This is a genomic window from Roseovarius sp. A46 (assembly GCF_004126395.1).
Taxonomy (GTDB): Bacteria; Pseudomonadota; Alphaproteobacteria; order Rhodobacterales; family Rhodobacteraceae; genus Roseovarius; species Roseovarius nitratireducens.
Genome location: NZ_PVWS01000028.1, coordinates 1 through 49,997, shown reverse-complemented (window position 1 = coordinate 49,997; position 49,997 = coordinate 1). Strand labels below are relative to the sequence as shown.

The following is a 49,997-nucleotide window of genomic DNA, read 5'->3' as shown; positions in this document are numbered from 1 at the left end:
TTCTTCTTCATCGCATCACGCAGGCTGGGAAAGGCGGGCTGTTTCGGCATCGGCAGGACTCCTCTGGCGGACGCCCCAAACCTATCAGATTAGGCAGAAAGTCGCAGGTTTTTCAGACGTTCCTCATTACTTCATGGTTGAAGTTCCTCTGCGGGCGCGACGGGGCCGCGCGTCCATCTCGGGCCAGGAAGATCAGCGATCAGAACCGGCCCTGCGCAAGAACGCGAGCAGCGCGCGCGTCGAGCCGTCCTTGGCCGACGCATCCGCGCCGTCGATCAGCGGGGCCATCTCGGTGGCGAGCGCCTTGCCCAGTTCCACCCCCCATTGGTCGAAGGAGTTGATCCCGAGCGCCACCCCCTCGACGAAAACCCGGTGCTCGTAGAGCGTGATGATCTGGCCCAGCCGGTGCGGGGTGAGCCGGTCGTAGACCAGCGTGGTGGAGGGGCGGTTGCCCGGAAACGCGCGGTGCGCGGCCTGCCGGTCGAGTTCCGCGCCGGTGAGCCCGGCGGCGCGCAGCATTTCGCGCGCCTCGGCCTCACTGCGCCCGCGCATCAGCGCCTCGGATTGCGCGAGGCAATTGGCCATTAGCAGTCGGTGGTGATGAGCGAGGGCGGGCTCGTGCCCCTCGGCGGCCACCATGAATTCGCAGGGGGCCACCTGCGTGCCCTGGTGAATGAGCTGGTAGAAGGCGTGCTGCCCGCCGGTGCCCGGCTCGCCCCAGACGACCGGCCCGGTGGGCGCGGGCGGCGGGGCGCCGGACATGGTGACGCCCTTGCCGTTCGATTCCATTTCGAGTTGCTGGAGATAGGCGGGCAGCCGGGCGAGGCGCTGGTCGTAGGGCAGCACCGCGCGGGTGGCGTGGCCGCAGCCCTGGTGGTGCCAGAGCCCGGTGAGCGCCAGCATCACCGGCATGTTGCGCGCGGGCGGTGCGTCGCGGAAATGCGCGTCCATCGCCGCCGCCCCCGCGAGGAATTCCTCGAACCGGGGCGGCCCGATGGCGATCATCAGCGCGAGACCCACCGGCCCCCAGACCGAGTAACGCCCGCCCACGTAATCGCCGAAGCCGAACACGCGGGCCGGGTCGATCCCCCATTCCGTGGTCTCGTCGGTGGCCGAGGAGACGGCGGCCATCTGCGCGCCCGCGTCGCGCCCGTGGGAGACGAGCCAGTCGCGGGCGGTGGCGGCGTTGGTCATCGTCTCGACGGTGGTGAAGGTCTTGGAGGCGACGATGAACAGCGTGCGCGCCGGGTCGAGCCCTTGAAGCGTGTCGGCGATGTCGGCCCCGTCGACGTTGGAGACGAAATGGCAGCGCGGCCCGTCATGGTAGGGCCTGAGCGCGCGGGTGGCCATTTCGGGGCCGAGATGCGAGCCGCCGATGCCGATATTGACCACGTCCCGCCAGCCATCCGCGCGCACCTGATCGGCAAAATCCGCCATACGGGCGCGGGTGGCGCGGATATCGGACAGGATGTCGGTGCCCGCGAGGGTAAGTGCCTCGGAGGTGAGATCGCGCAGCGCGGTGTGCAGAACGGCGCGGTTCTCGGTCTCGTTGACGGGCTGTCCCGCGAACATCGCGTCGCGGCGCGCCGCCAGCCCCTGCGCGTCGATGAGCCCGAGCAGCGTGTCGCGGTCTGCCGATGTCATCGTTGTCTTGGAACAGTCGAGAAGCATCCCGTCGGCGGCCACCGAGAAGGTCGCGGCGCGATCCGGGTCGGTGGCGAAAAGATCGGTGATCCGGCGGGATTGGGCGGCGTGCGCCGCCGCTCTCACCTCGTCCCACATGGGCCTCAGTCCTCCGGCGCCCAATGGACCGTCGCGCCATCGAGCACGGCGGCAACGGGGGCTTCGATGGGGCGCAGGTGGCGCGCGCGCTCGATCGCGCGGTGCTTTTTCTCGCCGGTAATGACGACATGGGTATTGATCGCGCCCGTCAGCACCCGCGCGGTGAGGGTGACGCGGGGCTCTTCCTCGCCGCGCACGCGGATCGGGGCGAGGATCGGAGCGTCATCCGGGGCGAGCGCCGCCTCGAGCCCGTCGGCGCCGGGGATGAGCGAGGCGGTGTGCATGTCCGCGCCCATGCCCAGCAGGCAGATGTCGATGGGCAGGGCCGGGGCGATGTTGGATTCCAGTTCCGCGAGCACCGCCTCGGGCGTGTCGGCGCGGGCATAGAGCGGCAGGTAGCGCGCCGCCGCCGCGCGACCGGTCAGCAGGCGCGCGCGAATGAGCCGCGTGTTGGAGCGGATATGAAGCTCGGGCCGCCAGCGTTCGTCCGACAAGAGGACGTCCACGCGATCCCATTCGAGGTCGGTATCGCAGAGCGCATCGAATATGGGCCCTGGGGTGGTGCCGCCTGGCACCACGAAGAGCACGCGGTCCTTGTGGTCGAGCGCGGTGCGCAATTCGCCGGCCAGCAGGTTGGCGAGATCGAGCGCCATCATCTCGGCATCTGCGTATTTGGTCAGGTTCATGGTCTTATCTCCCGCCAGCGCCGCCCGTCGCGGTGCATGAGCATCAGGGCATCCTCGGGTCCCGCCGAGCCGGTGGCGTAGGCCAGGGGGGCCTCGCCGTCCGCGTCCCACCCGGCGATGATCGGGTCGGCCCAGGCCCAGGCCGCCTCGACCTCGTCGCCGCGCATGAACAGCGTCTGGTTGCCGCGGATCACGTCCATGATAAGCCGTTCGTAGGCGTCGGGGAAATCGGTCTCTTCCGGCCCCAGCGCCTCGGCGAAGGTCATGTCGAGGGGCACGTCGACAAGGCGCATGCCGCCCGGTCCCGGCTCCTTGATCGTCACGCCCAGTTCGATCCCCTCGTTGGGCTGGAGACGGATTATCAGGATGTTGCGGTGGCGCCCGGCCTCGGCCCCGAAGATCGAGTGCGGCGCGTCCTTGAACACCACCGCGATCTCGCTGGTGCGCGCGCGCAGTCGCTTGCCGGTGCGCAGGTAGAAGGGGGTGCCGGCCCAGCGCCAGTTGGAGACATGCACCTTGAGTGCCACGAAGCTTTCGGTCGTGCTCTCGGCATTGCCGACCTGGTCGCGGTAGCCGGGCTGGTCGCCCTCACCCTCGTATTGTCCGCGCACCGCGTCGGCGCGCGCCACCGGGTCGAGGGCGCGGATGACCTTGAGCTTTTCGTCGCGCACCGAATCGGGGGCAAAGCGGGCGGGCGGCTCCATCGCGATGAGGCACAGGAGCTGCATCAGGTGGTTCTGGACCATGTCGCGCATGGTGCCGACGCGGTCGTAGTAATCGCCGCGCCCGCCCACGCCCACGCTCTCGGCCACGGTGATCTGGATGTGATCGACATACTGGCTGTTCCACAGCGGCTCGAACAGGACATTGCCGAAGCGGATCGCCATCAGGTTCTGCACCGTCTCCTTGCCGAGATAATGGTCGATCCGGTAGATGTGGCCCTCGTCGAAATACCGCGCGAGGGTGCGGTTGAGGGCGCGGGCGCTGTCGAGATCGTGGCCGAAGGGTTTTTCCACCACGATGCGGGCGCGGTCGTCGGCGAGCCCGTGGTGATGCAACCGCTCGGCCAGGTCACAGAAGAGGCCGGGGGCCACGGAGAAATAGAAGGCCCGGATGCGGCCCGCGCGCATCCGCGCGGCGAGCGCCTCCCAGCCCTCGGTGCCGCGCGCGTCGAGTTGCACGTAGGCCAGCATGTCGAGAAAGGCATCGCGGCAGGACGTGTCGGCGGCGGCCTCGGGGGCAAACTCGTCGAGGGCGTCGCGCACCATGGCGCGATAGCTGTCGCTGTCCATCTCGCTGCGGGCGGCGCCGGTGAGCCGCGTATCGGCCCCGAACTGCCCGGCGACGAACCGGCGATAGAGCGCAGGCAGGATCTTGCGCCGCGCGAGATCGCCCGTGCCGCCGAAAATCACCAGGTCGAACGGATCGACCGGGATCACCCGAGAGGCCATGCTCCGATTCCCCTGATTGCCCGCGCGTGACCTTAGCACGGTTCTGCGCGGTCACAATGGCGGGCGGTTGTTCAGGCGTGGTTGAGCGGGAACTCGGTGGTGGCGCGGATTTCCTCCATCACGAAGCTGGCCGAGACGTCGCCCATCGGCACCCGCGCGATGAGCGCGCGGTAGAGCCGGTCGTAATCGGCCATGTCGGCCACCTGCGCGCGGATCAGGTAATCGAGATCGCCGCTCATGCGCCAGACGCCCTGCACCTGCGGCAGCGTGCCGATGGTGCGGGCGAAGGTGTCGAGCCAGGCGGCGTCATGGGCGCCGGCGCGGCACTGCATGAACACGGTGAGCGGCAGGCCGATGCGCGCGGGATCGAGCAGCGCCACGCGGGCGCGGATCACGCCGGCGGATTCGAGCGCACGGACACGCCGCCAGCAGGCATTGCGCGACAGCCCGACCCGCGTGCCCAGCGCGTCGAGGGCGAGGCTCGCGTCGCGCTGCAATTCGGCGAGTATCCGTCGGTCGATATCGTCAATGATGCTCATGATCTGGATGATACTGTGGAAATATTCCCAAGGAAACTGATCAAGGTAGGAAAAATGGGACAATGTCACCCTGCTGTCGCGTTACCCTGTCCGCGAAACCCGAACAGGAGGACAGATGTGATGCTGAGCAGGCTCTTTCTCGATCATCCGCGCAGTGTGGATGAGAGCTATACCGAACATGCCGCCTTTGCCGGGTGGTTTGCGCTGCGGCTGTTCGCGGCCGGGGGCGCGGCGTTGATCCACGCGATCATCCCTTGCGTTTTCGAGCGGACGGCAAGCCGGATGATCGCGGAGATGCACGCGAAAACGCAAAACCGGGGGCGCTGAGGGCGCTCAGCCCCCGAGTGCTGCGTCGAGGTTCTCGTCGATCTTTTCCAGAAAGCCCATCGTGGTGCGCCAGCCCTGATCGGGGCCGACGAGGAGCGCGAGATCCTTGGTCATGTCGCCCGATTCGATGGTCTCGACCACCACCCGTTCCAGCGTCTCGGCGAAATGGGCAAGCGCGGCGTTGTCGTCGAGCTTGGCGCGGTGGCGCAGCCCGCCGGACCACGCGAAGATCGAGGCGGTGGAATTGGTCGAGGTCTGCTCGCCGCGCTGGTGCTGCCGGTAGTGGCGGGTGACGGTGCCGTGCGCCGCCTCTGCCTCCATTATCTTGCCGTCGGGGGTGAGCAGTTGGCTTGTCATCAGCCCCAGCGAGCCGAAGCCTTGCGCGACGGTGTCGGACTGCACGTCGCCGTCGTAGTTCTTGCACGCCCAGACGAAGCCGCCGTTCCATTTCATCGCGCAGGCCACCATGTCGTCGATCAGCCGGTGCTGGTACTCGATGCCCTTGGCCTCGAATTTCTCGGCGAATTCCTCGTCATAGACCTTCTGGAACAGCTCCATGAAGCGGCCGTCATACTGCTTTAGGATGGTGTTCTTGGTGCTGAGATAGAGCGGCCAGCCCAAGTCCAGCGCGTAGTTCATCGAGGCGCGGGCGAAGTCGATGATCGAGGCGTCGAGATTATACATGCCCATGTAGACGCCCGACGAGGGGGCGCGGAACACCTCTTCCTCGATCACGGTGCCGTCCTCGCCCACGAATTTCATGCTGAGCGTACCGGGGCCGGGGAATTTCATGTCCGTGGCGCGGTACTGGTCACCGAAAGCATGGCGGCCGATGACGATGGGGCGCGTCCAGCCGGGCACGAGGCGGGGCACGTTGCGACAGATGATCGGCGCGCGGAACACCACACCGCCGAGGATGTTGCGGATGGTGCCGTTGGGGCTGCGCCACATCTTTTTCAGGCCGAATTCCTCGACCCGGCCCTCGTCGGGGGTGATGGTCGCGCATTTGACGGCGACGCCGACCTCCTTGGTCTTTTCCGCCGCGTCGATGGTGACCTGGTCCTCGGTGCGGTCACGCTCTTCGATGCCGAGATCGTAATAGAGCAGGTCCACGTCGAGATAGGGGAGGATGAGTTTCTGCTTGATGAAATCCCAGATGATGCGGGTCATCTCGTCGCCGTCCATCTCGACGATGGGGTTCTCGACCTTGATCTTGGACATGGGGCGTGCTCCGCGGTTGGGGTGGGGTTGGTCTGGCTATATCAGCGGTAGCTTGGTGCGGGAAGGGTTGGGGGGCGGCGTTCATGGCCTTGAGCGGTCGTTGGACGTCAGTGTCGGGCGGAACCGTCACGGCAAGGTAAGATCAAGAAAGTTTAAAACTTTCTTGAACGGAATCTTTTCAAGATTCCGTGCATCACCGGCAGCTCAAGGCCAAAACCGATCACCTGCCCCCCCCACCGCGCACCTCACCCGATGATCGCGTTCAGCGTCGCCGAGGGCCGCATCACCGAGGCGAGTTTCCCGGCGTCGGGGTGGTAGTAGCCGCCGATATCCGCCGGGCTGCCCTGTGCCGCTGCCAGCTCGCCGGTGATCTGCGCCTCGCCCTCGGCCAGCGCGCGGGCCACCGGCGCGAATTCCTGCGCGAGGCTTGCGTCATCCGATTGTGCGGCGAGCGCCTCGGCCCAGTAGCGGGCGAACCAGTAGTGGCTGTCGCGGTTGTCGGGCTCGCCCACCTTGCGCGAGGGCGAGCGGTCGTGGTCGAGCACGCCTTGCGTCGCGGCCTCGACCGCCTCTCCAAGGATGCGGGCGCGGGCGTTGTCATGGGTCTGGGCGAGGAACTTGAGGCTCTCGGCCAGCGCGCAGAACTCGCCGAGGCTGTCCCAGCGCAGGTGATTCTCGGCCTGAAGCTGTTGGACATGCTTGGGGGCCGATCCGCCCGCGCCGGTCTCGAACAACCCGCCGCCCTGCATCAGCTTGACGATCGACAGCATCTTGGCCGAGGTGGCCAGCTCGAGGATCGGGAAGAGGTCGGTCAGGTAATCGCGCAGCACGTTGCCGGTGATGGCGATGGTGTTCTCGCCCTTGGTGATCGTTTCCAGCGATGCGCGGGTTGCTTCGCGCGGAGCCATGATCTCGAATTTGTCAGCGACGCCAGCGGCTTCGAGGATGGGCTTCACGTAAGAGATCAACTCGGCATCATGGGCACGGGCCGCGTCCAGCCAGAAGATCGCGCGATAGCCCGTCTCCTTTTGCCGGGCGATGGCGAGGTTCACCCAATCCTCGATGGGGGCCTTGCGCGCCGAGGCCGAGCGCCAGATGTCGCCCGCCTCGACCTCATGCTGATGCAGCACGGTGCCATCGTCGAGCACCATCTTCACGGTGCCGCCCTCGGGCATCTCGAAGGTGGTGGGATGCGAGCCGTATTCCTCGGCCTTCTGCGCCATGAGGCCGATATTCTGCACCGTTCCGGCGGTGGCGGGGTTGAGCTTGCCGTTCTCCTTGAAGAACCTGATCGCCTCGTCATAGACCGGCGCGTAGCTGCTGTCGGGGATGACGCAGACGGCGTCGTGTTCCTTGTTGTCCGGGCCCCAGCCCTTGCCACCGCCCCGGATGAGGGCGGGCATCGAGGCGTCGATGATGACATCCGATGGCACGTGCAGGTTGGTGATGCCACGGTCGGAATCGACCATGTACATCGCCGGGCGGTCGGCCATGCAGGCATCGATGGCCTGGAGGATATCCTTGCGGTCCTTGACCCGCTCCAACAGGTCACCGAGCCCGGCGTTGGGCGAGACGCCGAGCGCCTTCATCTCGTCGCCGTACTGTTCGAACACGGGGGCGAGGAACTGCCGCACCGCGTGGCCGAAGATGATCGGGTCGGAGACCTTCATCATCGTGGCCTTCATGTGCAGGGAAAACAGGATGCCCTCGGATTTGGTCTTGTCGATCTCCTCGGCGAGGAAGGCGTCGAGGGCGCGCGCACTCATGTAGGTGGCATCGACCACGGTGCCCTCGGGGTAGCTCAGCCCGTCCTTGAGCACGGTTTCGCCGGTCGCCGTTTCCAGCACGATCCGCGCGCCGGTCGCCTTGGGCAGGGTGGCAGAGCGCTCGTTGGAGAAGAAATCGCCCGCCGACATGGTGGCGACGCGGGTCTTGCTGTCGGGTGTCCACTCGCCCATGCGGTGGGGATTGGCTTGCGCGTATTTCTTGACCGCGGGGGCGGCGCGGCGGTCGGAATTGCCCTCGCGCAGCACCGGGTTGACCGCCGATCCCTTGAGCGCGTCATAGCGCGCGCGGACGGCTTTCTCGTCCTCGGTGGCCGGATCGTAGGGGTAATCGGGCAGCGCGTAGCCCTGGCCCTGCAATTCGCGGATCGCCGCCACGAGCTGCGGCTCGGAGGCAGAGATGTTGGGCAGCTTGATGACGTTGGCGCCCGGCGTCTTGACGATCTCGCCAAGGGCCTTGAGGTGGTCGGGCTGGCGCCGATCCGCGGTCAGGTGGTCGGGAAAGGCGGCGAGGATGCGCCCGGCGAGCGAGATATCGCGGGTGTCGACCGTGATGCCCGCGGCGGACGCGAAGCGGCGGATGATCGGCAGGAGCGAGGCCGAGGCGAGCTCGGGGGCTTCGTCCACCTTGGTGTAGATGATGTCGGGAATGTCGGTGTTGGCCATCTCTGGGCTCCTCCTTGCGATCCGGTGCGGTCCGGACGACTCGTCCGCTTGGGCGCCTCATAGCGGAAAAGCGCGGCGTGGGAAAGATAGTATGCGACGGTATACATAAAGAAATGAGCAAAACGGGTTCCGGCTCCGCCGTGCGACACACGATATGCGCTGTCGGGTGCGGTGGGGTGGCGGGGTTTGGCCTTGAGGGGACATTGCCGTGAGCCGTGTCATCGTATGTCCGCGGGCAGGCGATCTAAGGAACGTCTGAAAAACCTGCGACTTTCTGCCTAATCTGATAGGTTTGGGGCGTCCGCCAGAGGAGTCCTGCCGATGCCGAAACAGCCCGCCTTTCCCAGCCTGCGTGATGCGATGAAGAAGAAGNACCTTCTTCTTCATCGCATCACGCAGGCTGGGAAAGGCGGGCTGTTTCGGCATCGGCAGGACTCCTCTGGCGGACGCCCCAAACCTATCAGATTAGGCAGAAAGTCGCAGGTTTTTCAGACGTTCCTAAAGTGCCCTGAAAAACCGTTGGATTGCCTGCCCGCGGACATGCGATGGCGCGGCTCACTGCAACGATCGCTCCAGGCCATGACCACCACGAAGACCTACGCCGCTCACGTCCCGCAGAACGTGGCGTGCACCACCTCCGACGCCGCCGGTGGGCGCCGCAGATCGGCGGCGCTGGGCTGGTCGTCATAGGGGTGTGACAGCACGTCGAGAAGCCGTTCAAATGGGACAAGATCGCCCCCGACCGCCGCCTCGATCATCTGCTCCACGCGGTGGTTGCGGGGGATGAAAGCCGGGTTGGCGGCGCGCATCACCGCCTCCGGGTCGGCCTCGCGGGCCAGCCGCGCACGCCAGCGCGCCTCCCACGCGTCGAAGGCCGCCGGGTCGAGGAACTGGTCGCGCGCGCCACCCTCGATCAGCGCGCGGAATGTGTTGGTGAAATCGGCCCGCCCCTCGGCCATCCGTGCGAGCAGGTCGCCCGCGAGCGCGGCATCCTCCTCCCCGGCCTTGGCGATACCGATCTTGGCGGCAAACACGCGCCGCCACTCGGCCTCGATCCGCTCGGGCATGGCATGTACCAGCGCGGTGAATTCCTCGATGGCCGCGTCCTGGTCGGGCATGAGCGGCACCAGCGCGGTGGCGAACTGCGCGATGTTCCACACGATCACATGCGCCTGGTTGTCATAGGCATAGCGGCCATGCGCGTCGATCGAGCTATAGACCGTCTGCGGGTGGTAGGTATCCATGAAGGCGCAGGGGCCGTAATCTATCGTCTCGCCGGAAATCGACGTGTTGTCGGTGTTCATCACCCCGTGGATGAAGCCGATGGACAGCCACTGTGCCACCAGCCGCGCCTGCCGCCGGATGACCTCGGCCAGCAGATGCGCGGGGCTTTCGACCTGCGGGCAGTGCCGCGCCACGGTATAGTCGTAGAGCGCGCGCAGCCCGTCGAGATCGCGCCGCGCCGCGAAATACTGGAAGGTGCCTACGCGGATGTGGCTCGACGCCACGCGGGTCAGCACCGCGCCGGGCATGGCGCCGGGATCGCGATAGATCCGCTCGCCGGTGGTGACGGCGGCGAGCGCCCGGGTGGTTGGAATGCCCAGTGCGTGCATTGCCTCGGACACCACGTATTCGCGCAGCACCGGGCCGAGCCAGGCGCGCCCGTCGCCCATACGCGAATAGGGCGTGGGGCCGGACCCTTTGAGCTGAATGTCGCGGCGTCGCCCGTGACTGTCCACCACCTCGCCCAGCAACAGCGCGCGCCCGTCGCCAAGCTGCGGCGAGAAGCCACCAAACTGGTGCCCGGCATAGACCTGCGCCAGCGGCGTGGCCCCCTCGGGCGCCTCGTTACCCGCGAAAATGCGCGCGAGGGTCTCCCTGTCGCTGCCGCCTTCGATGCCAAGCTCTGCGGCCAGTGGCGCGTTCCACGCAATGAGGCGGGGCTCGCGCACCGGCACCGCGTTCTGGCGCGTGTAAAAGCGGGGCGGAAGCTGCGCGTAGCTGTTATCAAACGGAAGCACGAGGGTCATGCGCGGCCTTTCGCGGGTGGTGAGGGCGTCTCTTCGATAGGTAATCGCCCTGCCCGGGAGCGCAAGGCTTGCGTTGGCGACGGCGATGCTGTGCCCGGGTGGCGCCCCGCCCAGGACCGATGCGCCGGTGAGGTGACTGGCCTTGCGCGGTCTTTCAGCGCAAGGCTTGGGGGGTCGCGCAGCGCCCGACCGCCGGGTGGGCGTGAATGCGGTTGAGTTGTGCGATTTATGGTGCAGTATACTTCTTATATTACCGCTACTTGAACCGTTGAGGAGCGCCCGCCCGAGGGGGCGGTCGGGCGCTGCGCGGCGGCGCGCAAGCGCGCCTCGATTCCGCGCATTGGCACCAAGGTCTGAACGTCCCCTCCAGGCCATACCCGCCCGTCAAAGCGGCAGATACGCCACCAATTCGCCAACCTGCCGCTCCGGGTCATGCGGTGGGCGCACCAGCAGCGCATCGGAATGGGCGAGGATGCTCAGAAGTGAGCTGTCCTGCCGGTCCTCCGCCGCGATCCCGTCCTCCGACAGCCGCGCGCGCATGTAATGCTCGCGCGGGCCATTCTCCGGCAGCGGAGCAGCGAGCGGCGCCGTGCGGCGTGGGGCGGGGGCGGTGCCCAACCCCAGCATCGCGTCGATCATCGGTGCCACGAAGACATGCCCGCAGACCATCGCCGAGACCGGGTTGCCCGGAAGCCCGACCATCGCCGCCGCGCCCATGCGCCCTGCCATCAGCGGCTTGCCCGGGCGCATCGCGACCTTGTAGAACGCGCGCTCCATCCCCAGTTCCGGCCCGAGCCGCGCGACGAGGTCGTGATCGCCCACCGACGCGCCGCCGATGGTCAGCACCAGGTCGCAGCCCTCTGCCAGACCCAGCACCGTCTCCAGCGAGGCGCGCGTGTCGCGCGCGATCGGCAAGAGCCGCGCCTTTGCCCCGCGCGCCTCGAGCATGGCCTTGAGGCCAAAGGCGTTGGAGGCGATGATCTGGTCGGGGCCGGGGTCTTCGCCGGGCATCACCAGCTCGTCCCCGGTGGCGATGAGCGCCACGTCCGGGCGGCGGCGCACCGGGACGGACGCCACGTTCATCGACGCCAGCAGCGCGAGGTCGGCGGGACGCAGGCGGCGCGGGGCGCACATTGCCTGCCCGGCGTGGAAATCACAGCCCGCGGCGCGGATGTTGTCGCCCGCGCCGATGCCGTCGCCCAGCGTGATGGCCGCCCCCTCGCGCGTCACGTCCTCCTGCATGATCACGCGCGTCGCGCCCTCGGGCACTGGCGCGCCGGTGAAAATGCGCACCGCCTCGCCCGTCCCCACCGTGCCGCCAAAACCGTGCCCCGCCGCCGCCTCGCCGATCACGCTCAGCACCGCGCCGGGGGCAGGGGTCTCGGCGATCGCATAGCCATCCATCGCCGAGGCGGAAAAGGGGGGCTGATCGCGGGTCGCCGCCACGTCGCGGGCGAGGATGCGCCCTGCTGCCTCGGCCAGCGGCACCTCCTCGGTCTCCAATGGCTCGACCAAGGCGAAGAGGTGCGAAAGTGCCGCGTTGACCGTGATCATACGTCAAGTTCCAACTCGGGTAATTGGTCTACTTCCCATTTCGCGTAAGTCCTGCCATCGGTTTCGGTCTTCCAATCCAACCTGCCATTGCTAGAGCGCCCATTCAGGATGGCCGCTGCGGCGCTCGGACTGGAAAACGCGTAATCGGTCTGGAATACAGCGTGTTCTCCCTCGACACGCAGGGTGCCGTTTGCCAGCAATTCAGCATGAAGCGTGTGGTAATGCGTTTTGCTCTGCTCATTACCAGCCCAAACCGCGCGTGCCTTGGAACCCGCTTGAACGATCCATTCACCGCCTTGCAAAACGGCACGACCTTCAACGCCATGTTTTGGGGTCTTCATTACGAAAACCATGTTCTCCGGCTGCAAGACCGACAGAGACTCAGGCCTGGCAGAAGAAGGACGCGATTTGTCCATGAACATATCCACCCGAATTGCCGGCAGCACCATCTGAAGCGTATCGAGAAACGACTCCATATTGGCTTGATCTGCTTCCGATAGGCTGCTTTTTGGTGGGATATTTCCGTTCTCCAATTCGATAGCTCGAATGCCATACGCTATTTCAACCAATCGCGATTCAAGATATTTCACATGGGCTTTATGCAGATTATTCGCCGCCGTTGTGATGAGAACAGCAGTTTCCCACCAATCCTTTTGCTTTGCATGACCACGGAGACGGGCACCCAGTTCTTCGGTCTCGCCAATATAGGCTAAAGGTTGACTCTCCCTTTCGCCCAGAAGCAGATAAACACCTGTGTAAGAGGCTTCCTTACGCGCCAACCCTTCTCTTAGCTGGGTTCGGGGAATACGTAAAACATGGCCTGTCCAGTTGAAAACCTCGGCAGTCAACATGCCATCTGGGCGCCCATCCACGAAAAACAACTGCAATGAGCGTGCTTTCGTGATCATGTCGCCTCGTAACGCCCCGATTTGCCGCCATCCTTGAGAACCACCCGGATGCCGCCGATCTCCATCGCGCGATCCACCGCCTTGGCCATGTCATAAACCGTGAGCGCCGCCACCGAAACGGCGGTGAGCGCCTCCATCTCGACGCCGGTCTGCCCGGTGGTCTTGACCGTGCCCTCGATTCGTATGCCCGGCAGGTCGGGGTCGAGGGTCAGGTCCACCGCCACGCGGGTCACCGGCAGCGGGTGGCAGAGCGGGATCAGGTCGGGCGTCTTCTTTGCGCCCATGATCCCCGCCAGCCGCGCCACCGACAGAACGTCGCCCTTTTTCGCCCGACCTTCGGCAATGAGATCAAAGGTTTGCGGGGCCATCCTGATGTGACCTTCGGCCACCGCTACCCGCGCCGTCACGTCCTTGTCGGACACATCGACCATGTGGGCGTCGCCCTTGCCGTCGAAATGGGTGAGCCCGGCCATCAGATGCCTCCGGCGGTGAGCGGATTGGCCAGCAGCGCGCGGGTGGCGGCCGCCACGTCATCAGAGCGCATCAGCGTCTCGCCGATGAGAAAGGCGCGCGCGCCGTAGCGGGCCATCTCGGCGAGGTCGTCGGGCGTGGCCAGTCCGCTCTCGCTGACGATCATGCACTCGGGCGGCACGAATTTCGACAGCTTGCGGGTGGTGTCGAGACTGGTCTCGAAGCTGTGCAGGTTGCGGTTGTTGATGCCGATCATGCGCGAGGCGAGCGCGCCCGCGCGGTCCAGCTCTTCACGGTCGTGCACCTCGATGAGGGCGTCCATCCCCCATTCGGTCGCGGCCGCCTCGAGCTCGATCGCCTGCGCGTCTGACACGCTCGCCATGATGATGAGGATGCAATCGGCGCCCCACGCCCGCGCCTCGGCCACCTGGTAGGGATCGTACATGAAATCCTTGCGCAGCACCGGCAGATCGCACGCCTCGCGGGCTGCGCGCAGATACTCCGGCGCGCCCTGGAAACTCGGCCCATCGGTCAGCACCGACAGGCACGCCGCCCCGCCCTCGGCATAGGCTTCGGCCAGCGCGGCGGGATCGAAATCGGCGCGGATGAGGCCCTTGGAGGGGCTCGCCTTCTTGATCTCGGCGATCAGGCCATAGCCGGTCTTGGACGCCTGCAACACGGCTTCGCCAAACGGGCGCACCGGCGGCGCGGCGCGGGCATCGACCTCGATCTCGTCGAGGGGGCGCTCGGCCTTGGCGGCGGCGATCTCCTCGAGCTTGTAGGCCTTGATCTTTTCGAGAATCGTGGGGGTGGTCATTGGGCCTCCGATGTAGCTTTGGCGAGCGCGGCGAGCCGCATCCGCGCGGCGCCCGAATCGATGCTCTCGGCGGCCATCGTCACGCCCTCGCGCAGATCGTCCGTGCGCCCGGCGACGGTGAGCGCCGCGGCGGCGTTCAACAGCACGGCGTCACGATAGGCCCCCTTTGCGCCGTCGAGTAGCGCACCGAGCGCGCGGCCGTTTTCCTCGGGTGTGCCGCCGAGGATCGCCTCGAACGGGTGGACGGGCAGGCCGAAATCCTCGGGGTGCAGCTCCGCCTCGCGGATGCAGCCATCCTCTTCCAGCGCGGCGAGCCAGGTGATGCCGGTGATGGTCATCTCGTCGGTGCCGTCGCTGCCATGCACCAGCCACGCGCGCTCGGACCCCAACTGCCCCAGCGTTTCGGCCATCGGACGGATCAGATCGCGCGAGAACGCACCGGTCAGCTGCCGTTTCACCCCAGCCGGGTTGGTCAGCGGCCCGAGGATGTTGAAGATGGTGCGCGTGCCAAGCTCGGCGCGCACGGGGCCGACATGGGCCATCGCCGGGTGGTGCATCGGCGCCATCATGAAGGCGATACCCGCCTCCGCGAGCACCTTCTCCACCGCCTCGGCACCGATCATCACCTTCACGCCCAGCATCCCCAGCGCATCCGCCGCGCCCGATTTCGAGCTGAGATTACGGTTGCCGTGCTTGGCCACCACCACGCCCGCCCCGGCCACGACGAGCGCCGTCGCGGTCGAGATATTGAGCGTGCCCTTGCCGTCGCCGCCCGTGCCGACGATGTCCATCGCCCCCTCGGGCGCGCGTACCTTGTGACATTTCGCGCGCATCACGGCGGCGGCGGCGGCGTACTCGTCCACCGTCTCGCCGCGGGTGCGCAGCGCCATGAGAATGCCCCCGGTCTGCGCCGGCGTCGCCTCTCCCTCGAACAGGATGGTAAAGGCCGCCTCGGCCTCGCCGCGCGTGAGCGCCCGGTCGGCGGCAGCGGCGATGAGCGGGCGGATGTCGCTCATGCCGGCACCTGCATCATGTTGAGGAAATTGCGCAACAGCGCGTGGCCGTGCTGCGAGGCGATGGATTCGGGGTGGAACTGCACGCCGTGGATCGGGTGCGCGCGGTGACGCAGGCCCATGATCGTGCCGTCGGCCAGCTCGGCGGTGACCTCGAGGCAATCGGGCAGGCTGTCACGCTCGACCACCAGCGAGTGATAGCGCGTCGCGTCAAAAGGCGAGGGCAGTCCCGCGAACACGCTTGTGCCGTTGTGCCGGATTTCACCCATCTTGCCATGCACGATATCGGAATGCCGGATGACGCGCCCGCCAAAGGCCTGCCCGATGGCCTGATGCCCGAGGCACACGCCGAGAAGCGGGATGTTCGCCTCTGCCGCCGCGCGCGTCAGGTCGAGGCAGATGCCCGCCTGATCCGGGTCGCAGGGGCCGGGCGAGAGCAGGATGCCGGCGGGCCGGAGCGCCATCGCCTCGGCCACGTCCATCGCGTCGTTGCGCACGACGCGCGTCTCGGCCCCGAGTTCGCCCACGTAATGCACGAGGTTGTAGGTGAAACTGTCGTAATTGTCGATCAAGAGCAGCATGGCGCCTGTCCTCTGGCAACGGGGCTGTTGGCCTTGGGGCCGGTCGCGGTATACTTGTTCAGGCTTGCGCCGGACCGTCAAGGGGCGCTAGGCCGGAAACAAGGGCGAACGGGCGGAAGAAACAAGGGGCGAGGGCGGCAATGCGCGGTGTTCTGGCGGGAATGATGACAGGCCTTGTCGTGTCTGGCCTTGTGCTTGGCACCGCGTCGGTGGTGGTCGATCTCGCCGACATGGCGGCGCTGCGCAAGCAGGCCCCCGATGCCGGTTCGGTCGAGGTGCCGCCGGGCTCGGGCTTCGACGCGGTTCGCGAGGATCGCGAGACGGCCCTGCCGGAGGTCGGGGACGGCCCCGACCCCGCCGCCGCGCCGCGCGTGCCCGAACCGGCCCGCGACGACACGCGCGGCCTGAGCGGGGCCGATACCGCCCCGGCGCCGGCCACGGGCGACGCGACATCGCTCGGCGCGCCGCCCGCCGATGCGCCGGATACGGGCGGCGTCGCGGTCCAGAGCGACAGCCCGGTTCTGCCCAGCCCGCAGGCCCCGGCCCCCGCGCAACCCGAGGACGAGACGCGACTGTCGATCTCGACCGAACCGGCCCAACCGCCAAGCCCCGACCCCGGCGAGAGCGATGCCGGGCTGGCAAGTCCCGACACGCAGCAGGCCCCGGCTGACGCGACCGGCGATGCGGCGACGCAGGCCGCTGACGCGCAGGCGGACGGCACGGCGCCTGCCGACGACAGCGTCGCCACCATTCCCCCTGACGACGGCGCGCCCGAGACCGCCCCCACCCCGCGCCGGATCGTGCCAGAGAGTGGCGGCGCCCTCACCGGCGACCGCGTGGGGGACGTCAGCACCGACCGTCTGCCGCGCATCGGCGAGACACCGCCCGAAGAGGAAGCGTCCGCAGCCGAGCCGGAGCCAGAGACCGTCCCTGAGGCACAGGGCGCGCTTGCCCGCAATGCCGTCGAGGTCGACGTGCCGCGTGACAAGCCGCTGATGGCCATCGTGCTGATCGACGAGGGGCAGGACGCGCTTGGGCTCGCGGCGCTCGAGGCGTTTCCCTACCCGCTGAGCATCGCCATCCCGGCCAGCCGTGCCGACGCGGCGCAGGCGGCTGCGCGCTATCGCGAGGCAGGGTTCGAGGTGCTGCTCGCCGCCGACCTCTCCGAGGGCGCGACCGCCGCCGATGTCGAAACCGCGATGTCCGTCTGGCTTGACCGCGTGCCGCAGGCGGTCGCGGTTATCGAGGGCGACGGCACCGGCCTTCAGACCTCGCGCGAGGCCAGCGCGCAGCTTGCCCCGATCCTGCTGGAGAGCGGCCACGGCCTCGTGATGCGGCCCAACGGGCTCGACACTGCGCGCAAGCTCATCGCGCGCGAGGGCGTGCCGACGGCGACGCTGTTCCGCGATTTCGACGCAGAGGGGCAGGATGCCGCCGCCGTGCGCCGCTTTCTCGACAACGCGGCGATGCGCGCCACGCAGCAGGATGAAGGCGTCATCATGGTCGGCCGGCTGCGCGCCGACACGATCAGTGCGCTCCTGCTCTGGGGCCTTCAGGATCGTGCGGCGAGCGTGGGCCTCGTGCCGGTCTCGGCGGTGCTGCGGCAGGGCGCGGAATAGCGGCTAGGCCCGCGTCTCGCGCCATTCGCCCGGGGCGAGGCCGTCAAGCGTCCATTCCCCCACCCGCCAGCGCACCAGCCGCAAGGTCGGGTGGCCGACATGGGCGGTCATGCGACGCACCTGCCGGTTGCGCCCCTCGGTGATGGTGATTTCCAGCCAGCGATCGGGCACCGACTTGCGATAACGCACCGGCGGATCGCGGGGCCACAGGTCCGGCGGGTCGATCTGGCGAACCTGCGCCGGGCGCGTCGGTCCGTCCTTGAGCACGACACCCCGCCGCAGCGCGTCAATAGCGGCCGCGTCCGGCACCCCCTCAACCTGCACAAGATAGGTTTTTTCCGCCTTGTAACGGGGGCTTGCGATGCGATCCTGAAGCTTTCCATCATCGGTCAGCAACAACAGCCCCTCGCTGTCGCGATCCAGCCGCCCGGCGGGATAGACGCCGGGCAGGTCGATGAAATCCGACAGCGTCGCACGGGGGCTGCCCTCGGTGCCCCGGTCGGTGAATTGCGACAGCACCCCGCAGGGCTTGTTGAACAGGACGAGGCGGGCCATGCCCGCCTCTTGCCCCATAGAGGCGCGCGCCACAAGCGCTCAGTTGGCGGGGCGCAGCCCCTCGCGGATCTTGTAGGTCCAGGGCAGGCCGGCGTTGCGCCAGCCGTTGACGGCGCGCACACCGGCCTCGTTCTTGTCGCCCTCGAACCCGTCCACGACATTGTAGAGCGTTACGTCGACACCCGCCTCCACCAGCTTGCCGATGGCCGCCGCACTGCGCGATCCCGAGCGGCACATCACCAGCAGCGTGTCGATGCCGCGGGCGGCGTCGCTGGCAAGCCAGGCTTTCATCTCGTCCACGAAGGCGGGGTTGTCGACCATTCCGTACTCGCCCTTGAGCGAGGTTTCCGCGAGGTTCGGATCGACGAATTTCGACGGGATATTGGCCGCCGCCTTCGTCGCGTACCCGATCAGCATGATCTCCGACGGCGTGCGCACGTCGATCAGCGCGACATTGTCCTGCGCCTCCAGCACCCGGCCCGCCTCGGCGGCGGTGATGTAGAGACCGGGGGCAGTGCGCTTGCTTTCCTTGAGGCTGTCGGCGGCGACGGGCTCCTGCAGGTCCAGCGGCGCCGCGGCGAGCCCGAGCGGGGCCAGCGAGAATCCGGCAAGCAGGAGCGCCGCGGCGGCGCGGCGGCAGAGATGGGGAAGGGTGGTCATGGTGTGTCTCCTGATATATTCGATATTTAGAATATATTTTATCCGGCCAGCCCGCTGCCTTGACATGGATCAACCCGGTTCAAGGGTTGCGCGCGATGGCATCCGGCTGCGCTTGGCCTTCAGCGGACGTTGAGGTGAGCCGCGCATCGATGGGCCGCGGTGCGGCGATCCAAGGTTCGTTCTGCCGCGCTTAATGGCTGCCAAATCCGAAAAAGGCCCGAGCGGCACGCAGGTTGCAGCCATATCGCCGTGCCGTGAGGGCGGCCCGGCGATGCGTGGCGGCGCGTTAACGCGCCTCGATTCCGCGCATTGGCACCAAGACCTGAACGACCGCTTTATGCCACCAGCGCCCAACGCGCCTTCAGCCGTTACCCTCGCCCGAGAATCGCGCCGCGTCCGCCGCCGCGCGGCGGATGGCGTTGGATTTGTGGACCGTCTCCATGTACTCGGCCTCGGGGTCGCTGTCGAACACGACGCCGCCGCCCGCCTGTATATAGAGGTCGCGGTCCTTCACCACCGCCGTGCGCAGCGCGATGCACACATCCATGTCGCCACCTGCGCTAAAATAGCCGACGCCGCCGCCATAGACACCGCGCTTTTCCGGCTCCAGCTCGTCGATGATCTCCATCGCGCGCACCTTGGGCGCGCCCGAGACGGTGCCGGCGGGCAGCCCCGCGAGCAGCGCCGAGAGCGCGTCCTCCCCCTCGGCCAGCTCTCCCACCACGTTCGAGACGATATGCATGACGTGGGAATACCGCTCGATGACGAATTTCTCGGTCGGCCGCACCGTGCCTATCTTCGACACACGCCCCGCATCGTTGCGGCCCAGATCAAGCAGCATCAGGTGCTCGGCCAGTTCCTTGCTGTCGGCCAGCAGGTCGGCCTCGAGCGCGCGATCCTCCTCCGGCGTGGCGCCGCGCGGACGGGTACCCGCGATCGGGCGGATCGTCACCTCGCCCTCCATCACCCGCACCAGGATCTCGGGGCTGGCACCGATCACCTGGAAGCCGCCGAAATCGAAATGGAACATGAACGGCGACGGGTTGGTGCGCCTCAGCGAACGATAGAGCGCAAAGGGCGGCAAGGTGAACGGCTGCGTCCAGCGCTGTGACGGCACCACCTGGAAAATGTCGCCTGCGCGGATGTATTCCTTGGCCTTCTCGACCGCCGCCATATAGCCCGGCTTGGTGAAATTCGACACCGGGGCTGCATCCTCCTGCGCCTCGCCCAGCGTGCGGCTGGCCTGCGGCAGGCCGCGGTCGAGGTCGCGCACCGCGTCCATCACCCGCTCGGCGGCCTGGGCATAGGCCGCGCGCGCCGATTGACCGGCCTCTGCCCATGCAGGGGCCACCACGATCACCTCGCCCTTGACCCCGTCGAGCACCGCCACCACCGAGGGGCGCAGCATCACCGCGTCGGGCAGGCCCAGCGTGTCGGGCGGCGTGTCGGGTAGATGCTCGACCAGCCGGATCATGTCATAGCCCAGGTAGCCGAACAGCCCCGCGCTCGCCGCCGGCAGGTCGTCGGGCAGGGCGATGCGGCTCTCGGCGATGAGCGTGCGAAGGTTTGAGAGCGGGTCGCCCTCCTGCTCTTCAAAGGCGTCGGCGTCGAACCGGGCAGCGCGGTTGATACGGCTCGTGTTCCCGTGGCACTGCCAGATCACGTCGGGCTTCATGCCGATGATGGAATAGCGCCCGCGCACCTCGCCGCCGGTGACGGATTCCAGCAGAAAGGCGTCGCGCGCCGCTCCCGTCAGCTTGAGCATCAGCGACACCGGCGTATCGAGATCGGCAGCAAGGCGCGTGTACACGATCTGGTTCTTGCCCGCCCCGTGGGCGCGGGCAAAGCTCTCGAAATCCGGCGTCAGGTTCACGTGCGCGCGCCCTCAGTTGAAGTTGGCATGGACGGCGTTGATCGCCGCCTGGTCGAGATTGACGCCCGCGCGCTCTCGAATATCGTTGGCGAGAAGCTGGAACAGATCCAGCGCCCGCGCGCTCTCGATCTGCGTGCGCAGGCTCTCGGCGATGCGCGCAAGATCGGGGTCGTCTTCGGCCGGGGGGGCGATCTCGTCGAGGCGCAGGATATGGATACGGCCCGCGCCCTCGATCACGCGCACCTCGCCCTCAGACATTGAGAACACCGTCTCGACGAAATCCGGCGGTGCGTCGGCGCGGTAATCGCGCCGCGTGATGCCGTCGAGCTCGGTCGGCGATAGCCCCTGCGCGGCAAAGCTCTCGCCGCTGCGCAAGGCCTCGATGGCGGGTGCGGCCTGTTCCTTGAGCGCCGTGACCACCGCCTGCCGGCGCCAGCCCCGCTCTACCGCGTCGCGCACCTCTTCGAGCGGGCGGATGCTTGGCTCGCGGGTTCCGTCGAGACGCAGCGCAAAGGCCCCGCCATCGCCCAGCGCCTCGATCTGCGGGTAGTCACCTTGCTGCACCTCGGTCGCTGCCGTGCGAAACGCCGGGTAGCCGGCGATTCCCTCGGCAAGCTCCGGATGCCAGGCGATCTCGCCAAGCTCCATCTCGGTCTGCTGCGCCACTTCCTCCAGCGTCGCGCCTGCGGCGAGCATGTCGTCCGCGGTCTCCGACACGGTGTCGATCACCCGGCGCGCACGGTCGGCGGCCAGCGTGCTGCGCAATTGCGGCTCGGCTTCCTCGAACGGCGTGGTGCGCGCCGCGAGCACCGCGTTGACGCGAAACAGCGCCGGGCCCAGGTCGGTCTCGACCGGGCCGGTCACCTCGCCCGCCGGCGTGTCGAACACCGCATCGGCGGCGGGGCCCAGATCGGCGGCGCTCACGTCGCCCAGGTCCACATCGCCCATGTCGAGCCCGCGCTCCGTGACCAGCGTCTCGAAATCCTCGCCCGCCTCGATCCGGGCCATCGCATCGCGCGCGGCGGCCTCGTCGGAAAAGACCAGCCGCTCGACCAGCCGCCGCTCGGGCGTGTTGAACTCGGCCTCGCGCTCCTCGTAGGCGGCGCGCAGCGCGGCCTCGTCCACCTCGACCGTATCGACGAGCATTTCCGGCGTGACCCGCACATAGGTGATCTGCCGTGTCTCTGGCGTGGTGAATTCGGGCAGGTGGGATTGGTGGTAGGCGCGCAGCTCCTCCTCGGTGGGCGCGGGCAGACCGGTCCGCAGATCGCCGCGGTCCAGCATGGCAAAGGCCAGGCTGCTCCGCTCGCCGAGATAGCTCAGCAGCGTATCGACCTGGGCCTCGGGCGCCGACACCCCGGCGAGCGCCGCGTCCTGCACCAGGGATGCCGCTGTCTCGGCGCGGATGCTGGCCTCGAACTCGGCTTCGTTCAGACCCGCCTGCTCCAGCGCGAAACGATAGGATTCGCGGTCGAACCCGCCACCCGCGCCCTGGAACGCCTGGATCGACACGATCTCGTCGCGCAGCGTCTCGTCGCCCACAGATATCCCGAGCACATGTGCCTCATGTTCGAGCGCGGCTTGCGAGACGAGGCGCGACAGCACCCGCCGGTCTAGCCCCGCCGCCTCGGCCTCGGCCATGCTTATCGACTCGCCCCGCTCGGCGGCAAGCGCCTCGATCTCGTTACGCAGCGCGCGGGCATAGGTCTGCACGTCGATCTCGGCGGTCCCGACCGAGCCGATGCTCTGCACCCGCCCGCCCAGATTGGTGATACCGAAACCGCCGAGCCCGATGATGAGAAGCCCCATGAGGATCCACATCGCACCCTTGGAAATGCTCTTGCCCGCCATCGTCACCCCTGCCGGTTTTCTCAGTCCGGACCTGTCTATGCGCTGCGCCGGGGCGGGGCAAGGGGCCGCGCCGGGCGCCGGTCAGGCCCCGCGATAGGGCTCGACATATTGCAGCGCCATGTCCCACGGAAAGAAGATCCAGGTATCCTGGCTCACCTCGGTGACAAAGGTGTGGACCTGCGCGCGCCCCAGCGGCTTGGCATAGACGGTGGCGACATGCGCCCGCGGCAGGTGCGCGCGGACCACCTCCAGCGTGCGGCCGGTATCGACCAGGTCATCGACGATCAGCACGCCCGCGCCGTCGCCCACCACGCCCGCGTCCGGCGACTTGATGACCACCGGTTCGGATTGGGTCTGGTGATTGTAGGATTTCACGCTGATCGTATCGACCACGCGGATATCAAGCTCGCGCGCGACGATCATCGCCGGGGCCATGCCGCCGCGGGTGATCGCCACCACTGCGCGCCAGCCGGTCTCGGGCGCCTCGCCCTGCAACCGCCAGGCAAGCGCGCGCGCATCGCGGTGGAGCTGATCCCAGCTTACGTGAAAGCCCTTTTCATGTGGCAGACGGTCCGGGGTCATGGCAATCACCTGTCAGTCAAGAGTTTGAGGCCGAGCGCACCGAGCATCATCGCCGCCGCGCGGTCGATCCACGGCTTGGCGCCGAGATAGACGCGCCGCGCGGGCGGCCCGCTCAGCAGTACGGCAAAGCCCGAATAGAACACCCATTCCACGGCCATGTGGTTGGCCGTGATGAGCGCGATTTCGGTGGCCGAGAGGCCCTTGGGAAACACCACGATCAGCACCGAGGCCGCGAACAGCACCGATTTCGGATTGCCCAGGTTGATGATCGCGCCATCGACAAACGCGCGCCCGCGCGGCTTGCGCGTGGCCTCCGCGACGGGGGCGCGCGCCGCCCGCCACGTCCTCCACGCGATATAGATCAGATAGGCCGCGCCGCCCAGCTTTAGCGCGGTGTAGGCCCACGGGAATAGCGTGAATACGGCCTCCAGTCCCAGCAATGCCGCCAGCGTCCAGCCCGCTGCCGCGAGCCCAAGCCCCATGCCCGCGGCGATCCCCGCGCCACGCCCGAAGGCCAGCGCCGTGCGCAGCGCAAACAACAGCGCCGGGCCGGGGCTGAGGAGTGCGGCGGCCAGAACGGCGTTAAAGGCAAGGAGATCGAGCGCGGTCACGGGACCTGCCCTCAGGTTGCGTCGATATCGGGGGCGTCGACGGCTTTCATGCCGACGACGTGATAGCCCGCATCCACGTGCAGCGTTTCGCCGGTCACGCCCGATCCGAGATCGCTGAGCATGTAGAGCGCCGAGCGGCCCACGTCGTCGATCGTCACGTTGCGCCGCAGCGGCGAATTGAGCTCGTTCCATTTCAGGATGTAGCGAAAGTCGCCGATGCCCGAGGCGGCCAGCGTGCGGATCGGCCCGGCGCTGATGGCGTTGACGCGAATGCCGTCCTTGCCGAGATCCTCGGCCATGTACTTCACCGACGCCTCCAGCGCCGCCTTGGCCACGCCCATGACGTTGTAATGCGGCATGACCTGTTCGGCGCCGTAATAGGTCAGCGTCAGCGCCGATCCGCCCGCGCCCATCATCTTTTCCGCGCGCTGCATCACGGCGGTGAAGGAATAGACCGAGATATCCATCGTGCGCAGGAAATTATCGCGGCTGGTATCGACGTAGCGGCCACGCAGCTCGTTCTTGTCGGAAAAGCCGATGGCGTGAACGATGAAATCGAGCCCGTCCCAGTACTGTCCGAGATCGGCGAAAAGCGCATCGACAGAGGCCATGTCGGCCACGTCGCAGGGCAGCACGATATTCGAGCCCAGTTCGGCGGCGAGCGGCCCGACCCGCTTTTTCAACGCTTCGCCCTGGTAGCTGAAGGCGAGATCGGCGCCGGCATCGGCGCATGCTTTGGCGATGCCCCACGCAATGGACTTGTCATTGGCAAGCCCCATGATAAGCCCGCGCTTGCCCGTCATCAGTGTGTTCGACATTCCCAGCCCCCGCCACATCGCTTTTGCCGACCTTTAGGCGATAGGGCAGGGTGCATCAAGCCCGCCCGCACTCTGCCGGGGCGGCCGGTGGGCGGAGATTGACGTTGACTTGGCGTCGCGTCACCCCAAACTCGCATGAAACGAAGGCTGGAGCAGACGAATGGAACGAGAAGGAATATTCGCGGGCGATGACCCTTTTGTGATCGCGCGGCGTTGGCTAGACGAGGCCGGGGGGACGGAAATCAACGATCCCAACGCGATGTCGCTTGCCACGGCGGACGCGCAGGGCATGCCCAATGTGCGGATGGTCCTGCTCAAGGAGATCGCGGCGGACGGGTTCGTCTTCTACACCAATTACGGCTCGGCCAAGGGCCGCGAGCTTGACGCACGCCCGATGGCGGCAGGGGTGCTGCACTGGAAGTCGCTGCGTCGGCAGCTTCGCTTTCGCGGCCATGTCACGCGCGAGGAGGGGCAGAAGGCGGATGCCTATTTCGCCTCCCGCTCGCTCAAGAGCCGGCTTGGCGCGTGGGCGTCCGAGCAGTCGCGACCGCTCGCCTCGCGCACCGCGCTTATGGCCGAGGTCGCCCGCGTGACGGCGCAAAAGGGAACGAATCCGCCGCGACCACCCTTTTGGGGAGGTTTCAAGATCACGCCGATTGAGATTGAATTCTGGGCGGACGGGGCGTTTCGCCTTCACGACCGGTTTGCGTGGCGTCGCAAGGCGGCTGGCGAGGTGTGGGAAATTCTGCGGCTCAACCCCTGAATTTCGCGTTGCGTGAAATGCAAGGGTTTGTGTTGCAAGGGGATTTTTGGGTTGCATACGGGTTCTAATATGACGCATCTGTGAAAACGGTCTTGGGGATGAAGGCTGTTAGGTAGGACAGAGTGACAACAGACGAGAATGAAATTCGCCGGGTCAGGGGCCGGGTGAAATGGTTCGATCCGGTCAAGGGCTTTGGCTTCGTGCTGGCCGACGAGGGCGGACCTGACATCTTGCTGCACGCCAACGTGCTGCGTAATTTCGGGCAAAGCTCTGTCGCCGACCGCGCCGGGGTGGAGCTTGACGTGCAGGATACCGCGCGCGGACGGCAGGCGGTCCAGGTTCACGCCATCGAGCCTCCCGAGGATTCCGACAGCACCGGGCTCGCCGACCTGGAGGAGGTGGACGAGGCCGCGCTGCGCGCCGTCCCGCTGGAACCCGCGCGGATCAAGTGGTTCGACAAGGGCAAGGGCTTCGGCTTTGCCAACACCTTCGGTAGCGCCGAGGACGTGTTCCTGCATATCGAGGTTCTGCGCCGCTCCGGGCTCGCCGATGTCCAGCCCGGCGAGGCGCTGGCCATTCGCGTGATCGATGGTAAAAGGGGACGGATGGCGACCGAGGTGTGTGGATGGGAAGCGGCGATTCGCTCAGACGACTGATCGGGGCAATCGTCTTGGTGCTTGCGGGCGGTGCGGCGATGGCCGGGACCTGCCGCGAGGGCACGGCGCAACTGCGCGGCCCGGGGGGCGAGGCGGTATTCCGCGTCGAGACCGCCGATACCGAGGCCGAACGCGCGCAGGGGTTGATGAACCGCGAGTCTCTCGCCGCCTCCGCCGGGATGCTGTTCGTCTACCCGCGCCCGCAGCAGGTGGGCTTCTGGATGAAAAACACGCTCATCCCTCTCGACATGATCTTCATGGATGCCAGCGGCACGGTGCGCCGCGTCCACCACGAGGCGCAGCCCCACGATACCCGCCCGATCATGGGCGGTAACGGCATACAGACCGTGCTCGAGGTCAACGGCGGAATGGCGCGGCGGATCGGTATCGCGCCGGGATGGGAAATGCGTCACCCGGCCGTCGATCAAGAGGCCGCTGCCTGGCCCTGCGACGCGGCACAATAACCTCCGCGCCGCCCCGGTTTCCGCTTTCCAATCCGCGCGATGGCGATTATCTAGTCGCATGGTCCGGGGCGTGGCGCAGTCTGGTAGCGCACCTGTTTTGGGTACAGGGGGTCGTGAGTTCGAATCTCGCCGCCCCGACCATCCCGCCGACCAAGGCGCGTGCACGAGCACATCTTTCATGCAATTCTTCAGCTTGCCCTGCTAAGCGCCGGTGGTCCCAGCGGTTTCCCGTGTCGCGCCACGCGTGGAGGAATCACGGTCCGGCGAGCCGCCCTGCGTGACCATCACAGTCAAATGGTTTTTCGGCCGCCGGAGCGATTTTTTTCGTTGACCTGAGACCGTAATCTACGTCAGTTTGTGTGGGCGGACTGCAGAGCCACAATATATAGTGGCCAGGCCCGCGGGACGGTAAACCAGACATGAACCAAGCGGAGCAGCCGGAACGGTGCCCGCGCCCGTTCCGGGCGCAACGGGCGCGACCGGACGAGCCAGCCGCATCAGGGCCAAAAACCCGCAAGCAACGCGATTATGGGGCAGAGACAATGAAAATCGAACGCAAATTCACCACCGCCGGTCAGGACGCCTACACCGCGCTGGACTTCGTGACCACCAGCTCCGAGATCCGCAACCCGGACGGCAGCACCGTGTTCCGTCTCGACGAGATCGAGGTGCCCGCCGGCTGGAGCCAGGTCGCCAGCGACGTGATCGCGCAGAAATATTTCCGCAAGGCGGGCGTGCCCAACAAGCTGGAGCGCGTGAAGGAAAAGGGCGTGCCCGAATTCCTGTGGCGCTCGCGCGCGGCAAAGGACAATGACGGCTTTAGCGGCGAGACCAGCGCGCGCCAGGTGTTCGACCGGCTCGCCGGTGCCTGGGCCTACTGGGGCTGGAAGGGCGGCTATTTCACCACCGAGGCCGACGCTCGCGCCTATTTCGACGAGATGCGCGTGATGCTCGCCCGCCAGATGGCGGCGCCCAACTCGCCACAATGGTTCAACACCGGCCTGCACTGGGCCTATGGCATCGACGGGCCGGGGCAGGGCCACTACTACGTCGATCACGAGACCGGCAAGCTCACCCGCTCGAAATCCGCCTACGAGCATCCGCAGCCCCACGCCTGCTTCATCCAGTCGGTGCGCGACGACCTGGTGGGCGACGGCGGCATCATGGACCTTTGGGTGCGCGAGGCGCGGCTGTTCAAGTACGGATCGGGCACCGGCACCAACTTCTCCTCGCTTCGTGCCGAAGGCGAAAAGCTCTCGGGCGGCGGCAAATCCTCGGGCCTCATGGGCTTTCTCAAGATCGGCGACCGCGCGGCGGGCGCGATCAAGTCGGGCGGCACCACGCGCCGCGCCGCCAAGATGGTGATCTGCGATGCCGATCACCCCGATATCGAGGAATTCATCAACTGGAAGGTCAAGGAAGAGCAGAAGGTCGCCTCGATCGTCGCCGGCTCCAAGGCCCACGAGGCCAGGCTCAACGAGATATTCACCGCGATCCGCGAATGGGACGGCAGCACCGAGGACGCGGTCGACCCGGGCAAGAACGCGGCCCTCAAGATGGCCATTCGCGGCGCGAAACGGGCGCACATCCCCGAAACCTACGTCAAGCGCGTGCTCGATTACGCCAAGCAGGGCTATGGCAGCATCGAGTTCCCGACCTACGACACCGATTGGGACTCCGAGGCCTATGCCAGCGTCTCGGGCCAGAATTCCAACAACTCGATCCGCGTGACCGATGCCTTCCTCAAGGCGGTAAAGGATGACGGCGACTGGTCGCTGATCAACCGCGTGGACGGTTCGGTGGCCAAGACCATCAAGGCCCGCGACCTGTGGGAAGATGTCGGCCACGCCGCGTGGGCCTGCGCCGATCCGGGCATTCAGTATCACGATACGGTCAATGCCTGGCACACCTGCCCAGAGGATGGCGCGATCCGCGGCTCCAACCCGTGCTCGGAATACATGTTCCTCGACGACACGGCCTGCAACCTCGCCTCGATGAACCTGCTCAAGTTCTACGAGGATGGCGCGTTCGACGCCGAATCCTACATGCACGCCACGCGCCTCTGGACCGTGACGCTGGAAATCAGCGTGCTGATGGCACAGTTCCCGTCGAAGGAGATCGCGCGGCTCAGTTTTGATTTCCGCACGCTGGGCCTTGGCTATGCCAATATCGGCGGGCTCCTGATGAACATGGGGCTGGGCTACGATTCCGACGAGGGCCGCGCCATGTGCGGCGCGCTCACCGCGATCATGACCGGTGTCGCCTATGCCACCTCGGCCGAGATGGCGGGCGAGCTGGGTGCCTTCGCGGGCTACGAGCGCAACGCGCAGCACATGCTGCGGGTCATCCGCAACCACGGTCGCGCCGCGCGTGGCGAGACCGAGGGCTACGAGGCGCTGGCGGTCAAGCCCGTGCCGCTCGATCACGCCAACTGCCCCGATGCGCGGCTCGCCAAACTGGCGGTCGCGGCGTGGGACGAGGCGCTGAAACTGGGCGAGGCGCACGGCTATCGCAACGCACAGACCACGGTGATCGCCCCCACCGGGACGATCGGGCTGGTGATGGATTGCGACACCACCGGCATCGAACCCGATTTCGCGCTCGTCAAGTTCAAGAAGCTGGCTGGCGGCGGCTATTTCAAGATCATCAACCAGTCGGTGCCGGCGGCGCTCGCCAAGCTGGGCTATCGCCCGGCGCAGATCGAGGAAATCGTCAGCTACGCGGTTGGCCACGGCAGCCTCGGCAACGCACCGGGGATCAACCACACCTCGCTCATCGGCCACGGCTTCGGCGAGAAGGAACTGGCGCGCGTGGAAAAGTCGCTCGGCGCGGCCTTCGACATCCGCTTCGTGTTCAACCAGTGGACACTGGGCGAGGAATTCTGCCGCGAGGCGCTCGGCATTCCGGCGGAAAAGCTCAACGACCCCACCTTCGACCTGCTGGCGTCGCTGGGCTATTCGCGGCGCGAGATCGAGGCGGCCAACGATCACGTCTGTGGCACCATGACGCTCGAGGGTGCGCCGCATCTCGACCCGGCGCATTACCATGTCTTCGACTGCGCCAATCCCTGCGGTCGCAAGGGTCGCCGCTTCCTCGGCGTGGATAGCCATATCCACATGATGGCCGCGGCACAGAGCTTCATCTCGGGCGCGATCTCCAAGACGATCAACATGCCCAACGACGCCACCATCGAGGATTGCCAAAAGGCGTACGAGCTGTCCTGGTCGCTGGGCGTCAAGGCAAACGCGCTCTACCGTGACGGCTCCAAGCTCAGCCAGCCGCTGGCAAGCGCGCTGGTCGAGGATGACGACGAGGCCGCCGAGGTGCTGGAGTCCGGCAGCACGCACGAGAAAGCCGCCGTTCTCGCCGAGAAGATCGTCGAGAAGGTGGTGATCAAGGAAGTGATCCGCGCCGCCCGCGACAAGCTGCCCGAGCGTCGCAAGGGCTACACCCAGAAGGCCATCGTCGGCGGGCACAAGGTGTATCTGCGCACCGGCGAATATGCCGACGGCAAGCTGGGCGAGATCTTCATCGACATGCACAAGGAAGGCGCGGGCTTCCGCGCGATGATGAACAATTTCGCCATCGCCGTCTCGGTCGGCCTGCAATACGGCGTGCCGCTCGAGGAATTCGTCGATGCCTTCACCTTCACCAAGTTCGAGCCCTCGGGCATGGTGCAGGGCAATGACAGCATCAAGAACGCCACCTCGATCCTCGACTACATCTTCCGCGAACTCGCGGTGAGCTATCTCGACCGCACCGATCTCGCGCATGTCAAACCCTCGGGCGCGTCCTTCGACGATCTCGGCCGCGGCGAAGAGGAAGGCGTGAGCAATATCTCCGAGATGTCTGGCGAGGCGGCGAACCGGTCGCTGGAGGTGCTCAAGCAGATCAGCTCCTCGGGCTACCTGCGCAAGCGCCTGCCACAAGAGCTTGTCGTGTTGCAGGGCGGGCAGGGGGTCGGCACCGCCGGGCGCGGCGGCGACGTGGCCATGGCCGTGCAAGGCAGCACCGAAACGATCGGGATCAGCCGCACCGCCATCGCCGCCTCCGCCACCGCGACATCCATGGACGCCCGGACCAAGGCCCGGATGCAGGGCTACGAGGGCGAGGCCTGTGGCGAATGCGGCAACTACACGCTGGTCAGGAACGGCACCTGCATGAAGTGCAACACCTGCGGCTCGACGAGCGGGTGTAGCTGAGCAGGTCAACAGGTTCGGGGGCGGGTGCGCTCGCCCCGGACGCGGATCGGACACACAGGCAGAGATATGGTCGGGCAGCAACGTACCATCCGATCCGCGAAACTGAAGGGGGCCAACGGCCCCCTCTTTTTTCGCCCGGTCCATCCCCACCGGGACACCGGCGAAATACCGACAGAATACCGACGCGATACAGCCCGGCATTCTCCCTCCCCAAACCGCCATATTTTCCCTTGTAACCCGCCCCCACCCCCCGCTATACGCGTCGGCGGAGACGTGGCCGAGTGGTCGAAGGCGCTCCCCTGCTAAGGGAGTAGGCCCGGAAGGGTCTCGTGGGTTCGAATCCCATCGTCTCCGCCATCACACCTAAGCTTTTGATTTGTATGGTTAAAACTGTACGTGGTACGTCCTATGACGAGGTACATGTTGGACCACATCAAGCCCGGCAACAGCGCGTCAGGTTCGCAGGAGCCTGACATGCAGTATCTCACTAAGCCTCGTGGGCGTGGTTATTCGCTTCGCATGGCTACGCCAAACGCCCTCGTGGGCACGGAAAACCCTTGGACTGGTAAGCCTTTCGGCAACGAGATCAAGCTCGGCCTGCATACTAAACGACATGCTGAGGCAGTCCGTATGAGGGACGTGCGCTTAGGGCAAATCAGGCAGTTGGAGGCGGATGCTCTTGCGAACAAGGGGAAGAAGAGCATCGGCAAGATCATTGACCTAAGTCCTGAGAGCGCTGCTGAGTGGCGGCGGGCGATGGACGAGGCGGAAGACCCATCCGCGATTGATCACGTCCTCACAAACGAACTGGAGAGGGCTGACGAGGCAGGTAGAGGAGAAGAGGCTGAGGCCTTCGGGAAGATGGTCTTCAAGGGTGCTGTGCCGCTGGAGGCGGCGCTTGAGACGTATCTGGAAGAACGCAAGGAGGGAAACCCATTCGGGTATGACCCATTGGCCGTGACAACCGCCTTGAACGTGAGAGCGTCAGTCAAGCACTTGATGGCCTTCCTTGGCAGTGAAACCCCTACGCTGAATGACGTCACGCCGGACAAGGTGTTCGAATTCAGGATGGAATACTTGCCACTGGTGGCGAAGGTGAAGGCGCAGACTGTTGCCAAGCATATGACGCTGCTCAGAGGGATGTGGGCATGGGCAATTTCGGACAAAAAATTCCTCAAGACGAAGAACGGCAAGCCCGTTCGCAATCCGTGGATTGTGGAGGAGAGGGGCACTCCAAAGAGGAAGGCCGCGAAACGACCTCCAGAAGAAACGAGAACTGCCTTTACCGCCGAGGAGGTCACCAAGCTCTTGCAAGGCTTTCCGGCGTGGGGCAGCAGGCAAGGTGACTTGCTGAGGCTGGCGTTGGCATCAGGCTGCAGGATCGACGAGGTCGGGGCGCTCAAACTGCAACATGTGAAGCAGGATGGGTCAGGCTTCATGATTGCGAAAGGCAAGACTGCAAGTGCGCGGCGCTACGTGCCATTGGTTGAAGAAGCCCAGCGCCTACTGGCCTATCGGGTCGAGTTGGCGACAAGAAAGGAAGAGGGCAAGCCCAGAGAGGAGCGGAGGCTCTTTCCTGAGTGGCCGCTCAAGCCATCTACGCAGAAGGTCAACGCTGCCTCTCAATGGTTCACGAGATACCGGCGTCAGGTGCTTGGGTCGGCATCGGACGGCAGGTTGGTCTTGCACTCATTCCGTCACACTTGGGGCACATTGGCGAGACGGGCCGGGGTGCCTGAGGATCGGAGATATGAGCTTGGAGGCTGGGTAGGTAAACAAGATGCCGCGAGTGTTTATGAGCATGGTCTGCTAGAGGCCCAGCTCCAAGAGGTCCAGCGTGATGTCTGGGCGGAATTCCGGGCAAACGGATACCTCGAAGCGTTCTGATGGGTTCATGCTTCCCCGTCCACCTGGACGACGAGGAAGGAGCGCAACATGAGCTTCGGTTAATGGCCCACCATTGAAGGAAGGGCATCGGTCTTGTGGTCGATGGTCGGAAGACAAGAGCTTCAGCTGAAGCATGACCATTGCCGCTCCTTCATTTGGTCCGTTGCTTGCTAAGGCTGTCCCTTGCGCAGGCCAAAAGCGACCCATGCTATCCACTGTGGCTTGGTGTCCTCTCCTCGTGGACGACGAGGACACGGTGCGACCACAGCTAGTCTTCAGGATGACTGGAGGCGGTCGGAGGTGGTGGCATGGGATGACTTTGGTTCGCCTGAGGGGCAGCTGAAGCTGTGACAAGGGTATGCAGCCTCAGGGCGTACATTCTGCATAGGTAGCGGACCGTACAGCGACAGACGAAACAGCAACGGAACGCAGAATATGACAAAGGAAATCCAAGGACTTACCCGGAAGAAGAAGGCCAAGGTGAAGCCTTCGGAGGTCGTAACGAGACCTGACGACTTCCAGTATCGCGAGAACGAGGTCGAGAACCACCACGTAGAGGACTTGGCGATCCTCATCAGGCAGGGGCGTCCGGTAGACCCACTGGACGTTTGGCAGGACGACACGACAGGGGAACTGGTGGTCATCGACGGGCATCATCGCCACGCGGCGTTCAAGCGAACCACGACCGCAAAGAAGGTTCCCATTGTGATCTGGCAAGGCAGGCTCGAGGACGCTCGGCTCCATGCGCTGCGAGAGAACGCCAAGGCCCGTCTCCCGATGACGGCTACCGAGAAGAGTAATGCGGCATGGAGGCTGGTGTGTTTCAAGACCGATGACGCGCAGCCAAAGCCGCTCTACAGCAAGGCGCGGGTCGTCAAGACTGCCGGAGTATCAGAAGGCACAGTAGCGTCCATGAGACGGACACTCAGGCTGCTTGAAAGCTCAGACGACCCCGAGGTCCCAGACACTTGGCAGGGCGCTCTCGCGCTCCTCAAGGGGCAGCAGCGGGAGGAGCTTGATGACGATGAACGGGAGGCGCTTATCCAAGAGCGAACCGCGAAGCTCGACGAGAAAGTCGGAAAGGAGATTGCGACGATGGCGGACATACAGATCGACGCGGTGGCCCGGATGCTGGAGAAGCGGCTAGGGTCCAAGGTCCGCAGACTGGCCGACTGGTGGCGGGACGTGGACGCAATCGGGGATGAGTTCGAGGAGGATGGTGAGGAGTTTCAGTTTTAGTCTGACCTTCGACGATGGGACCCGGATTGTTTGTAGCCCACACATGTGAGGGGCCTATTTCACATACGGCAGACGATCCGGTTCCCCCATAGGGACTGAGGGAGGGAGTCCTGACGACGAGGACGCCCAACCTTTCAACCTCCTTCGGGCAAGCTCTCTCCTCAGCGCTGACGCGGAAGTTAAGTACAGTCGCTACGCACCCAGACACAGCACGAGTGCGCTTGCGGCGTTCGACGGCCTGTTGTCCGCAAGGGTATAGGCCTGCGTACACCTCCGGGAGAGTCCGAAAGGGTGTCCACAAGGGTTGACGTGGGCCTACGTACACCATATTCAGCGGACAGAACCCAAACGTACACGAGGATACCATGACCAAGACCATCTTCTACGCGCGTGTTTCCACCGCTGACCAAACGCTTGATCACCAGAAGGCGCAGGCCGAGGCGGCAGGCTTCGAGATTGACGAGGTGATCGCTGACCACGGGGTCTCAGGCGTAAGCACGACGCTGGGGGAGAGGCCAGAGGGCAAGCGGCTCTTCGACAAGCTGCGCCATGGGGACACGCTGGTAGTGCGCTGGGTGGACCGGCTGGGCCGGAACTATCAGGACGTCACCGACACGATCCGGCACTTCATGCGACAAGGGGTCGTGGTGAAGACCGTGATCAATGGCCTGACCTTCGACGGGGCCACACAAGACCCCATGCAGGAGGCCGTGAGAGACGCACTGATCGCCTTCATGGCGGCAACGGCACAGGCGCAGGCGGAGGCCACGAAGGAAGCCCAGAAGGCTGGCATAGAGGCCGCACGGCAGGACAAGGTCAAGTACCGGGGCAAGAAGCCCAGCTACGACCGAGAGACGCTGGGTGTGGTCGTGGACATGTTGGGCAATGGGGCAGGGGCATCGGAGATCAGCAAGGCGACAGGGCTGACGCGGCAGACTGTGCTACGGATCAGGAAGGACCCAGCAGGTGCTGAGGAGGTGTTAGGTCGGTGGGGAATGTGAAGTGACGTGTCTTTCCTGTGATTTGTGGTTGTGTACACACTATCTTGACGCGAATGCAATATATGGGGTATAAGGTGAACATCGAGTCAATATTTAGGTGATCACTTGGTGACAACCAACATCGACGTCGAAGGTCCTTGGAAGGGATTTCCTGCCGCGCAAATCAAGACGGCCTTTGCCAAGCATATGAAGGCCAGCGAATACCCAGAAGAGTTTGAGGGTGTGGCTATGGGGATTAAGCCCCACCCAGAGCGCAATGTTACCATCATCAAAGACGAGATTGAGGTATCTGCGAAAAAGCGCGATGGGCACAATGCCCCATGTAACATCTGCCTCACACGCAACAAATGGCGTCAGGAAGGCATCTTGGTGGCTGACAGTGAAGGGTGGCTGTTCCTTGTGGGGAGTGATTGCGCCAAGAAGCACTTCGGGGATGCAGTATTCAACAAGGAACATCGTAGGTACCGCGCAGATGAGGAAGAGAAAACTGGTGGGGAGTTTTTGCTCAAACGGATAGATCATATCCCCGACCTCGTCGCCTATGCTCAGATACTGCAGCGGATGGCATCTGAGACCTCTAATCCCCATTCAAGCCTACACAAGGCGAGGAAAGCTGTGAGTGTGTTTCGAAAGGCCGTCGACAAAGATGATGGATGGCTGAGTGTGGAAGGCGAGAGGTCTGTTATTCTGCCAGATGGCAGGGAGACCACAGAGGGAACATTTGAAAAAGTTGCGCGAATACGGGGCCGGAGCGTCCTGAAGGGAAAGAATGTCGCACCTGACAAAGCGTCTGAAGCTGTGGAAATACTGGAGAGGTTCGGCAGCACAGAAGACGAGCGACTCGACGTCATTGCCAAGGCTGAAGAGCAACGGAAACTTGCCGAGCTAGCCACCGCTTACCGCCATGCCGTGAAGGCACTGCATGAGGTGCGCGAGATTGTTCAGGATTTCAGGGTGTTCTTTGGCCCAGAGAACTTCAAGGGGCTGGAGGCTTGGGCTGAACACCGAAAATGTCCTCTGGACATTATTGTCACGTCATCGGGTAACGAACGGACGCTTGAGGTCGATGGAATGCGGAGGAGGTGCGTAATCAACGTCAAGCCACTGATGGAGGAACTTCCAGACAAACCGGCCTGCATGGATTGAAGTCGACGTGTGGTACATCTCGACCTATGGGCGGAAATGTCCTACATTGCCCGTGTAAGTATCTGAAAACAATGGATGTGGGAATAATGAGATCGTATCCCATCGTCTCCGCCATTTGCCCAGAACTGGCAATTATCTCTAAAAATCAAATACATAGACGTGGCAGAGAAAGTTCAACCACACACGATAACCACACACGTTTACCACACACGATTGGCGTTAGTGGGGTTCCTGTTTCTCGGTTGAATCACCTGGCCCGGCCTCTCTTCTGGCCCTGGACATGGCTTCTGTAATCGCCATCGTTTCGACGCTCACCCGTGTCACCCGCATGATCAGGTCGATCACCTCTTCCTTGTAGTCGGCAAAGCGGTAGGTGTTGAACTTCTCGCGGATGGTCGGATCGCGCGGCGTCTTTTCCTTGTATTGGTCGAGTATCCATTCCAGCCCCGAGCGGTTGCCCAGCTTGTAGTCCCAGCATTCTTCAGGGATGCCCGACAGGGTGGTTTCGCTGTCGAGTTTGATCGTGCCTTCCGCCTTGTCGGCCTTGAGTGCGGGCTTGGGGCTTAGCCCCGCCTTCTCGGCCCGCTCATCGAGGGTATCGGTGCGGGTCAAAGGCCACGGCTCGACCGTCTCATAGCCGATATGAAGGTCGAGCAACGCCTGCCCCCAGTCGCGCCATTGGTGGAAGTCTGGATAGAACGGAATGCGCGGAAATTCCCGCTTGAGGTTGATCGCGTAGGTCTCACGGTAGACCGGATCGTGCAGCACGGCATAGACATAGGCAAAGATGTCATCCTTGGTGATCTTCGCCGCCCTGCCGTAGTGCTTGGTGAACTTGTTCAGGGCCCAATCGGTGATGTTGTCGATCTTTTCACCGCTCTTGAGGTAGCAAAAACGCGGCAAAGCTTCGAAGGGGTCAAGTGTGTTCAGTCCCGGCATTTGGTGGATCGGATCGAGGATGAAACGATCCGGCTCTGAGGTCCAGACCTTGCAGATGTATTCGTATGGCGTCAGGCCACCGAGGGTCTTGAGACGCCGGGCAAAATTGTAGGCTGCCATGAAGTCTGTGAGGTGTGTGCGCAGTTGATCGTGGCTGTCGTAGTGGAAACGCTTGACGTTCAGCGGGAAAACGATCCCCCGGATCGTTTTCTGCTCCGCCTCACCTTCCTTGATCGTCCGATTCATCCGCTCGACCTGGCCGTTGGTCCAAGGATGGTTGGATTTGGTCAACCTGTGCTCGATCCCGTTGGCCTCACAGATCATGTCGAAGCGCATCGGCCGCGAATAGGCTGTATTCCTGTTGCGCGGCTGCTCAGCGAACTGGATGCCATTGTCGGTCAGGATCGTGTGGACCTGGTAGGGCACGGCCTCGAGCATGTGATGCAAGAACTCCCATGCGGTGCGCCTGTCGGCCTTCTCGACGAGTTGGGTCACCGCAAACTTGCTTGTTCGGTCAATGCCGACGAAGAGATAGAGCTTGCCCTGGGCGGTCTGCACCGCGGCGATGTCGATGTGGAAAAAGCCGATCGGGTAGCGCTTGAACTTCTGCCGTTTCGGCTTGTCACCGGCCACGTCCGGCAGGCGTGATATGCCATGGCGCTGCAGGCAGCGATGCAGAGAAGACCGCGATAAATTCGGGATTGAGGGCTGGAGGGCATAAAGACAGTCGTCCAGCGGCAGCAGTGTGTGCCGCCGGAAGGCAACGATCATGGCCTCCTCTTGCTCACTGAGAACGGTAGAGCGCGGAGTTCTCGGGCCGGTCTTCTGATCCTCAACCGTCTGGCGCTTCCGCCACTTCGCAACCGTCTTGGGGTTGATCCCCAAATCCCGGCTCAACTCCGAGAGCGAAGCCTGCGATCGCTGTATTGCAGCTCTGACGGCGTGCGTGGTCGTGGCGCTGCCGTGACGAACTTGTCCCATAGTGCTTCCTTCCATTCCTGCGAAAGGATCACACCATCAAACCGTGGGATTGAACACCTAGGAGTTCACATTCGTGCCGGGATCCGCCGCGACGCGTCTTGATAAAAAGCGAGCCATTCCCAACCCCGGCGGGTGCGTGTCCCATCCCTTGGCATTATAAAAGTATTCGATCTCACCGGCAGCCACAGGCCAAGGATCGTCGATCTGCTCAAGGAAGGCAGACTGACGGTAAATTCAGGTGGCATACTTGGCGCGACGTAGAAATGGCGACCGGACTTCGGCATTGTCGGTGGCCACAGGCCAGTTTCGCGCAGACGCGTCTCGTGATCGAAAGAGGCGTCTCAAACGCCATAAGGGAGGAAACTCGCCTTTCTTGCTCGATTATCCGGGCCCACTGATTCCCCACGCCTGAAATTCCAGCTATCTCAGATTCATGGATATCGTTCTCGTCACCACGGTCATCGCATCCCTGTTTCTCGTAATCGGCGCGGCGGAGCCGCTGGCTGCTCGCCTTCGTCTGCCCTATAGCGTGATCCTTGCCGTGCTCGGCGTGCTGATCGGCGCAGGCGCGATCTTCTTCCTGCGGACGGAGTTGACCGACGCGCTAAACCCGGTGGCGGAGGCGATCCTTGGGCTGCCGATCCGGTCCAACGTCTTCCTTTACGTCTTTCTGCCGACGCTGCTGTTCCAAGCGACGCTGGGGATGAACCTGCGCCGAATGCTGGACGACTGGGTGCCGATCGTCGTGCTCGCCGTCGTGGCGGTGGTCGTTGCAACGCTCAGCGTGGGATACGCCCTCTCGTGGGCGAGCGCGCTGCCGCTCGCAGCCTGCCTTCTCGTTGGCGCGATCGTTTCCACGACCGACCCATCCGCGGTAGTTACCATCTTCCGCTCGATCTCGGCGCCGCGCCGTCTCGCGCGGCTCATCGAGGGCGAGAGCCTCTTGAACGACGCCGCGGCCATTGCTCTCTTCGGCCTGTTCATGGGCTTCGTGATGCTGGGGATGCCCGATCCCGACCTCGGCGCGGCGCTGGCGCGGTTTCCAATCCTGATCGCCGGTGGCGCACTCACGGGCTGGCTGGCGGCGCGGGTGGCGGTCTGGGTCATGGCGCTCTTATCGCGCCACGAGCTGGCGCAGATCTCGATCTCGGTCGCGCTGCCTTACCTCGCCTATGTCGGGGCGGAGCAGAGCGTTGGCGCATCGGGTGTCATCGCCGTGGTGGCCGCCGGGCTGACGCTGAACCTGACCGGGCCGGGGCGCCTGCCGCCGCAGGCCTGGGCGAACCTTCGCGACCTCTGGGACGTGCTGGCGCACTGGGCCGGGGCGCTGATTTTCATCCTCGCGGCACTGCTGATCCCGCGGCTGCTGGAGGAGGTGCGCATCGAGGATTTCGCGCTGGTCGGCGTGTTGATTCTCGCCGCCGTCGCTGCGCGGGCGGTGATCCTGTTTGGGCTCCTGCCGCTGCTGACCGCAATGAAGCTCTCGCCGGCCATGGAGAGGCCCTACCGTGTCGCGATCCTCTGGGGCGGGCTTCGGGGCGCGGTGACTTTGGCGCTGGCTCTCGCGGTGACCGAAAGCTTCCGTGTGCCGGACGGCATCCAGCGTGTGGTGGGTATCCTCGCCACAGGTTTCACTCTCTTCACCCTGATCGTGCAGGGCACGACGCTCAGGTGGGTCATCGGCCGGCTCGGGCTCGACCGGCTCTCGCCCATCGACGAGGCGCTGTCGCGGCAGGTGGTCGCCGTCGCACTGCAGACCGTGCGCGAGGACGTGGCGCGCACCACCGAGAACTATGAACTGAGCCATGACACCGTGCGCTCGGAGGCCAAGCTCGCCGGTCAGCGGCTGGACGCGGCAGTGAAGGCGGCCGAGGAGAGCGCCGACATCCTCGACCGCGACCGGGTCACGCTGGGCCTGATCGCACTAGCGGGCCACGAACGCGAGAGGATCCTTGCTCGCGTGCGGGAGCGGACGATCTCGGCGCGGATGGCCGAACAGGTGTTATCGAATGCAGACCGGCTGATCGAGGGCGCACGCAGCCAGGGACGCAGCGGCTATAATCGCGCGGCGCGTCGCAGCATCGCCTATGGCCGAAGCTTCCGGGCCGCCGTGCTGCTGAATGGCCGGTTGGGTCTGTCTAAACCCTTGGCACGCATGACCGCCGACCGGTTCGAGCTCTTGCTGTCACAGCGGCTGATCCTGCGCGATCTCGGCGCCTTCATCGACGGACGCATCCGGCGCATCCACGGAAAGCGCGTGGCGGAGCTGCTGCACGAGCTTCTCGTCCGACGGGTTGAGATCGTGGAAACCGCGCTGAAGGGGCTGCGCCTGCAGTATCCGGGCTACGCCGAGAAACTCGAACGTCGCTTCATCCGGCGCACGGCCCTGCGGCTGGAGGAACGGGAATACACGACGATGCGCGAGGACGGACTGATCTGCGCCGAGGTCTACACCGCGCTCATGCAAGATATCGACGCCCGTCGGGCAGCTGCCGAGGAACGTCCGCGCCTCGACATCGCACTGCAGCGTGTCGAGCTTGTAAGGCAGTTCCCGCTCTTTACGAACCTGGACGACGCGCGGATCAAGCGTCTCGGCCGCGCTCTCAAGACCCGTTACGTCAACGCAGGCGACGTGATCATGCGCAAGGATGGCGAGGCAAAAAACGTGTTCTTCATAGCCTCCGGCGCAGTAGAATTGGAAGCCGCCGGCCAGACTTGGCGACTCGGGCGCGGCGAGATGTTCGGGCAGATGGCGATCCTTATGAAGAAGGCGCGGCGCGCCGCGGTGCGCGCCATTACCCCCAAGACGCTCCTCGTGCTCGACGAGGCGCGGTTCCGCCGGCTGCTAGACCGCAGTGCAGCCCTGCAGGACGCCGTGCGCGCGAGCGCCGAGAAGCGGGGGATCGAGCCGGAAGCCCTGTTCGAAGACAGGGGCGTCGAGCGCCCGACAAAGGACCGCGCTTCGGCGTGACCTCAGTCCAGCGTTGCGTCGAACTCGATGACGTTACGCCACGTTGTTGCCTATGGAGGCTCGGCTGCGGCTTATAGAGACGCGCAACGTTGTTTCCCGTGGCCACGGGCGACTGTGAATGCAGACGCTCTCCACGAGTCTCTCAGCGGCGCTGGCGAGCATGGCAGCGCCGGCCACGCCGCTCGGTTGCATGAGGTGGGCACGATGGCGATCCCGGATACGCATACCCGACATGCCCGTTTCGCGCGTGGAGGAACTTCTGCCCTGCCACCCGTCGCTGCGACATGTGAAGCGCAAAGATCGACGTGCGCATGATCTCTGATTACCAATGACATTCGGCCACCCTCACCTTAGCCTGGCCTCATGAATTCGGGGGATTGGTCAGATATCGAGAACGACGCCGTCGTCGCGTCCTACTTCGCGATGCTCGGTGATGAGCTGTCTGGGCGCCGTTACAACAAGGCGGCACAGAACAGGGGCCTACAGGAGCAGGTCGGGCGCAGCCGTGGTTCGATCGAGTTCAAGTTGTGCAACGTGTCGGCAGTCTTTGTCAGCCTCGGCCTGCCGATCATCAAGGGCTACCAGCCAAGGTTAAATTTCCAGATGTCCCTCGCCGAAGCCGCGTGCCGGTGGCTCGCTCAGCACCCGGAATGGGAACTCGCCCTGCATCGCAGGCAACATCGACAGATGGCGGAACCAGGCGCTCTCTTCGTCGGGGTCGCACCAACTCTGCGCAATGCGCCGCCGCCGGACGAGGTCGAGCAAATGCATCGTGTCGCGCGGCATTTCGACGTGGCAGGACGGGATGAGCGCAACCGTGCCCTTGGTCATGCAGGCGAGGAGCGTGTTTTTCACCACGAGCGTCATATCCTCCGGCAGAATGATCGGTATGATCTGGCACGGCGTGTTCGCTGGGTGTCAAAGGAGGATGGCGATGGAGCGGGATACGATATTTTGAGCTTCACGAACGAGGGCCGGGAGCGCCTGATCGAGGTGAAGACGACCAACGGGTGGGAGCGAACACCCTTTCACATTTCCCGCAACGAGCTCGAGGTTGCGAATGAGCGAAGCGACGACTGGTATCTGTTCCGGCTCTACGAATTTGCGCGCGAGCCCAAAGCCTTCGAGCTGCGCCCGCCTCTCGACGCGCATGTATCGCTTACGGCCATGAGCTTTCAGGCGAGCTTCCAATGACAGGGACATCGCGCATGTTCCGTCGGACCATGGGCATCGACTATTCCGGGGCCGAGACCGCAGAGGCGAGCCTCAAGGGATTGCGTGTCTACCAGGCCATCGACGATGATGAACCGAGGGAGGTTCTTCCGCCTGTCGGCCCCAAGAAATACTGGACCAGGCGCGTCAGCGTCCGAATTCCGGGGGGTAGCTCAGAGTGACGCGGAAAACTGCACTTTCAAGTGATCCGCTTTCCGGTAGGCCGTGCATCATCCTTACGACTCCGGTCTCGAACGGATGAAAGGTCAGTGGCAGGTCATGGCACCTTGGAGTTCATCCGAAGTGGTGACAGTGTGTCGGCGGCAGACACGTCCCTGCCTCGCTTAAGAACACAAGGAAACGGAATATCCGTATGAGCACACCTGCGCTTTTCACCCCCACACGCATCGGCTCGCTCGAGTTGGAAAACCGTATCGTCATTGCGCCGATGTGCCAATATTCGGCACAGGATGGCTGCCTGACTGACTGGCACGTGATGCATTACGGGCAACTGGCCATGTCGGGTGCGGGCCTGCTGATCTTCGAGGCGACAGCCGTAGCGCCTGAGGGCCGGATTTCATGGGCCGATGCCGGGCTTTACGATGACGCGAGCGAGGCCGCGATGGACCGTGTCGTGAAGGCCGTGCGCCAGTGGGCACCGCCCATGCCGTTGGGATTGCAACTGGCCCATGCCGGCCGCAAGGCCAGCTGCGCGCAGCCCTGGAAAGGTGGCAAGCAACTGCCAGCCGATGATCCGCGCAGCTGGCAAACCATCGCACCGTCGGCCCTGCCTTTTGCGTCAGACGACAGGCCTCCGCTGGCACTGGATGCCGAGGCACTGAAACGTCTCGTCGAGGATTTCGCCGCCGCGGCTCGCCGCGCCGCGCGCCTGGGCTTCGATGCGGTCGAATTGCATGCCGCGCACGGCTATTTGATGCACCAGTTCCTATCGCCTCTGTCGAACGCGCGCACCGATCACTATGGCGGCAGTCTGGAAAATCGCATGAGGCTGCCACTCGCGGTATTCGAAGCCGTGCGCGCCGCGTTTCCGGCTGATCGCCCCGTGACAGTGCGGGTATCGGGCACCGACTGGGTTGAAGGGGGCTGGGACATCGAGCAGACGATTGCCTTCGCGCGGGAGCTAGAGCGGCTCGGCTGTGCAGCCATTCATGTGTCGAGCGGCGGGTTGGACCCGCATCAATCGATCCCGATGGGCCCGAACTATCAGGTGCCACTGGCCCGCGCAGTGCGCACCGAGGTGGATATGCCGGTGATCGCCGTGGGTCTAATCACCGAAGTGCAGCAGGCCGAGGCGATCATCGGCACGGGCGACGCTGACATGGTCGCCCTGGCGCGGGGCATTCTGTATAATCCGCGCTGGCCGTGGCATGCCGCTGCCGAACTTGGCGCTGGCGTCACCGCACCTCCGCAATACTGGCGCAGCCAGCCGCATACTCTGAAATCGCTATTCGCGTCCTGACCAAGGGTAGTTCGAGGGCTGGGAACGTCAGAATGTCGTAGGTAATGATCCAGTCGGTGGGTAAGTCGCGTGACGACAGCGCGTGCGTGAATGGCAGGTCAGAGTATTTTCGGTTCGCCCAGGCGCAGGTCAGCAGCTACGTAGAGAATAAGTGCGCCAAGCAGGCGACCAATGCTGGATTGCTCAAGCTAGTTGGCAAGCATCAATCTGGTAAGAAGATGCAGACCTTTGCTCTGGCCATGCCGCTGGACGTGCCAGAGAGCGTTAGTTGCCTGGCCATGTAGAAGGCGGGGAAGGCAGGGGGAGCGGCTAAACTTACTTATGAGGACGGGACCCCGACCACATAGGGACGCAGGTGCGATACACCCTGAGGTTGCGACGCGCAGTCAATTCACTGCCTGAATCTGTTTCGAGGGGTAGCCTGTTCGACGGGCACCATGCCGCCGTGATGCAGGCTGAGTTCTACCACCTCTTCCACCATCGCTCCAATTCACACCGATTGGTCGAAGGCCGTGTCGAAATCCTCTTCCGGCACCCAACCCAGCGCAGCCTTCACCGCCGCGATGTCGTAGCGCAGGGGCCGCATTCGTGCACGAAGCACGGCGGGACGCAGCAGACTGGGCGAGCGCGGGCCAAGGGGTGCAAGGAGCCATGCCAGCGGCATCACCAAGCGCCAGTTGAACGGCAGCACATGGCGCGGCCAGCCGGTGCCCCGCATCCGCGCGACATAGCGGGTCCGCGTGGGCCGGTCCGCCCCGAGGATGTTGAGCGCGCGGCCCTCACCTGGCATCTCGGCGGCCATCGCCAAGGCACGGGCGCAATCGGCAAGCGAGACGACCGGAAGCTCGCCTCCGCGTTCCATCAGCAGCAGCGTCCCGCCGATGCCGAGCCCCAGATGCGCGACGAGCCCACGTCCGGCTCCGGCGATCGACCCGCACCGCAGGATGGTGTGGCGAATTCCGCTCTCGCGCAGCAGCGCCTCCTGCGCCAGCGCGAGACGCGCATGTTCATCACGGCGCGCCGGACGAGGCTCCAGCGGCGTGGCCTCGGTCACGATACCCGTCGCATCGGCCGTGTAAACCGCGACCGAGCCTTGCAGCACCAGCCGCGGCGGCAGCGGTTGCGCCTGCAACGCCGCGACCAGGCGGCGCGTCGCGTCGAGCGGGTCGCGCGGCGCGTCGTCCCGGTCAGGAGCCAAATCCCCTGCGAGGTGGATCACGCAATCCGCCTCCGCCAGCGCCGCAACAGCATCCTCTGCCGCCAGATCGGCCTCGCCGCAGGAGAGCGCGCGCACCGCGTGACCCCGTTCCCTCGCGGTGGCCACCACAGCACGGCCCAGCGGCCTCTCCGCACCGGTTATCAGCAGCGTCAGCCCCATGAGCCCGGCCCCTGCGCCAAGTATCCCGCAGATGCCATGCGACCGTCCCGATCCGTCATCGGTGGTCCCTGTCTGCCTGCCATGCCTCTTCCTTTCACCCGACATTCTCCAAGTTGCGTGCCGTTTGAGCTAAAGATTGCCCGACAAGGCCAAGCGATCAAGCAATTCTTGCCCGGAGCGGTGTCTTCGGCTCCGAAAACGGAGTGGTGTCATGTCTGATCTTTTCTGGTTGAGCGACGCGCAGATTGCGCGTCTAGAGCCCTATTCGGCGCAGGTCGTCTTTTGGTGCTGCCATATGCGTCGTCAAGGTTGAAGCTGGACCTCGAATTCCGGATGGGTAAGGTTCATGATGTGGCATCATTTGGCGGCACTTCTCGTTCTTTGGAAGGATCGACCTTGGCCGCGACGAGCAAATACAAGGAAGTTCATGAGCGGATTACTGGCCCTTTTCGACGACGTGGCTGCGATTGCAAAACTGGCGGCGACGCAAGTCGATGATGTCGCGGCCCAGGCAAGCAAGGCCAAGACCAAGGCGGCAGGTGTGGTCATCGATGGTGCGGCGGTGACCCCGAAATACGTGACCGGATTGCCCGCGGCGTGCGAATTGCCGATCGTGTGGAAGATCGCGCGCGCCTACTTTTTCAACAAGCTGGTGATCCTCTTACCTGCGGCGCTGCTGTTGCAGGCGTTTCTGCGTGGACGCTGACGCGGCTCCTGATGATTGGCGGGGCATATCTGTGTTTCGAGGGTGCCGAGAAGGTCTGGCACCTGGTCGTGCCGCGCAAGGATCACGGCCCGCAGCAGGCGCGGACGCTGGACGCGGCCCATCTCGAAGAAAATCGGGTGAAGGGCGCGATCAAGACCGATTTCATCCTGTCGGCTGAGATCATGACCATCTCGCTCTCGCAGATCGACATTGCCGGTTTCTGGATTCAGGCACTGGCCTTGGCGGCAGTCGCCATCGGGATCACCGTTTTGGTTTACGGGATAGTCGCCTTGCTTGTGAAGGCCGATGATCTCAGGCTTCTCCTCAGCGCGAAAGAACGCACCGCCGTGACCCAGGTGGTTGGGCGCGGGATCGTCAGGTCAATGCCCGGGGTCATGGTGTTCATCGCCACGGTGGGCACAGTTGCCATGCTCTGGGTCGGTGGCAGCATCCTCGTGCACGGGCTGCACGACCTCGGCTGGCATCTGCCCAACGATCAGATCAAGCAGGCTGCGAAATTGGCAGCGGAAACCTTGGGTTCTGCCAGAGGCTTCGTGACATGGGGGGTCACCACGGGGCTGGATGGTGTCATCGGATTGACCGCCGGCTTGGTGCTGATCCCGATCGTGAGCCGCGCCCTCATGCCGGTCTCGGGGTGGCTTTTCCCGAAAAGGCGTGATGCTGCGCTGCCACTGACCGCTGGATTGTTTTCCTCGGCGCGAAGGCAATTCCACCGATTCTTTACATGACCGCTGTCGGTTCATCGCCTCGATGAAACCGCGACGCTGGAGGCGGAGCAATATTTCGAGGTCCCCTATTGTCGAATCCCCGGTGACGCATCATCTCCATACTGTTGGCGCTCCGGTATGGCGAGCGCCAAAGCGCTTCCGAACATCGCCATGCTCCCTTGGAAATCCGAATAAGGAGCGTTTCCGTGCCGTTCACCCCCCTGCATGACCAAGTTCTCGTCCGCCGCATCGAAGGCGATGAGAAAACCGGTGGTGGTCTCATCATTCCAGAGACCGCAAAGGAAAAGCCACAGGAAGGCGATGTCATTTCCGTCGGCGCCGGGGAAAGGACTGAAAATGGCGATCTTATCGGCATGCAGGTCAAGTCCGGCGACAGGATCCTGTTCGGCAAGTGGTCCGGCTCCGAGATCCGTCTCGACGGCGAGGATCTCCTGATCATGAAGGAGAGCGACATTCTCGGCATCATGGCCTGAGCCCGACGCCTACGCCGAACCCCCATTTTCAGGAGCAACCGAAATGTCTTCCAAGGATGTCAGATTCAGCACCGACGCACGCAACCGCATGCTGAAAGGTGTGGATACACTCGCCAAAGCGGTCCGGATCACCCTCGGCCCCAAGGGACGCAATGTCATTCTCGACCGGCCTTACGGCGCGCCGCGCATCACCAAGGACGGAGTGACCGTCGCCCGCGAAATCGAGCTTTCCGACCACTTCGAGAACATGGGCGCGCAGATGGTGAAAGAAGTCGCCAGCCGCACCAATGACGAAGCCGGTGACGGGACCACAACCGCCACGGTTCTGGCGCATGCGCTCGTCAAGGAAGGCATGAAGGCAGTTGCCGCCGGCATGAACCCGATGGATCTCAAGCGTGGCATCGACAAGGCCGTCGATGCCGTCGTCGCCGAGATCCGCGCGATGTCACGCCCCGTGGGCGACAGTGACGAGATCGCCAAGGTCGGCTCAATCTCTGCCAATGGCGAGACCGCGATCGGTCGGCAGATCGCCGATGCGATGGCAAGGGTCGGCAACGAGGGCGTCATCACCGTCGAGGAGGCCAAGGGCCTCGAGACCGAGACCGAGGTGGTCGAAGGCATGCAGTTCGACCGTGGCTATCTCAGCCCCTATTTCATCACTAACGTGCAGAAGATGAGTGTGGAACTCGAGGATTGCGTCGTCCTGCTGCACGAAAGGAAGCTGTCATCGCTGCAACAGATGGTGCCCCTGCTCGAGGCGGTTATTCAGGCCGACAAGCCGCTTCTGATCATTGCCGAGGACATCGAGGGCGAAGCGCTGGCCACCTTGGTGGTCAACAAGCTGCGCGGCGGCCTGAAGGTCGCGGCAGTCAAGGCCCCGGGTTTCGGCGATCGCCGCAAGGCGATGCTTGAGGACCTGGCCATCCTGACGGGCGGAAAGGTGATCTCCCCCGATCTCGGCATCAAGCTGGAGACGGTCACCATGGACATGCTCGGGTCTGCGCGAAAAGTGACGATCACCAAGGATGACACAACTGTCATCGATGGTGCGGGCGACAAGGATGCGATCGCGTCGCGTGTCACCCAGATACGCGCCCAGATCGAAGACACGACCTCGGACTACGACAAGGAGAAGCTGCAGGAACGGCTTGCAAAGCTGTCCGGCGGCATCGCCGTGATAAAGGTCGGGGGAGCCACGGAGACCGAGGTAAAAGAGCGCAAGGACCGGGTCGACGATGCGCTGAACGCCACCCGTGCGGCGGTTCAGGAGGGTATCGTGCCGGGTGGTGGCGTGGCCCTTGTGCAAGGCGGCAAGGTCCTGGCCGATCTCAAGGGTGCGAATGCCGACGAGACTGTCGGCATCAGGATCGTCGCTCGCGCGGTCCAGGCACCACTGCGCCAGATCGCCGAGAATGCCGGTGTCGACGGATCGGTCGTTGTCGGCAAGGTCTCTGAGAACACGAGCCCCGGCTTCGGCTTCGACGCGCAGACGGAAACCTACGGCGACATGCTGAAGGCCGGTATCATCGATCCGAGCAAAGTCGTGCGCGTCGCGTTGGGGAACGCGGCCTCGATTGCGGGACTACTGATCACGACCGAAGCGATGATCGCCGAGAAAGCACAACAATCCAAAGCAGGCCGCTACATGTCCGACATGGAAGACATGGGCAGCATGGGTGGCATGATGTAGACGAATGACCCGCCGGTCCGGAAGGTCGGCATTCACGCCGCTCACCGGTCCAGCCGAAGAGCTGCAAGTTGATTGAAATGACTGAAAACCATCCATCCAAGGAGATACGAAATGTCAAAGGGCGACAAGCAACGCGGCAACCGGGAAGCCAAGAAACCGAAGAAGGCCAAGGAAAAGGTCCTGGCAACAGCGGATTCCATCAAGGGCAAGGCACCGCTCAATATCGGTGAGACCAAAAAGAAGTAGCCGTTCCAACGCTTCAAGGCGCTCGATGATCCGCCCACCCCGCCCGCGATCCACACGCGCACCCCCACCGGGAAGGCAATCATGGGCCCTCCATCACCGGAATGAGCCGCACCAATTCCTCCGGGTCCACCGACGAAGGGACAAGGAGCCGCCGCCCATTCCTCAGCACGTTCTCGAGCCGGGCGTCACGGGGGGTGTGCGGCGCTATCGGCGCCGCCGCAGGCATGAGCGTGGACGCCTTCAGCGGGAGCGTCAGCGGGATGAACGTCGGCGATGTCTCGTCACCAAGTTCACCGCTCCGATATTGCCGCCGCCATATGGTCAGCAGGGAGTGCGACACGCCATGCCGCCGAGCCGTCGCTGTCACCTGGCGATGCCCCAGGAAGCTCTCCTTAACGGTCCGGATCTTGTCCGCATCGCTCCAGTGCCGCCGGTGCGGCACGTCCGCGGCAGACAGAACTTCGATCTCGGGTCTGAACGTATGGTCGGCCATAAGGTCGGACTTATCACCGACGCCGAAATCCCGTCAGACGGCCTCCGCCGGAGGGATACCCTAATGCGGTCACCCTTACTGAATTGATCTGCGTCATCGCATTAGGGCTACCCAGACCGCTAGGGAGACGCGATCCCACCAGAGGATGGACGAATGAAAATCCTCTTCGCGATCCTGCTAGTCCTCGTGCTCGTCCTCTTGGCGCTCACGGTTCTCGTTTTTCTTGATAGGCGCGCCGACCGCGCGGAGTGGCATCGGCTCACAGCACTCCAGCTGGAGGCCCCAAGCGTCTTTGCCGAGAAAATGGTGGCAGACCTCCCCGAACCTGCGCGCCGCTACTTCTCCTATGTTATCCAACCGGGCGCTCCGCTGTATTCTGTGACGGTCATCGAGATGACGGGACATTTCAGCCTTGGTTCAAAGGACGACCCGCGTTACCAGCCGATTAAAGCGCGTCAGGTTCTCGCGGCACCAGAAGGGTTTGTCTGGTCGATGAAAACGCTGGGCGGCATGCCCATCTCGGGCTCGGACTCCGGCCTCTGGACACGGTTCCGGATATTCGGTCTTGTGCCGGTCGCCCGTGCCGGCGGCGGTCGCGACCACGCCCGCTCCGCGTTCGGGCGCTATGTATCCGAGGCGTTGATCTGGTCTCCCGCCGCCCTCTTGCCGGGCCCGGGCGTGACCTGGACCGCGGTTGATGACGACACTGCTCGCGTCACCGTGCGCCACAAGGACCTGAGCCAGATGGTAGATGTGACCGTGGATGCCGAGGGGAGACCTGAGGTTATTTCTTTCAAGAGACCACAGCGAAACTCTTGGGATTCCCTGAGATGGTTTGGTGGGGTATGTTTTGTCATGAGACAGAGTTTTTCGACCCAGCCCGCCTTGTTTGCTCCGCAGGAGTTGTTCGACCACCCGGCGC

42 protein-coding genes, 2 tRNA genes and 1 pseudogene are annotated in these 49,997 nt (G+C 64.5%); 22 read left to right on the top strand and 23 right to left on the bottom strand.

Annotation, left to right across the window (positions count from 1 at the left end):
* Positions 1-192: 192 nt before the first annotated feature.
* From pgi to C6W92_RS13900, 4 genes are all read right to left on the bottom strand, one after another.
* The gene (pgi, locus tag C6W92_RS13915; RefSeq protein WP_129434249.1) at positions 193-1,782 is read right to left on the bottom strand and encodes a glucose-6-phosphate isomerase; all 1,590 of its coding nucleotides are present in this window, start codon (positions 1,780-1,782) and stop codon (positions 193-195) included.
* A 5-nt stretch (positions 1,783-1,787) separates the two neighbouring features.
* Complete coding sequence (pgl, locus tag C6W92_RS13910; RefSeq protein ID WP_129434247.1) at positions 1,788-2,468, bottom strand: 6-phosphogluconolactonase; 681 nt, start codon at positions 2,466-2,468, stop codon at positions 1,788-1,790.
* Entirely contained in the window at positions 2,465-3,919 is a 1,455-nt protein-coding gene (zwf, locus tag C6W92_RS13905) for a glucose-6-phosphate dehydrogenase (RefSeq protein ID WP_129434245.1), read from the bottom strand. The genes pgl and zwf overlap by 4 nt, the downstream gene beginning before the upstream one ends.
* A 71-nt stretch (positions 3,920-3,990) precedes the next feature.
* Entirely contained in the window at positions 3,991-4,458 is a 468-nt protein-coding gene (locus C6W92_RS13900; RefSeq protein WP_129434243.1) for an Lrp/AsnC family transcriptional regulator, read from the bottom strand.
* Between the two features lie 120 nt (positions 4,459-4,578).
* On the opposite strand from C6W92_RS13900, the gene C6W92_RS13895 reads away from it, so the two are divergent.
* Positions 4,579-4,785, top strand: coding sequence for a DUF6356 family protein (locus C6W92_RS13895; protein ID WP_104019052.1), 207 nt, complete (start codon positions 4,579-4,581; stop codon positions 4,783-4,785).
* A 6-nt stretch (positions 4,786-4,791) separates the two neighbouring features.
* Here C6W92_RS13895 and C6W92_RS13890 read toward each other — a convergent pair whose 3' ends face one another.
* From C6W92_RS13890 to C6W92_RS13850, 9 genes are all read right to left on the bottom strand, one after another.
* The gene (locus tag C6W92_RS13890; RefSeq protein WP_129434241.1) at positions 4,792-6,006 is read right to left on the bottom strand and encodes an NADP-dependent isocitrate dehydrogenase; all 1,215 of its coding nucleotides are present in this window, start codon (positions 6,004-6,006) and stop codon (positions 4,792-4,794) included.
* A 245-nt stretch (positions 6,007-6,251) separates the two neighbouring features.
* Entirely contained in the window at positions 6,252-8,456 is a 2,205-nt protein-coding gene (locus tag C6W92_RS13885; protein WP_129434239.1) for an NADP-dependent isocitrate dehydrogenase, read from the bottom strand.
* A 605-nt stretch (positions 8,457-9,061) separates the two neighbouring features.
* Positions 9,062-10,486 (bottom strand): protein adenylyltransferase SelO, encoded by a 1,425-nt coding sequence (locus C6W92_RS13880; protein WP_129434237.1) that lies wholly within the window; start codon positions 10,484-10,486, stop codon positions 9,062-9,064.
* A gap of 384 nt (positions 10,487-10,870) precedes the next feature.
* Positions 10,871-12,040 (bottom strand): molybdopterin molybdotransferase MoeA, encoded by a 1,170-nt coding sequence (locus C6W92_RS13875; RefSeq protein WP_129434234.1) that lies wholly within the window; start codon positions 12,038-12,040, stop codon positions 10,871-10,873.
* Positions 12,037-12,891 carry a GIY-YIG nuclease family protein gene (locus C6W92_RS13870; protein WP_206735536.1) on the bottom strand — a complete coding sequence of 285 codons (855 nt, stop codon included), beginning with the start codon at positions 12,889-12,891 and terminating at the stop codon, positions 12,037-12,039. The genes C6W92_RS13875 and C6W92_RS13870 overlap by 4 nt, the downstream gene beginning before the upstream one ends.
* A 53-nt stretch (positions 12,892-12,944) precedes the next feature.
* On the bottom strand, positions 12,945-13,421 hold the full coding sequence (moaC, locus tag C6W92_RS13865; RefSeq protein WP_129434232.1) for a cyclic pyranopterin monophosphate synthase MoaC: 477 nt from the start codon (positions 13,419-13,421) through the stop codon (positions 12,945-12,947).
* Positions 13,421-14,236 carry an indole-3-glycerol phosphate synthase TrpC gene (gene trpC, locus C6W92_RS13860; RefSeq protein ID WP_129434230.1) on the bottom strand — a complete coding sequence of 272 codons (816 nt, stop codon included), beginning with the start codon at positions 14,234-14,236 and terminating at the stop codon, positions 13,421-13,423. The genes moaC and trpC overlap by 1 nt, the downstream gene beginning before the upstream one ends.
* Entirely contained in the window at positions 14,233-15,252 is a 1,020-nt protein-coding gene (gene trpD / locus C6W92_RS13855; RefSeq protein ID WP_129434228.1) for an anthranilate phosphoribosyltransferase, read from the bottom strand. Before trpD ends, trpC begins: the two co-directional genes overlap by 4 nt.
* Positions 15,249-15,830, bottom strand: coding sequence for an aminodeoxychorismate/anthranilate synthase component II (locus C6W92_RS13850; RefSeq protein WP_104018914.1), 582 nt, complete (start codon positions 15,828-15,830; stop codon positions 15,249-15,251). The genes trpD and C6W92_RS13850 overlap by 4 nt, the downstream gene beginning before the upstream one ends.
* A gap of 164 nt (positions 15,831-15,994) precedes the next feature.
* On the opposite strand from C6W92_RS13850, the gene C6W92_RS13845 reads away from it, so the two are divergent.
* Positions 15,995-17,449: a polysaccharide deacteylase family 2 protein gene (locus C6W92_RS13845; RefSeq protein ID WP_241691171.1), complete on the top strand. Its 1,455-nt coding sequence runs from the start codon at positions 15,995-15,997 to the stop codon at positions 17,447-17,449.
* Between the two features lie 3 nt (positions 17,450-17,452).
* Here the strand turns inward: C6W92_RS13845 and C6W92_RS13840 are convergent, their stop codons facing one another.
* The 7 genes from C6W92_RS13840 to fabI all read right to left on the bottom strand — a co-directional run bounded on the left by C6W92_RS13840 (position 17,453) and on the right by fabI (position 24,399).
* Positions 17,453-18,004, bottom strand: coding sequence for a pseudouridine synthase (locus tag C6W92_RS13840; RefSeq protein WP_129434226.1), 552 nt, complete (start codon positions 18,002-18,004; stop codon positions 17,453-17,455).
* A 39-nt stretch (positions 18,005-18,043) separates the two neighbouring features.
* On the bottom strand, positions 18,044-18,664 hold the full coding sequence (locus tag C6W92_RS13835; protein ID WP_129434224.1) for a rhodanese-like domain-containing protein: 621 nt from the start codon (positions 18,662-18,664) through the stop codon (positions 18,044-18,046).
* A gap of 361 nt (positions 18,665-19,025) precedes the next feature.
* Positions 19,026-20,537, bottom strand: a complete 1,512-nt coding sequence (gene trpE / locus C6W92_RS13830; protein WP_129434223.1) for an anthranilate synthase component I — start codon at positions 20,535-20,537, stop codon at positions 19,026-19,028.
* Positions 20,538-20,549: 12 nt separating this feature from the next.
* The gene (locus tag C6W92_RS13825) at positions 20,550-22,388 is read right to left on the bottom strand and encodes a peptidyl-prolyl cis-trans isomerase (RefSeq protein WP_129434221.1); all 1,839 of its coding nucleotides are present in this window, start codon (positions 22,386-22,388) and stop codon (positions 20,550-20,552) included.
* Between the two features lie 81 nt (positions 22,389-22,469).
* The gene (gene gpt / locus C6W92_RS13820) at positions 22,470-22,970 is read right to left on the bottom strand and encodes a xanthine phosphoribosyltransferase (protein ID WP_129434219.1); all 501 of its coding nucleotides are present in this window, start codon (positions 22,968-22,970) and stop codon (positions 22,470-22,472) included.
* 5 nt (positions 22,971-22,975) lie between these two features.
* Positions 22,976-23,581, bottom strand: a complete 606-nt coding sequence (locus C6W92_RS13815) for a LysE family translocator (protein ID WP_129434217.1) — start codon at positions 23,579-23,581, stop codon at positions 22,976-22,978.
* A gap of 11 nt (positions 23,582-23,592) precedes the next feature.
* The gene (fabI, locus tag C6W92_RS13810) at positions 23,593-24,399 is read right to left on the bottom strand and encodes an enoyl-ACP reductase FabI (protein ID WP_129434215.1); all 807 of its coding nucleotides are present in this window, start codon (positions 24,397-24,399) and stop codon (positions 23,593-23,595) included.
* A gap of 160 nt (positions 24,400-24,559) precedes the next feature.
* Between fabI and pdxH the strand changes: the two genes are divergently transcribed.
* The 10 genes from pdxH to C6W92_RS13760 all read left to right on the top strand — a co-directional run bounded on the left by pdxH (position 24,560) and on the right by C6W92_RS13760 (position 35,757).
* Complete coding sequence (gene pdxH, locus C6W92_RS13805; RefSeq protein ID WP_129434213.1) at positions 24,560-25,162, top strand: pyridoxamine 5'-phosphate oxidase; 603 nt, start codon at positions 24,560-24,562, stop codon at positions 25,160-25,162.
* Positions 25,163-25,284: 122 nt separating this feature from the next.
* Complete coding sequence (locus C6W92_RS13800) at positions 25,285-25,818, top strand: cold shock domain-containing protein (protein WP_129434211.1); 534 nt, start codon at positions 25,285-25,287, stop codon at positions 25,816-25,818.
* Entirely contained in the window at positions 25,788-26,282 is a 495-nt protein-coding gene (locus C6W92_RS13795; protein ID WP_129434209.1) for a DUF192 domain-containing protein, read from the top strand. The genes C6W92_RS13800 and C6W92_RS13795 overlap by 31 nt, the downstream gene beginning before the upstream one ends.
* 64 nt (positions 26,283-26,346) lie before the next feature.
* A tRNA-Pro gene (locus tag C6W92_RS13790) sits at positions 26,347-26,423 on the top strand.
* A gap of 401 nt (positions 26,424-26,824) precedes the next feature.
* Positions 26,825-30,484, top strand: a complete 3,660-nt coding sequence (locus C6W92_RS13785; RefSeq protein WP_129434207.1) for a vitamin B12-dependent ribonucleotide reductase — start codon at positions 26,825-26,827, stop codon at positions 30,482-30,484.
* A gap of 267 nt (positions 30,485-30,751) precedes the next feature.
* A tRNA-Ser gene (locus C6W92_RS13780) sits at positions 30,752-30,841 on the top strand.
* 117 nt (positions 30,842-30,958) lie between these two features.
* Entirely contained in the window at positions 30,959-32,371 is a 1,413-nt protein-coding gene (locus C6W92_RS13775) for a tyrosine-type recombinase/integrase (protein ID WP_164989242.1), read from the top strand.
* 435 nt (positions 32,372-32,806) lie between these two features.
* Complete coding sequence (locus C6W92_RS13770; protein ID WP_129434203.1) at positions 32,807-33,610, top strand: ParB N-terminal domain-containing protein; 804 nt, start codon at positions 32,807-32,809, stop codon at positions 33,608-33,610.
* A gap of 365 nt (positions 33,611-33,975) precedes the next feature.
* A complete protein-coding gene (locus tag C6W92_RS13765) occupies positions 33,976-34,611 on the top strand; it encodes a recombinase family protein (protein WP_129434201.1) in 636 nt (211 codons plus the stop codon).
* A 108-nt stretch (positions 34,612-34,719) separates the two neighbouring features.
* Complete coding sequence (locus C6W92_RS13760; protein ID WP_129434199.1) at positions 34,720-35,757, top strand: hypothetical protein; 1,038 nt, start codon at positions 34,720-34,722, stop codon at positions 35,755-35,757.
* A gap of 219 nt (positions 35,758-35,976) precedes the next feature.
* Here the strand turns inward: C6W92_RS13760 and C6W92_RS17995 are convergent, their stop codons facing one another.
* Positions 35,977-37,677, bottom strand: coding sequence for an IS481 family transposase (locus C6W92_RS17995; protein WP_241691170.1), 1,701 nt, complete (start codon positions 37,675-37,677; stop codon positions 35,977-35,979).
* A 433-nt stretch (positions 37,678-38,110) separates the two neighbouring features.
* On the opposite strand from C6W92_RS17995, the gene C6W92_RS13750 reads away from it, so the two are divergent.
* From C6W92_RS13750 to C6W92_RS13730, 5 genes are all read left to right on the top strand, one after another.
* Positions 38,111-40,648, top strand: a complete 2,538-nt coding sequence (locus C6W92_RS13750) for a cation:proton antiporter (RefSeq protein WP_129434197.1) — start codon at positions 38,111-38,113, stop codon at positions 40,646-40,648.
* Between the two features lie 363 nt (positions 40,649-41,011).
* Positions 41,012-41,842 carry a DUF3883 domain-containing protein gene (locus C6W92_RS13745; protein WP_129434195.1) on the top strand — a complete coding sequence of 277 codons (831 nt, stop codon included), beginning with the start codon at positions 41,012-41,014 and terminating at the stop codon, positions 41,840-41,842.
* A 14-nt stretch (positions 41,843-41,856) separates the two neighbouring features.
* The gene (locus tag C6W92_RS13740) at positions 41,857-42,042 is read left to right on the top strand and encodes a hypothetical protein (protein ID WP_129434193.1); all 186 of its coding nucleotides are present in this window, start codon (positions 41,857-41,859) and stop codon (positions 42,040-42,042) included.
* A 191-nt stretch (positions 42,043-42,233) separates the two neighbouring features.
* Positions 42,234-43,340 (top strand): NADH:flavin oxidoreductase/NADH oxidase, encoded by a 1,107-nt coding sequence (locus tag C6W92_RS13735; RefSeq protein WP_129434191.1) that lies wholly within the window; start codon positions 42,234-42,236, stop codon positions 43,338-43,340.
* A gap of 44 nt (positions 43,341-43,384) precedes the next feature.
* The gene (locus C6W92_RS13730) at positions 43,385-43,624 is read left to right on the top strand and encodes a hypothetical protein (protein ID WP_129434189.1); all 240 of its coding nucleotides are present in this window, start codon (positions 43,385-43,387) and stop codon (positions 43,622-43,624) included.
* A gap of 206 nt (positions 43,625-43,830) precedes the next feature.
* Here the strand turns inward: C6W92_RS13730 and C6W92_RS13725 are convergent, their stop codons facing one another.
* A complete protein-coding gene (locus C6W92_RS13725; RefSeq protein ID WP_241691169.1) occupies positions 43,831-44,823 on the bottom strand; it encodes an NAD(P)-dependent oxidoreductase in 993 nt (330 codons plus the stop codon).
* Positions 44,824-45,145: 322 nt separating this feature from the next.
* Between C6W92_RS13725 and C6W92_RS13720 the strand changes: the two are divergent.
* From C6W92_RS13720 to C6W92_RS18160, 4 genes and pseudogenes are all read left to right on the top strand, one after another.
* Positions 45,146-46,173, top strand: a pseudogene (locus C6W92_RS13720) (DUF808 domain-containing protein).
* A 185-nt stretch (positions 46,174-46,358) separates the two neighbouring features.
* Positions 46,359-46,646, top strand: a complete 288-nt coding sequence (locus tag C6W92_RS13715; RefSeq protein ID WP_104017962.1) for a co-chaperone GroES — start codon at positions 46,359-46,361, stop codon at positions 46,644-46,646.
* A 43-nt stretch (positions 46,647-46,689) separates the two neighbouring features.
* A complete protein-coding gene (gene groL, locus C6W92_RS13710; protein WP_129434185.1) occupies positions 46,690-48,336 on the top strand; it encodes a chaperonin GroEL in 1,647 nt (548 codons plus the stop codon).
* Between the two features lie 111 nt (positions 48,337-48,447).
* Positions 48,448-48,582, top strand: coding sequence for a hypothetical protein (locus C6W92_RS18160; RefSeq protein ID WP_277815903.1), 135 nt, complete (start codon positions 48,448-48,450; stop codon positions 48,580-48,582).
* Positions 48,583-48,661: 79 nt separating this feature from the next.
* Here C6W92_RS18160 and C6W92_RS13705 read toward each other — a convergent pair whose 3' ends face one another.
* Positions 48,662-49,075 carry a transposase gene (locus C6W92_RS13705; RefSeq protein ID WP_129434183.1) on the bottom strand — a complete coding sequence of 138 codons (414 nt, stop codon included), beginning with the start codon at positions 49,073-49,075 and terminating at the stop codon, positions 48,662-48,664.
* 153 nt (positions 49,076-49,228) lie between these two features.
* On the opposite strand from C6W92_RS13705, the gene C6W92_RS13700 reads away from it, so the two are divergent.
* Positions 49,229-49,997 (top strand): DUF6544 family protein (locus tag C6W92_RS13700; protein WP_129434181.1); only part of this gene is annotated, 769 nt, incomplete at its 3' end.

What these genes read in the sequence shown, in the direction of transcription:
- pgi (WP_129434249.1), bottom strand. Translation starts at nt 1,782, where the DNA reads ATGTGGGACGAGGTGAGAGCGGCGGCGCACGCCGCCCAATCCCGCCGG.
- pgl (WP_129434247.1), bottom strand. Translation starts at nt 2,468, where the DNA reads ATGAACCTGACCAAATACGCAGATGCCGAGATGATGGCGCTCGATCTC.
- zwf (WP_129434245.1), bottom strand. Translation starts at nt 3,919, where the DNA reads ATGGCCTCTCGGGTGATCCCGGTCGATCCGTTCGACCTGGTGATTTTC.
- C6W92_RS13900 (WP_129434243.1), bottom strand. Translation starts at nt 4,458, where the DNA reads ATGAGCATCATTGACGATATCGACCGACGGATACTCGCCGAATTGCAG.
- C6W92_RS13895 (WP_104019052.1), top strand. Translation starts at nt 4,579, where the DNA reads ATGCTGAGCAGGCTCTTTCTCGATCATCCGCGCAGTGTGGATGAGAGC.
- C6W92_RS13890 (WP_129434241.1), bottom strand. Translation starts at nt 6,006, where the DNA reads ATGTCCAAGATCAAGGTCGAGAACCCCATCGTCGAGATGGACGGCGAC.
- C6W92_RS13885 (WP_129434239.1), bottom strand. Translation starts at nt 8,456, where the DNA reads ATGGCCAACACCGACATTCCCGACATCATCTACACCAAGGTGGACGAA.
- C6W92_RS13880 (WP_129434237.1), bottom strand. Translation starts at nt 10,486, where the DNA reads ATGACCCTCGTGCTTCCGTTTGATAACAGCTACGCGCAGCTTCCGCCC.
- C6W92_RS13875 (WP_129434234.1), bottom strand. Translation starts at nt 12,040, where the DNA reads ATGATCACGGTCAACGCGGCACTTTCGCACCTCTTCGCCTTGGTCGAG.
- C6W92_RS13870 (WP_206735536.1), bottom strand. Translation starts at nt 12,891, where the DNA reads ATGTTGACTGCCGAGGTTTTCAACTGGACAGGCCATGTTTTACGTATT.
- moaC (WP_129434232.1), bottom strand. Translation starts at nt 13,421, where the DNA reads ATGGCCGGGCTCACCCATTTCGACGGCAAGGGCGACGCCCACATGGTC.
- trpC (WP_129434230.1), bottom strand. Translation starts at nt 14,236, where the DNA reads ATGACCACCCCCACGATTCTCGAAAAGATCAAGGCCTACAAGCTCGAG.
- trpD (WP_129434228.1), bottom strand. Translation starts at nt 15,252, where the DNA reads ATGAGCGACATCCGCCCGCTCATCGCCGCTGCCGCCGACCGGGCGCTC.
- C6W92_RS13850 (WP_104018914.1), bottom strand. Translation starts at nt 15,830, where the DNA reads ATGCTGCTCTTGATCGACAATTACGACAGTTTCACCTACAACCTCGTG.
- C6W92_RS13845 (WP_241691171.1), top strand. Translation starts at nt 15,995, where the DNA reads ATGACAGGCCTTGTCGTGTCTGGCCTTGTGCTTGGCACCGCGTCGGTG.
- C6W92_RS13840 (WP_129434226.1), bottom strand. Translation starts at nt 18,004, where the DNA reads ATGGCCCGCCTCGTCCTGTTCAACAAGCCCTGCGGGGTGCTGTCGCAA.
- C6W92_RS13835 (WP_129434224.1), bottom strand. Translation starts at nt 18,664, where the DNA reads ATGACCACCCTTCCCCATCTCTGCCGCCGCGCCGCCGCGGCGCTCCTG.
- C6W92_RS13825 (WP_129434221.1), bottom strand. Translation starts at nt 22,388, where the DNA reads ATGGCGGGCAAGAGCATTTCCAAGGGTGCGATGTGGATCCTCATGGGG.
- gpt (WP_129434219.1), bottom strand. Translation starts at nt 22,970, where the DNA reads ATGACCCCGGACCGTCTGCCACATGAAAAGGGCTTTCACGTAAGCTGG.
- fabI (WP_129434215.1), bottom strand. Translation starts at nt 24,399, where the DNA reads ATGTCGAACACACTGATGACGGGCAAGCGCGGGCTTATCATGGGGCTT.
- pdxH (WP_129434213.1), top strand. Translation starts at nt 24,560, where the DNA reads ATGGAACGAGAAGGAATATTCGCGGGCGATGACCCTTTTGTGATCGCG.
- C6W92_RS13795 (WP_129434209.1), top strand. Translation starts at nt 25,788, where the DNA reads ATGGGAAGCGGCGATTCGCTCAGACGACTGATCGGGGCAATCGTCTTG.
- C6W92_RS13785 (WP_129434207.1), top strand. Translation starts at nt 26,825, where the DNA reads ATGAAAATCGAACGCAAATTCACCACCGCCGGTCAGGACGCCTACACC.
- C6W92_RS13775 (WP_164989242.1), top strand. Translation starts at nt 30,959, where the DNA reads ATGCAGTATCTCACTAAGCCTCGTGGGCGTGGTTATTCGCTTCGCATG.
- C6W92_RS13770 (WP_129434203.1), top strand. Translation starts at nt 32,807, where the DNA reads ATGACAAAGGAAATCCAAGGACTTACCCGGAAGAAGAAGGCCAAGGTG.
- C6W92_RS13765 (WP_129434201.1), top strand. Translation starts at nt 33,976, where the DNA reads ATGACCAAGACCATCTTCTACGCGCGTGTTTCCACCGCTGACCAAACG.
- C6W92_RS17995 (WP_241691170.1), bottom strand. Translation starts at nt 37,677, where the DNA reads ATGGGACAAGTTCGTCACGGCAGCGCCACGACCACGCACGCCGTCAGA.
- C6W92_RS13750 (WP_129434197.1), top strand. Translation starts at nt 38,111, where the DNA reads ATGGATATCGTTCTCGTCACCACGGTCATCGCATCCCTGTTTCTCGTA.
- C6W92_RS13745 (WP_129434195.1), top strand. Translation starts at nt 41,012, where the DNA reads ATGAATTCGGGGGATTGGTCAGATATCGAGAACGACGCCGTCGTCGCG.
- C6W92_RS13740 (WP_129434193.1), top strand. Translation starts at nt 41,857, where the DNA reads ATGTTCCGTCGGACCATGGGCATCGACTATTCCGGGGCCGAGACCGCA.
- C6W92_RS13735 (WP_129434191.1), top strand. Translation starts at nt 42,234, where the DNA reads ATGAGCACACCTGCGCTTTTCACCCCCACACGCATCGGCTCGCTCGAG.
- C6W92_RS13730 (WP_129434189.1), top strand. Translation starts at nt 43,385, where the DNA reads ATGATCCAGTCGGTGGGTAAGTCGCGTGACGACAGCGCGTGCGTGAAT.
- C6W92_RS13725 (WP_241691169.1), bottom strand. Translation starts at nt 44,823, where the DNA reads ATGTCGGGTGAAAGGAAGAGGCATGGCAGGCAGACAGGGACCACCGAT.
- groL (WP_129434185.1), top strand. Translation starts at nt 46,690, where the DNA reads ATGTCTTCCAAGGATGTCAGATTCAGCACCGACGCACGCAACCGCATG.
- C6W92_RS18160 (WP_277815903.1), top strand. Translation starts at nt 48,448, where the DNA reads ATGTCAAAGGGCGACAAGCAACGCGGCAACCGGGAAGCCAAGAAACCG.
- C6W92_RS13705 (WP_129434183.1), bottom strand. Translation starts at nt 49,075, where the DNA reads ATGGCCGACCATACGTTCAGACCCGAGATCGAAGTTCTGTCTGCCGCG.